Here is a 57042-nt window from a genome sequence, read left to right as displayed (position 1 = left end):
ATGATCAGCGCCGGCTTCGCACCGAAGAAGGCGGGACGCCACAGCACGATGTCGGCGAGCTTGCCCGCCTCGATCGAACCGACCTCAGTGGCGATTCCGTGGGCGACCGCCGGATTGATGGTGTACTTGGCGACGTAGCGCTTGACGCGCGCGTTATCGTGGCGCGCAGGGTCGCCGGCCAGAGCGCCGCGCTGCACCTTCATCTTGTGAGCGGTCTGCCAGGTGCGTGTGACGACCTCGCCGACGCGGCCCATCGCCTGCGAGTCCGAGCTGATCATCGAGAATGCGCCGAGGTCATGCAGGATATCCTCGGCCGCGATGGTCTCGCGCCGGATGCGCGATTCGGCGAACGCGACGTCCTCGGCGATGTTCGGGTCGAGGTGATGGCAGACCATCAGCATGTCGAGGTGCTCATCCACCGTGTTGACCGTGTAGGGTCGCGTCGGATTGGTCGAGGACGGCAGCACATTGGTCTCGCCGCAGGCCTTGATGATGTCGGGCGCATGGCCGCCGCCGGCGCCTTCGGTGTGATAGGTGTGGATCGTGCGCCCCTTGAAGGCGGCGAACGTGTCCTCGACGAAGCCCGATTCATTCAGCGTGTCGGTGTGGATGGCGACCTGCACGTCGTACTTCTCCGCCACCTCCAGGCAGTTGTCGATCGCGGCCGGCGTGGTGCCCCAGTCCTCGTGCAGCTTGAGCCCCATCGCGCCCGCGGCGACCTGCTCCTCCAGCGCCTGCGGCAGGCTGGCGTTGCCCTTGCCGAGGAAGCCGAGGTTCATCGGCAGCACGTCGGCCGCCTGCAGCATGCGCGCGATGTTCCACGGTCCCGGCGTGCAGGTGGTGGCATTGGTGCCGGCCGCCGGACCGGTGCCGCCGCCGATCATGGTGGTGATGCCGGACATCAGCGCATCCTCCACCTGCTGCGGGCAGATGAAGTGGATGTGAGCATCTATGCCGCCGGCGGTTGCGATCAGGCCCTCGCCCGCGATCACCTCGGTGCCGGGGCCGACGACGATGTCGACGCCGGGCTGCACGTCCGGGTTGCCTGCCTTTCCGATGCCGGCGATGCGCCCGTCCTTGAGCCCGATGTCCGCCTTGACGATGCCCCAGTGGTCGACGACCAGCGCGTTGGTGATGACACAGTCGACCACCTGCTTGGAACTCGACTGGCTCTGCCCCATGCCGTCGCGGATGACCTTGCCGCCACCGAACTTGACCTCCTCGCCGTAGATCGTGCGGTCCTGCTCCACCTCGATCCACAGTTCGGTGTCGCCCAGCCGGAGCCGATCGCCGACGGTGGGACCGTACATCTCCGCGTATGCGCGTCGCAGTATCTTCGCCACCTTAGAGTTTCCCCATGATCTTTCCGTTGAATCCGTACACACGGCCCGCGCCGGCGTAGCGTACCAGATGCACCGTGCGGGTCTGGCCCGGCTCGAAGCGCACCGCGGTGCCGGCCGGGATGTCGAGACGGAAGCCGCGCGCCGCCTCGCGGTCGAACGCGAGCGCCGCGTTGGTCTCGTAGAAGTGGTAATGCGAGCCGACCTGGATCGGGCGGTCGCCGGTATTGGCGATGCTCAGCGTCACGGTGGCGCGTCCGGTGTTGAGTTCGAGCTCGCCCTCTGCAGTAATGACCTCGCCGGGGATCATCGTCGCCTCCTCATACGATAGGGTTGTGGACGGTCACGAGCTTGGTGCCGTCGGGAAAGGTCGCTTCGACCTGGACATCCGGGACCATCTCGGCGACCCCCTCCATCACGTCGGCGCGCGTGAGCAGCGTGGCGCCGTAGCCCATCAGCTCGGCGACGCTGCGACCGTCGCGCGCGCCCTCGAGGATTGCGGCCGAGATGTAGGCCACCGCCTCGGGATAGTTCAGCTTGAGGCCGCGGGCCTTGCGCCGCTCGGCCAGCAGGCCGGCAGTAAAGATAAGAAGTTTGTCTTTCTCGCGCGGGGTCAGCTCCATCGCAGCGTCTCTCCGTTACCATGTCTGTATTTGCCGGCCTGGCGCCGCGGGCTGCGGCTGTTCACAATCATGCCCGGCATCGCAATCTGCGCAGGGATGCTCACGTATTCCAGATCCGCGGTCGCTGCGCCGGCCGGCCCAGTATCCGCGGCCGCAGCGCCTCCCACGCCCGTATGAAGCGTTCGCGCGCACGCTCCGCGCCGCCTCCGATGAAGCGGACCAGCAACAGCTCATCGAGCAGCGTGGCGCCGGTCAGCTCATCTCCCGCATCCTCGCCCAGGGCCTCGCGCACCGCGGCCAGATCGGACTCGCCGCTGCCGGTGCAGACCAGTGTGCCGGACACCGGGCGCCCGCCCAGGCCCCAGTTTTCATCGAGCATCCCGCCGCCGCCGTCGAAACGATTGCGTTCATGCAGCAAGGGCCGTCCCTGGCGATACACCTCCATGCCCTGCAGAAACACGCCATGCCTGAATCGTTCCCCGCCCGCGGGACGGCCGAGACAGACGATCTCCCAGCCGATGAAGCGCGCGCCGGGCGCGAGCTCGACCCGCGTCGAGCTGCGCGCGAGCGCGCCGTCGAACACGATGGTCTCCTGCGGCAGCCACTCGAGCGCGGCATCCCGCGCCACCGCGAATGTTTGCGTCTGTTCCGCCCGGCATCCCGCGCTGCGATAGAACTTGCCCGCGGCCGGCGTGGTAAGCAGCACCTCGGCGCCGGCATCGACGTTGCCGCTGATCTCGAGTCGATCGCCGCCGACGATCCCGCCCGGGGGGTGCAACAGGTAGACATGGCACACGCCCCCTTCCGGATAAAACGGCCGCTGCACCTGCAGCGGACCGCAGGCGGACCGGTGGGCGAGCACCGTGCGCATGCCGTCGCGACGGAACCCCAGGGACAGTGCCGCACGCCAGCCGTCCGCAGCGCGCGATCCCCCGCTCAGTGCCGCTCCCTTCATCGTCCCGGGGCGGCGGTGTGCGGAGGACGCGCCGTCCTCGCCCTCTTCTCTGCCATATATCGAGGCTATTGCAGGTTTGTTGCCAATTCCTGCCGCCGCAACCGCATTCTTTCGAACCGGCCGCACGCGCGCATCGCACTGAGAATCGATTTATTTAATAAATAAACAGTTAATGGATATATATGATTTAAATTATGGATAGCGACCGCCGTCTGCCCGGGTGTCACCGGAGATTGAGCCCACGGATCCATCACCAGATGCGCACCAGAAGACAGCAAGAGCGGTCGGGATTGCATTACCGCGGTGCATTTACTCCGCTGTCTGCGACTCGGATGGGCGTCATTCCGAGGACGGTCTGACCGGATGCCTCGTGCACCGGCTTGCCCTATAATGGCCACAGCCAACGGGACCGCCGCCGCGACCCGCCCGACATACCCTCCCGACAACCGAAACGCATAGCCCGATGTCCGACACACTTGAACTCGCCAAGGCCCTGATCGCCTGCCCTTCCGTCACGCCGCAGGACGCCGGCTGCCAGGAACTCATGATCGAACGCCTGGAAGACCTGGGCTTCCATATCGAACGCCTGCCATTCGGGAAGGTCGAGAATTTCTGGGCACGCCGCGGTGCGGGATCGCCCCTGTTCGCCTTTGCCGGCCACACCGATGTGGTGCCCACCGGTCCGCTGAACCAGTGGCAATCCGACCCGTTCACACCCACCGTGCGCGAGGGCCATCTGTACGGGCGCGGCGCCGCCGACATGAAGGGCAGCCTGGCCGCCATGGTGACCGCCTGCGAACGCTTCATCGACGCGCATCCTGCGCACAAGGGGTCGATCGGCTTCCTGATCACCAGCGACGAGGAAGGTCCGTCCATCGATGGCACGCGCAAGGTGATGGACTACCTGACCCAGCACGGCACCCAGATCGACTGGTGTCTGGTCGGTGAACCGACCTGCGAAAAGCGGATCGGCGACGTGATCAAGAACGGCCGGCGCGGATCGCTCGGCGGCACGCTCGCCGTCCGCGGCGTGCAGGGCCATATCGCCTATCCGCATCTGGCCGACAACCCGATTCACCGTTTCGCGCCGGCGCTGGCCGAGCTGTGCGCCCTGCAGTGGGACAGCGGCAATGAGTTCTTCCCGCCGACGACGTTCCAGTTTTCCAACCTGAACGCCGGCACCGGCGCGGACAACGTCATCCCCGGCCGCATCGAGGCGCTGTTCAATTTCCGCTATTCCACCGGGAGCACGGCGGATGAACTGAAGGCGAAGGTGGAATCCGTGCTGAGAGGACACGGGCTCGACTACACGCTGGAGTGGCGCCTCTCGGGCGAACCCTTCCTGACGCAGCCGGCTGAACTCGTCAACGCGCTGCGCGCCGCGGTGCGCGAGGTCGCGGGATACGACACGCGGCTGTCCACCTCCGGCGGCACCTCGGACGGGCGCTTCATCGCACCCACCGGCGCCCAGGTGGTCGAACTCGGACCGCTCAACGCGAGTATCCACAAGATTAACGAGTGCGTGAACGTCGAGGACCTCGACAGCCTGTCGCGCATCTATGAACGGGTGCTGGCCAGATTGCTGGCATGAGAGACCGCAGGCGGGAGATGTCTTAAATCACTATGCTTTCCAGCGGCGGATATAAAACGGGGACAGATTTATAAATCTGTCCCCTTAACAGGGTCCGCAGTACACGCATCGCACTTCTTCCTGGCGGATCACGTACCGGGCTCGAGATCGGGCGGCGCCACGAGGTCCGCCCACTCGACGATATCGCTGGTCACGGCCGCGCCATCATTGATGGTGAGCGCGACGCCGTCGCCCTGCACGGTGGCGAGGATGCTCCCGCAAGAGGTGCAATCGGTTTCGCTGAACCGGACCGCGCCGGCGGCAGGCGTATCGGAAAAATCGTCCGGACGCCCGGCGGACCACAGCACCGGCGAGGAATTCGTCGAGACCCTGAGCAATATCTCACTGCCGGGATTCGAGACATAGCGGTTCAGTATGCTGGCGCCGTCTGTCGGATGCGATTGCACGGCCACGCTGTATTCCTGGGTGTTCGCATCATCGGTCACGACGAGATAAAAAGGCCGCAACTGGTAGTTGATCGACCGCACGCCCGCGACCGGCGGATAGGACATCAGCTGGGCATTGAGGCCGCCCACCTGGCCGGTGCCGGCATCAGAGCCGACCGCCAGCGTCATGGTAGTCACCCCGCTGCTCCGGGACGCCGTCATGATGATGTTGTCCGTGATCGAGGTCAGGGTGCCGTTGTCGTTGATAAACTGAACGGGGCCGAGCGAGATGAACGCCTCGATACTCCAGTTGCCGGAGGCCGCGGACGGATCGCCGCTGATTTCGAGACCGGCGATATCGACGAAGGAATTGTCGAGCAGATTGCCCTCCACCGTGCATTGCGCGAGGGCGACGTGCAGCGCATCCCCGGCCGGCAGCCGGAATCCGTCGCCGAAGACCATGTAGGTGATCCGGTTCGTTTCGGGACCGTACCCGGCGGGGCTCGAGGCGCATTCCGGTATGTTGACCAGATCCCCCTGGACACGGGACGGGTTGTTCATGATGTCCATGCTGTCCCTGACCATCGCAATCGTGATATGGCCGATGACGACCAGACGGCTGACGAGGTCCAGCGAGGAGCGGGACAGCATGACCGCGTTTTCAGAAGTGATCTCATCGACCGCGAGCGGGTCGTCCGGATTGCCGTTGTCATCGCCCGGCATGCGGGTTTCCGAACTGCTGCAGCCCCCCAGCAGCATCAAAATACACGCAGCAACAAGGGCTTGATATATAGCGCGGAGACTCATGCCGCAGCTCGGCCTTAACTGGGAGGATGCCAAGAAATATACGCCTTATTTATAATTTATTCAATATGTTAAATGTGTATTTGAATATGGTTTCTATGTTTATTCTATATATATGTCGCATATTCTTACGCTGGTGGCGGCCAATCCTTACTGGGATCGGCATCGGAGACCCCGAACCTTAGCCGCGCCCTCGGCAGACCTTCTCGCCCCGATCCTGCCAGCCCCCGCCGCGTGTCCGTCGCAGGGACGAGTTATCCGGGCACGACGCGTCACGATGCGCGCGACCATATCGGCCAGGCGGCAACGGGACGGCAACGCCCGGCAGGCCTGCGCCTGGGGCACGGGGTCTGCTGAATGCTCGGGTGACCGGGCGCGGGATCTGCCGACAGGCCGCAGAGGCGGGATCAGCGCGCTGCTGGAGCCGGGGGATACAAGGAAGGGCGCAGAAAACAGCCGGCCCGGTTTTTCAGCCGGCTGGCACGATAATGACCATACCGGCTGATCGGTCCGTACGGCGCCCTGTGCAAGGTCATTTGCGCACCGGATATCTCAGACGGGTGCCATGCTGGAGCGACAACGTGATCTCATCCGCGCTCAGCTCCGGGGGGAAGTAGGTGCCCGAGATCTTGGTCGCATGGATGCTGGCGCCTTCCAGATTCGTATTGGTGAAATCGATCCCGCGGAGATCGCCCTGGCGGAAATAGCAGCCCCGCAGGTCGAGGCCGTCGGCATCCAGTCCGCGCAGGTCGATCCCGCGAAAGTCGCTATGGGTCAGGTCGCTGCGCTCGCCGCGACACTTGCTTTCATTGAATTCCTTGATATGACCCTCGCGCAACAGCCGATATTGCGGATTGTCATTTTTCAGCTCGGGCTTTCTGGCCATCGTCATCACCTCGACCGCAGCGCGCATGCAGGCGTCCTGTTAGTTGGAGTCACGACGAATTTCGCGCACTTTCCGCGGGAAAGCAAGGCTTGAATGCCAGGCATGTTCGCTGCAATGGGGACGGAGTGGAAAATTCGCCCCCTCGGCACGGCTAGAGCAGATCCACCGCCTCTTCGAGGCGCTGTACGGCGAGGATCTCGATGCCGGGGACGGCAGTCCGGGCAAGCTTGTTGGCCTTGGGGATGATGGCGCGCGTGAAGCCGTGCTGGGCGGCCTCCTTCAGGCGCTCCTGGCCGTTCGGGACCGGGCGGATCTCGCCGGCGAGGCCGATCTCGCCGAACACCACGGTGTCGCTCGGCACCGGGCGATTGCGCAGGCTGGACAGCGCGGCCAGCACGACGGGAAGGTCGATGGCGGTCTCCGTGATGCGCACGCCGCCGACGACGTTGACGAACACGTCCTGGTCGTACATCGCCACACCGCTGTGGCGTTGCAGCACTGCGAGCAACATCGCGAGGCGATTGGGTTCGAGGCCGACGGCAAGGCGGCGCGGACTCGGCGCGTGGCTCTCGGCGACCAGCACCTGCACCTCGACCAGTAACGGCCGGCTGCCCTCGCGCGTCACCATCACCACGCTGCCGGACACCGGCGTCTCGTGGCGCGAGACGAAGATCGCCGACGGATTGCTCACGCCGCGCAGGCCGTGCTCGGTCATGGCGAATACGCCGACCTCGTTGACCGCACCGAAGCGGTTCTTCACCGCGCGGATCACGCGGTAGCGGCTGCCGGAATCGCCCTCGAAATACAGCACGGTGTCCACCATGTGCTCGAGCACGCGCGGGCCGGCCAGCACGCCCTCCTTGGTGACGTGGCCGACGAGGAACAGCGCGGCCCCGGTCTGCTTGGCGTACTGCACCAGCTGTGCAGCGCACTCGCGCACCTGGCTCACCGCGCCGGGCGCGGCCTGCAGCTCGCCGGTGTACATGGTCTGGATGGAGTCGATCACCATCACGGCGGGCTTGTCGGTCATCGCCTGCGCCAGCACCTGCTCGACGCCGGTCTCGGCCTGCACGCGCATGCGGCTCGCATCGAGCCCGAGGCGCTGCGCGCGCAGGCTGACCTGCTGCAGCGATTCCTCGCCGGTGACGTAGAGGGTGGGATAGGCCTGCGACAGCGCGGCCATGGTCTGCAGCAGCAGGGTCGACTTGCCGATGCCGGGGTCGCCGCCGATCAGCACCACCGAGCCGCGCACGAGTCCGCCGCCGAGCACGCGATCAAGCTCGTCGAGCCCGGTCTTCGTGCGCATCTCGTGTGCGGGTTCGATCTCGGCGAGCAGGCGGCTGCCGGTCTGCGCCGGGGCACCGGCGAAACCGCCGCGCTTGCGGGTCGTCACCGGGCGCTGCACCTCTTCCACCAGGCTGTTCCATGCGCCGCACTCGCCGCACTGTCCGGCCCATTTCGGCGCCTGCGCGCCGCACTGGGTGCAGGTATAGACCGTCTTTGCGCTGCCGCCGCGTCCCTTGGTGATGGCGCTCATGGTCGGGGCCGGTTCAGCCCTGCTCGGCGATCGGCACGCGCTGCGTGATACCGCACAGCAGTTCATAGGAAATGGTGCCCGCAAAGCGCGCAACCTCCTCGACCGGCAGGTTCCGCCCCCACAGTTCCACTTCGTCGCCGATCTGCGCCTGCGGCAGATTGCGCAGGTCGATGCACAGCATGTCCATGGAGACGCGGCCGACCACCGGCGCGCGCTGTCCGCGCACCAGCACCGGCGCGCCTGCTGCCATGCTGCGCGGATAGCCGTCGCCGTAACCGATCGCGACCACGCCCACGGGCATGTCATCGGGGCAGATCCAGCTGCCGCCGTAGCCGATGGTATCTCCGCGCCTGAACCGGTTGATCGCGATCAGCCGCGAGTTCAGCGTCATGACCGGACTGAGCCCCTCCTGCTGTGCGACGCTGTCGAGGAAGGGCGAAACACCGTAGAGCATGATACCCGGGCGCACCCATTCCATGTGCGTCTGCGGCCAGGCCAGCACGCCGGCCGAATTGGCGACGCTGCGCTCGCCGTCGAGGCCGTCCACCGCCGCGACGAAGTCGGCGAGCTGACGCCCGGTGTAGCCGTCGTTGCGATCGTCCGCGTTGGCGAGATGCGTCATGAGGCGGATGCGCGCCGCGATCTTGTTGCTGCCGCGCAAGCGCTGGTAGACACCGGCGACCTGCTCCGGCGGGAAGCCGATGCGGTGCATGCCGGTATCGACCTTGATCCAGACCGAGATCGGCCGTGCGATGTCGGTCTTTTCCAGGATCTGCAGCTGGTGTTCATGGTGTATTACGATGGACAGGCGGTGGCGCGAGATCTCGGCGAGTTCGCCGGGCTCGAAGAAGCCTTCCAGCAGGACAATGGGATGGGCGATGCCCGCCTCGCGCAGCACCAGCGCCTCCTCCACGCTGGCGACGCCGAAGGCGTCGGCGTCGTGCAGCGACTCCGCCACGCGCGCCAGACCGTGGCCATAGCCGTTGGCCTTGATCACTGCCAGCACGCGCGCGAGCGGCGCGGCGGCGCGCACGCGCTGCAGATTCGTCCGCAGCGCCTTGAGGTCGATCACTGCCCGCACCGGGCGGGTCATGCATAGGCCTCGCTGTAGGAGTCTTCGATGTAGTTCTCGAAGCGGGTATACGGACCGAGGAAGGTCAGGCGCACGGTGCCGATGGGACCATTGCGCTGTTTGCCGATGATGATCTCGGCGATGCCCTTGTCCGGGCTGTCCTCGTGGTAGACCTCGTCGCGGTAGATGAAGGCGATCAGGTCGGCGTCCTGCTCGATGGCGCCCGACTCGCGCAGGTCGGACATCACCGGGCGCTTGTTGGGACGCTGCTCGAGGCCGCGGTTGAGCTGCGACAGCGCGATCACCGGCACCTGCATCTCCTTCGCCAGTGCCTTCAGCGAGCGCGAGATCTCGGAGATCTCGTTGGTGCGGTTCTCCTTGGTGCCGGGCACCTGCATCAGCTGCAGGTAGTCGATGACAATCAGTCCCAGGCCATGGTCACGCTTGATGCGGCGGGCACGCGCGCGCAGCTCGGTCGGGTTGAGCGCCGGTGTGTCATCGATGAACAACGGCGCCTCACTCAGGATGCTCATCGCCGAGGTCAGGCGCGGCCAGTCGTCGTCGCTGAGCCGGCCGGTGCGTACGCGGTGCTGGTCGATGCGGCCGAGCGAGGACAGCAGACGCATGACGAGCTGTTCGCCGGGCATCTCCATGGAGAAGATCGCGACCGGCACACGGCTCTTGATGGCGGCATGTTCGGCGATGTTCATCGCGAAGCTGGTCTTGCCCATCGAGGGGCGGCCAGCGACGATGATGAGGTCGGACGACTGCAGGCCCGAGGTACGCTCGTCGAAGTCGGTGAAACCGGTCGGCACGCCGGTGTACGGGCTGTCCTGGTGGTAAAGCTTGTCGATGCGGTCGGTGACGTCGACCAGCAGGTCGCGGATCGACCTGAAGCTTTTCTGGTTGGGCCGGCCCTGCTCGGCGATGCGGAACACCAGTTGCTCCGCATGGTCGAGCAGCTGGGCGCAGTCGCGGCCCTCGGTGTTGAAGGCGGCGTTGCCGATCTCGGTGCCGACGTGAATCAGCTGGCGCAACACCGAGCGCTCGCGCACGATGCCGGCGTAGGCCTTGATGTTCGCCGCGCTCGGCGTGCTGTTGGCGATCTCCGCGAGATAGGCGAGACCGCCCGCCTTGTCCAGATCCTTGTGCCGTTCCAGCCACTCCGACACCGTCACCACGTCGACCGGCTCGCTGCGCGAACACAGGTCGCTGACCGCGCGGAAAATGAGACGATGGTCGTGGCGGTAAAAATCGCCTTCCGTGACCGCATCCGCCACCGCGTCCCAGGCCGAATTGTCCAGCATCAGTCCGCCCAGCACGGACTGCTCCGCCTCGAGCGAGTGCGGCGGGATACGCAGAGGATCCGTCACGCGCACCGCACCGGCGGGGCTGGTCACGAGTTCCTGCATGGCCTGCACCTGGATAGATCCCCCATTGCCGGCATCACGGCCGGGCTTATTCTTCGCCTGCCACCTCGACCTTGACGTCGACGTTGACCTCGGGATGGAGATGCAGACTGATGTCGTACACACCGGTCTGGCGGATCGGCCCGCTCGGCATGCGCACTTCGAGTTTCTTCACCGGAGTGTCGAGCGCCGTGAAGGCGTCGGCAATGTCGGCGGTACCGACCGAGCCGAACAGCTTGCCTTCGTCACCGACCTTGCGCTTGATCACCGCCGTCATTCCGGCCAGACGGTCGCGGCGCGCCTGGGCTTCGGCCAGCGCATCCGCCGCCGCGCGCTCGTACTCGGCCCGCTTGGTCTCGAAAGCCGTGCGGTTTTCCTCCGTCGCCGGCGCGGCCTTGCCGGTCGGGATCAGGAAGTTGCGCCCATAGCCCGGCTTGACGTTGACCACGTCACCCAGGTTGCCCAGGTTCTCCACCTTGTTCAGCAAAATCACTTGCATTGTCGTCTACCTCGTTGCTCGCTTAACTATAATCCGACTTGAACGGTAATGCGTAATGGGTGATGAGTAATGTGTACTTACAATCAGTTAGCTCGTCACCGGACATTTGCTCATCACCCAATACCCTTCGCCCTTCACCTCAATATCCATCACCCGTTTAACAAAACTAGGTTGCACTGTCCGGTCCGGGCGGGGGTGGCCCATCCTGGCGTTGAGGCGGAACCCCTGCCTTTCTGAAGCGGGCGCGGAAATCCATCAGGCTGTCGACGAAACCGGCGGCCGACAGCACCAGCACCACCTGCGGCAGGGCGAACAGCATCAGAAGGTACATGCCGACCAGCCACCCGGAATGCCTGCCGGTCGCTGCCACCACGGCATGCACCAGTGACAGGCCCTGCAGCGAATACACCGCGCCGACCAGAAAGAGCAGGTCGAGCGAGGCCCCGGCGACGCTGCCGCCGGTGAAATTGGACAGCGCCAGCAGCACCAGCGCCGTGCCCGCCATCCAGCGGCCGAGGTGGATGGCGTAGAATTCGGCGCGGAATCCGCCCGGATTGTACACGGCGGCCTGGAGCCAGCGCCCGATGAACAGGTTCGTCATCGCCGTGTACAGCACCGTCGCCCCGAGGATCCCCGTCATCACCCTGGCCAGGGTCTCGACCAGCTTGTCCATGTCTTCCACGGGCAGTCCGGTCTGCGCCTGTTGCAGCAGGGGTACGAGCATCTCTTGCATCAGCTCGCGCCACCAGGTCTGTACATCCCCCACCGCGGCATGGAAGCCGATCACGACCAGCGCAGACACCGCGGCAGCAGCCGCGAGCGCCATTCCCATGGAGCGGCTGTTGCGCAATATCTGCGCGGTCACCAGCACCGGCAACCAGACCAGCAGTACCATGACGAGCAGGAAGATCTCGATCCGTGCCGAATCGAAGGCCGCCAGGTATGCCACTGCGCCTACGGCAAAGGCCGCCGCCAGAGCCAGCACGGCCCCTTCGCGCGGCCCATTGCGCAGGGCGACCAGCGCCAGCGCCCCGCCGCTCACGTGGTTGAAGATCGGCAGCAGCGCGGTGAGGGCGGCGCCGCCGATCACCAGCAGCAGAGCCTGGATCCTTCCGCGCAGGATAAATTCCGCGATTGCCCGCATGAGGCTGCCTTTGATCCTGTGGACGCTGCCGGCGCGGCTCCAGCGCCGCACCGACTCCCTCCGCCCGGGTCCCGGACGGACGGTCAAGCGCCGTTACGAGTGCGTGTCGCTGTAGGGCAGCAGGGCCAGGAAGCGTGCGCGCTTGATCGCAGTGGACAACTGGCGCTGGTACTTGGCGCTGGTGCCGGTGATGCGGCTGGGCACGATTTTACCGGTGTCCAGCACGTAGTTCTTCAGCAGCTGCACATCCTTGTAATCGATTTCCTTGATGCCTTCCACGGTAAAACGGCAGAACTTCTTGCGGCGGAACTGGCTGCCGCCGCCGCGGCCGCCGCGACTGTCGCGGTCACCGCGCTCGCCACGATCACGGTCTCTCGGATTCGAATCTCTCATGTTCCTGTCCTCATCATGCAAAGTTGGTTGAAACCCACATCCTGTCCATCGTCATCTCCCCGCTACAGACACCGGAGCACGTCAGCCTGCAGGGCAAGCTCCTGGTCCCCCGCCTGGTAGCTGCCGCGGGCGAGGAAACCCTCGACCCGCACCCGGTCGCCCGGGTGCAAACCCGCGGCGGCGCGGCTCAGTTCCATGCCGGAGGCCACCACCACCAGCCGCAGGCGCGCCTCGCGCTGAATGCCTCCGGCGGTCTGGCGCGAGCGGTGCTCGAGGGTGAAGCGGGTAAGCGGGATCCGGGCGGGAGTGAATCGCGTCTCAGGCGCCCGGAAAACTTCGCCCTCCAGCACCACCCGGTTCTCCGCGGCCGTCAGCGCCGCGGACGGGCGGTCCTCAGGCGGCCGGTCTCGCACTGCGTGCGTGGGACTCCGCGCCATCTTCCTTGCCGGCGAGCTTGATCAGCGGCGATGCATCGGTGACCGCCTCGTCACGCTGGATCACCAGATTGCGGATGACCGCGTCGTTGAAACGGAACGCGCTGGTGAGCTCGTCGAGCGTAGGCTTGCCCACCTCGACGTTCATCAGAACGTAGTGGGCCTTGTGGATCTTGTCGATCGGGTAGGCGAGCTGGCGCCGGCCCCAGTCTTCCAGGCGGTGGATCTTGCCGCCGCTGGATTCTATGGTCGAGCGGTAACGCTCGATCATGGCGGGCACCTGTTCACTCTGGTCAGGGTGGACCAGAAAGACGATTTCGTAATGTCTCATAGCGCTCCTTACGGGTTGGCAGCCTTCCGCACGCGGCGGTAAGGCAAGGAGTGGATCGAATTGTTTGTGTAACCGGGGCTACAGGCGGGGTATTGTAGTGGAATCGTGTCCGGCGCGCAATTACGGACAAATCATTTGCTTACCTCGGCGGACAGGCGCTGGCGGCGGGCCTCGAACAGGCAGATGCCGGCGGCCACCGAGACGTTGAGGCTCTCAACCGCGCCGGCCATGGGGATGGAGACCAGCCAGTCGCAGGCCTCGCGCGTCAGGCGGCGCAGCCCCTTCTCCTCCGCCCCCAGGATCAGGGCCAGCGGGCGGTTGAGGTCGGACCGGTGCAGCGGAGTCTCGCCGGCCATGTCCGTACCCACCAGCCAGATGCCGGCATCGCGCAGGCCGCGCAGGGTTCGCGCGAGGTTCGTGACCTGGACGAGGGGGATATGCCCGACCGCGCCGCTCGCCACCTTGCACACCACCGGGGTAATGCCGACGGCGCGGTCCCTGGGGATGATCACCGCATGCGCGCCGGCGGCGTCAGCGGTGCGCAGGCAGGCGCCGAGGTTGTGCGGGTCCTGCACGCCGTCGAGCACCAGCAGCAAGGGATTGGGACCGGCCTGCGCCAGCAGCGCGTCAAGGTCATGCTCGGAAAAGACGATGCCGGCCGGGTCGAACAGGGCGAGCACATCCTGATGGCGTTCGCCCGCGGCACGGCGGTTGAGCTCATCGGGGGTGACCGTCTTGAGCGGGATGCGGTGCTGCAGGGCCAGCGTCCGGATCTCGTCCAGTCGCGGATTGCGCGCCTCCTGCGAGAGCCACAGGGCATGGATCACCCCCGGACGCTGTTTCAGCACCCCGAGCACGGCATGGATGCCGTAGAGCGCCCCTTCCCCGGCCTTGCCGTTCACACCACTCAGCGCGATTTGCGCCGCGCCGGCTTGCTGCCGGTACGGCTGCTGCCCTTCTTGCCCGCGCGCGGCGCGGATTTCCGCGCGGGGCGCTGTTCGGCGAGCACGAAGTCGATGGAACGCTCGTCGAGATCGACCCGCACCACCTTCACCTCGATCTTGTCGGCCAGGCGGTAGGTGACACCGCTGCGCTCGCCGTAGAGCAGGTGCTTGACCGGATCGAACTGGTAGTAGTCGTCGCCCAGCGTGGTGACGTGCACCAGACCCTGCACGTAGATGTCGTCCAGCTCGACGAACAGGCCGAAGCTCGTCACGCCGGTGATGATGCCGTTGAATACCTTGCCGATCTCGCTCATGACGAACTCGCACTTGAGCCAGTCAACGGCGTCGCGCGTGGCCTCGTCGGCGCGACGCTCGGTCATGGAACAGTGATCGCCCAGCGTCTGCATATCTGAGGTGCTGTAGCTGAAGTCACCCGCCGGCTGTCCGCTCAGGGCGTGGCGGATGGCGCGATGCACCAGCAGATCCGGGTAGCGCCGGATCGGCGAGGTGAAATGGGTGTAGGCATCGAGCGCCAGGCCGAAGTGCCCGATGTTTTCCGCCGTGTACATCGCCTGCGGCAGGCTGCGCAGCAGCACCGTATCGATCAGGCGGCGGTCGGGGCGGCCGGCCACTTCGACCATCAGGCGCGCGTAATCGCGCGCCCGCGGCTGCTCGCCGCCGGCGAGCTTGATGCCGAGTTCGCGCAGGAAGCCGCGCAAATCCTCGAGTTTCTGCTGGTCGGGCTGCGGATGGGTGCGGAAAATAATCGCAATGTTCTGTTCGAGCAGATAGGACGCCGCCGCGACATTCGCCGCGATCATGCATTCCTCGATCATGCGGTGGGCATCGTTGCGCACCAGCGGCACGATCTTGCTGATCTTGCGCCGCTCACCGAAGATGATGCGCGTCTCCTTGGAATCGAAGTCGATGGCGCCGCGTTTTTCACGCTCCTTGAGCAGCGCCTGGTACAGCTGGTGCAGGTTCTGCAGGTGCGGCAGCAGCTCCTTGTGGGTGTCGATGAGCTGCGGGTTGCCGTCGATCAGCATGGCCGCCACTTCATTGTAGGTCAGGCGCGCGTGCGAGCACATCACCGCCTCGAAGAAGCGGTAACCGGTGACGCGGCCGGCCTGGGTGACGGTCAGTTCGCAGGCCATGCACAGGCGGTCCACCTTCGGACGCAGCGAACACAGATGGTTGGACAGCGCCTCCGGCAGCATCGGGAGCACGCGTTCCGGAAAATACACCGAGTTGCCGCGATTGAGCGCCTCCCTGTCGAGCGCGCTGTCGGGACGCACATAGTGCGAGACGTCGGCGATCGCCACGATCAGGCGCCAGCCGCGGCCGCTGCGCTCGCAATAGACCGCATCGTCGAAGTCGCGCGCGTCCTCCCCGTCGATGGTGACAAGGGGATACAGGCGCAGGTCCTCACGCCCGTATACGGAACTCGACGGTACCGATTCGGGGAAGACGGCCGCCTCTTTCTCGACTTCGTCCGGCCAGCGGTCGGGCAGCTCATGGGTACGGATGGCGATTTCGATCTCCATGCCGGGCGCCATGCGGTCGCCCAGCACCTCGACGACGCGGCCGACCGGCTGGGAATGCTGGCTCGGCTGCTCGGTGAGGGCGGCCACCACGATCTGGCCCTCGTTCGCCCCGCCGCGCTGGTCCGGCGGGATGACGATCTCCTGGCTGATGCGCTTGTTGCTGGAGACCACGAAGCCGAGACCGCCCTCGCTGTAATAACGCCCGACGACCTCCTGGGTATTGCGTTCCAGCACCTCGACCAGGGCGCCCTCGCGGCGCCCGCGGCGATCGACGCCGATAACCTTGGCGATGACGCGGTCACCGTGCATCACCGAGCGCAGCTGCTTGGCGGACAGGAACAGGTCGTCGCTGCCGTCGTCCGGCACCAGGAAACCAAATCCGTCCTGATGGCCGATGACGCGGCCGCGCACCACGTTCATCTTGCTGGCGACGCCGTAGCGCCCGCGGCGGTTGCGCACCAGCTGGCCGTCGCGCTCCATGGCGTTCAGGCGCTTGCGCAGGGCCTCGATGCCGGTCTCGTCGGTGAGGCCGAGCTCGCGCGCGAGCTGTTCCAGGCTGAGCAGCGTCTCGCGCCCCTGCAGGTGCTCAAGGATGAATTCCCGGCTCTTGATCGGGAGTTCGTATTTACGGGCCTCGCGGGCCGCGTGGGGATCGATTTTGGAGGACTGTTTTGTCATGGTTGTGCTTATTATAATAACGACTTATCACCGCTTGGCGACATGCCGCGGTTTGACATTATGACATTGTCTGGGTAAAGTTGCGCAGTTTCGCGGCCGCAGCGTCAAGGTTCCGGCCGCGGAATAAGCCGAGGTGGCGAAATTGGTAGACGCACTAGCTTCAGGTGCTAGCGGGGGCAACCCCGTGGAGGTTCAAGTCCTCTCCTCGGCACCAATTCAATAAAGTCCCCTGCAGTCAGGCTGCTCACGCGTCCGCCTTTACGGCGGACACGGGCCAGGCATATCTCCGGCTGCACGGATTCCTCCCTCGATCGCGCCGGATTCAGCGCGGTCCGTGTCTTCACGCCATCGCGGAAAATAAATCCTCCGTTCCATCGCCGTGACGGGTCCAGCCCTGCAGCGGGAGGCACAGACTTCAGGTGCCGGCGCACGAACGCGGTTCAGGTCGACAATATGCCGGTTGAAGCCTCCAATAAAAAAAGGGCCCGAAATACGGGCCCTTTTCCAAAGGTTGATGCTGGTTAAAGCGGCAGCAGTGACTCAGGTGAACGCTTTACGCACTGCCGCGCGGAAAGCCTGAAAAAAGCTGAGATGCTTGTGCTTCTGGTGTCGAAGCGTCGTATGGCCCTTGCCGTTGTTATCGTCATGAGGTTTCTTGGGAGAGCCCGTGCCGGCAAGAGATGGTGCTGCATACATCGACAAAATTACCGGAGCCACATACGCGGACTTCCTGAGGAAGTCGCGGCGTGACTCATTGACATTGTTGCTCACAAATTTCCAGCCTCCGTCCGTCACCACAGCGTGATGACGAACATTTGTTACTGACCCAACCGTCATGATGCCGGCCCCATGTTGACCGAACCCGGCGCTGTCGGTTGACCCTTGCCTGATGATCGCGGCAGCCTGAATGAACCGCAGGGCCATCAAACGCCGTCATTATAGGCACGAATTGCGAAAAAACATCGGACAGGCCAATAAAATGTATTCATATATTTGAATATGATGAAGAAATATTAACGTATCGGCGGGTGCGACTGGAGACGGCACGCGGCCTGTCTCCCGTCGGTACGCCTAACTCCCGCCCGGCACTGTCACGAATCCCAGCTTCAGGATTCCGGCGCGCTGCGCGGCGGCCATCACCTGGATGACATGCTCATAGTCGGTCGTGCGATCGCCGCGGATCGCAATCTCCGGCTGCGGCTGCCGGGCGGCGGCCTGGTCGAGCAGCGACTGGAGCTCACCCTCACCCACGGCCGCGTCATTCCAGTGCACCACGCCGTCGGCCGAAACGGAAAGCGTGACGCGTTCCGGCTTCACCTCGTCGGGATTGGCCTGCGCGCGCGGCAGATCCAGCTTCACGGCATTCGTCAGCACGGGTATCGCGATGATGAAGATGATCAGCAGCACCAGCATGACGTCCACCAGCGGCGTCATGTTGATCTCGTTCATTACGTCTTCGCCGTCGTCGAAATCACTCCCGAATGCCATGTCAGCGCGCCCCCGCGACGGCGCTCACCGCCGGCTTCGCCGCGCCCGCGGTCCCGTTGCGGGAGATCGGCGTGCCGGTGATGAAATAGGCATGCAGCTGATGGGCGAAGCGGTTGAGACGGCTCTGCATCGTCTTGTTGCCGCGGATCAGCGCGTTGTACGCCAGCACGGCGGGGATGGCGACGGCCAGTCCGAGCGCGGTCATGATCAGCGCCTCGCCCACGGGCCCGGCCACCTTTTCGATGCCGACCTGGCCCGAGCTGCCGATGCTGACCAGCGCATGGTAGATCCCCCACACGGTCCCGAACAGGCCGACGAAGGGCGCGGTGGAGCCGACCGAGGCGAGGATGAACAGGCCGTGCTGCATGCGCTCGATCGATTCGTCGATGCTGCCGCGCAGGCTGGAGGTCAGCCATTCGGCCAGGCTCATCTGGCCGTGCAGGTCCGTCCGGTTCATCGCGTGATGATCCACCGCCGCCTTGCCCTCATCAGCCAGGCGGTGAAACGGATTCTCCCTGCCGTATGCGTCGAGGATGTGCATCCCCTCGCCGAAGCTTTGCGCGTGCCAGAAATCCGCGGCGGCACGCGAGGCGCGGCGCAGCTTCATCAGGCGCCAGGCACGGGTCACGATCACATACCAGCTCGCGACGGACATTGTCAGGAGCAGGACCACGATGCCCTTGATGACAAAATCGCCCTGTGACCAGAGGGCGGCCATATCGTATGAGTTACTCGTCATGTTTCAGCGTCCTCGTTAAATAGCTATCCAGTCAAAAATCCACCGTCCGCGCCCCGCTCTCCTAGCGCAGTAAAAAATTGATAGGCTGCACGTACCAATAGGGAATCGGCTGGCCACCACGCATGGCCGGAACATAACGCCACAGCTTCACCGTCTCCAGCGCGGAGCGATCCAGCCGCTGGAATCCGCTGGACGCCCTCAGACGGATCTCGCCCACGCTGCCGTCCGGGAGGATATAGACGTCCAGCAGTACCCGGCCCTGCTCCCGCAGCTGGCGCGACCGCGCGGGATAGGTGGGCGCAGGATTGTCGAGCTGACTGGCATCGATGCGCGGCGGGATCACCCGGGGCGCCTCCGGTTCGGGCTCGCCCTCCTCGGGCGGAGCCGGGGCGGGCGCGGCCTGGGTGATCACCTCCTCGCTCGCGAGCTCATCGGGAGGAACGATCGGGATATCGACGAGGGGTTCTTCCGGCGGCACCGGCTCCGGTTCTCTGGGCACCGGGCGCTTCATCGGCAGTGGTTTGGGTGGCTCGACCACCGGCTCGGGGGCGGGCGGGGCCAGCAGGACGCCCGTCACGACCGGGGCCGAGGATGTCGACATCGACGCCTCGTGCATCATCACGGAATTGGCCCAGAACAGCAGCGCGAGATGCGCGGCGATGACGCCCGCCAACGGACCCAGGCGATCCGCCGTCAGCACGCCTCTCCCTTTCCCCACCATCCCGGCATCGACAGGGAGCGCGGACAACAGGCTGATATTGCTCGACACAAGACTCCGCATGAAGATCATCCGGAAACAGAAACCGAAGAATCCCGCCGGGCGGCACTGTCGTCGAAAAGCACCCGGCGACTGATATCCCTGATCGTCGCGCACCCCGTCAGGGCCATGGCGGCTTCCAGCTCGTCGCGGAGGATACGGATGACATGCGCGACCCCCAGGGGTCCGGCGGCGGCCAGTGCGTAGACATACGACCGCCCGATCATCACCGCGCTCGCGCCCAGGGCCAGGGCCTTGAGCACATCGGTGCCGCGGCATATGCCGCCGTCCAGCAGCAGGGTCAGGCGGCCAGCCGCCGCCTCGGCGATCGCGGGCAAGGCATCGATGGCGGTGGGCAATGAGTCCAGCGTCCGTCCACCATGGTTGGAAACCACCACGCCGTCGGCCCCGATGTCCGCCGCACGCAGCGCGTCTTCCGGCGCCAGGATCCCCTTGATGACGATGGGCAGCCTGGTGATGCCGCGCAGCCATTCCAGGTCTGCCCAGGCAGGTGCGTGCGCCATCAGTCCGTCGAAGACCTGGCTCTGATCCGGTGCGAGCTGTCGCTCCGGCACAGTCGCCATGCCCTGCAGGTTCAGCGCGACGACATCCGGCGGCAGGCGGAAACCGGCCCGTTGCTCGCGGTTGCGGATGCCGTTGATCGGCGCATCCACGGTCACTACCAGCACGCGGCAGCCGCAGGCTTCGGCGCGTTCCACCAGGGCGCGGGTGAAGGCGCGGTCGGGTTGCATGTACAGCTGGAACCAAAGCATCGCGGGCGCGGCACCGGCGATATCCTCCAGCCGGACACTGGACAGGGTGCTTACCACCATGGCCGTATCCATGGCCGCCGCTGCCTGCACCACCGCGCGCTCGCCCTCATGGTGAGCGAGGCGCTGATAGGCCACCGGCGCCAGCAGCATGGGATGAGGGTATTCGACACCGAACAGCGAGGTCCGCGTATGTCCGCCCGCCACCGGGACAAGCACGCGCGGCTTGAGGCGCAGGCGGTCAAAGGATTCCCGGTTCCAGCGCAGGGTCGGTTCATCCGCCGCACCGCCCGAGATATAGGCCCAGGCGTTGTCATCCAGTCGCTCGCGCGCGAACGGGACGTAGTCGGCGACGGCGGCGATCTCGCGCGGGATCGCCTCCAGGTGCGCGCGCCGCACGCTTCCGGTCTCGCCCGCCGCCGTTGCGCGGGGTTGCGGATGCGGCGCCGGCACCCCGCCAGCGGGCGGCGCGTGCGCCCTCAATTCCGGTTTCATCTCAGCCCTCCGCCCAATGCCGCAGCAGATTATGGTAGACGCCCGTCAGGCGCACCACCGGGGCCGTTTCTCCGTGCGCCTGTCGCAGTTGCAACAGGGCCATGTCCATGTCGTACAGCAGGCGGCGCCGGCCCGCGTCGCGCACCATGCTCTGGATGAACATGAAACAGGCGATGCGCCGGCCGCGCGTGACCGGCGTCACCTGATGCACGGAACTGGAGGGATAGACCACCATGCTGCCCGCCCTGAACTTGACCTCCCGGTTGCCGAAGGTATCCTCGATGGCAAGCACTCCGCCTTCGTACTCTTCCGGCTCCGACAGAAACAGCGTGGCGGACACGTCGGCGCGCAGGTAACCGCCTTCAGGCAGGATTCGCATGGCGCCGTCGACGTGGTTCCCGTAGTAGTTCTGGTCGCCCTCGTAGCGGTTGAAAAAGGGTGGCAGGATCCGGGCCGGCAGCGCTGCAGTGAAAAACAGCGGGTTGCGCTGCAAGGCGCCGAGCACGATCCGGCGCAGCGCCGGCAGATGCTCGGCATCCTCCGGCAACTGCCGGTTGTTCTTGGACAGGGCCGCCTGGGTCCCGGCGGTGATCTCGCCGCCGGCCCAGACGGACCGTTCCAGTCTGTCTTTCACGGTCGCCAGCTCAGCCGGGGTCAGCACGTCGTCGATGGTGATCAGCATCGACGCCTCCCCCGGCGGTGATCGACTCGCGTCCCGTTCATGCTCAGAACTTGTATTCCCCGGAGAGGATGAATCTGCGGCCTGTCCCCGGGATCGTAAACGTGCCGTTGTCATACACCGAGTCGTACCAGACGTCGTCGAGCAGGTTCTGAATGTTCAGCATCACCTCCCACGTCGGCCGTTCATAGGAGACGAGGGCATCCCAGCGCACATAGGACGGGGCCGTGTTGGGACGGAACGCCGTCCCGCCGGGCAGGGTCGGGATCGCGCCCGCGCCGCTCGGGTTGTAGCCGTAACGATCGCCCTTCGCCTCGGCCCCGCCGCCGACCTTCCAGCCGCCGGCAAGCCTGTAGGTCGACCACACGTTGGCGGTATAGGGAGGCGTATTGCGGGCGCGCTTGCCCTTGTACTCGGGGTTCGCGCTGGTGATCACACCGGTATTCGCGTTGACATTCTCGGCGACCTCCAGGATTTCCGCGTCCATGAACGCCACGCCGGCGAAGATATCCCACTGCGCGGTGATGCGCCCGGCGGCTTCCAGCTCGAGCCCGTCGGTGCGGCGTTCCCTGGTCAGGATGGCCGCCGTGGCCTCGAGATCGTTGTTGCGCTCCCATTCCTTCTCGGCGCGGTAGACCGCGGCGCGCAGCGCCAGGTCGCCGCCCTGGAGCAGCCACTTCCCGCCCAGCTCCAGTACCTGGCTGCGTTCTGGCGGCAGGGGCTCGACGGTGAGCTGGTAGAGGTCCGCGGTCGGGCTGAAGGAATCGCTGCGGCTCAGGTAGTAGTGCGTCTCGTCCGTCGGATGGAAGGAGAGCGCGGCGCGTGTGCTCCATTCGCCGTACTTCAGGCGCGGCGAGGTGTCGCTGGAGAACTCGGCGTCCATGTAGTCGCGACGCGCGCCCAGGGTGGCCTTCCAGCGCGGGATGAATTCCACCGTATCCTGTCCGAAGATGGCGTAAGAATCGGAATCGAACTCGACCGGATTGCCCGTCGTCGTGCCGACGTATGGGCGGAAGAACGGCGGATCGCCGACAGTGGTCCCGCCCAGGTTCTCCAGCGCGGAGCGGAAGCTGTCCTCGTTGAGGTATTCGACGCCCACCACGTACTGGTGCGGCATGCCCCAGGCCTCGAAGGCGCTGTTGAAGTCCGACTGCAGGGCCAGGGTCTCGTAGTCCATCATGCGGGTCGGCCCGGCATTGGGATTGCCGCCACCGCCGAGAACGATGCCCTCTGCGTTCGGTGCCTGCGTTGCGCTGGGCGTACGCGCCCAGTAGCTGCGCTCGTAATCGCCCTTGCGCAGCTGGGTGCGCCACGCAGTGTCGGAGGAGAACCGGTGCGTGTAGGTCGCGGTCGAGACGTTCGTTTCGCTTTCGTCGAAGTTCAGGTCTGTGCCCCAGTAGGTGTCGGGTTCAAAGTTTTCGGTCGGCCCACGCGTGGTCGCATCGAAGGGAAATCCGTAGTCCGGGATGTCGTCGGTTTCCGTGCGTACATGGCTGATGATGAACTCGTTGGCGGTGCCGAGCCCATAACCGAAGCTGCCGGCAACGCCGTCGCGGTGGATCTCGGGCTCGTCCCCGTTGGCCGGATTGGAACGCCAGCTGCCCTCGTCGCGCGTCATCAGGTTCACCCTCAGCGCCATGGTGTCGCCGAGTCGCTTGTTGAAGTCGCCGGTCAACTGCCGATAATCATCGGTGCCCACGCTGGCGCCGACGCTGTTACGGTCGGCGAGATACGGAACCTTGCTCACCTGGTTGATCACGCCGCCGGCCTGGCCGCGCCCGAACAGCATGGCGCCGGCGCCGCGCAGCACGTCGATCTGCTCGAGATTGAAGATCTCGCGGTTGTACTGGGCGGTGTCGCGCATGCCGTCCAGGTACATGTCACCGTAGGTGTAGAATCCGCGCAGCATCATATTATCCCCGGCACGGCCGCCCTCCGCCGCATTGAAGGTAAGGCCGGAGACGTTGCGCAAGGCCTCGCGCAGGGAGCCGGCCTTCTGTTCATCCATCAGCGTCCGCGTCACCGTGGTCACGGCCTGGGGAACCTCGTGCGGATTCTGCGGTGTCCTGCCGACGCGCGTTGTGGTTGCCTGATAGCCGTCCTGCGATACCTCCGCGTCGGCGCTCACGTTGACCTCCGGCAGCTGTACGCCGCCTTCGGCGCTGTTTGTGGCGTCATCGGCAGCGGCGTTGAACGACAACCCGGCCATCATCATGGCTGCCAGCGGGAGCATCCGGGCCGGTGTGGCCCTGCGAGACAGGCGGTCATCCACCGCCTCCGTCCTGGCGCCTGCCAGGGTCTGGGAGATCCGGACGGCGCGCACGAGAGGGCGCAGGGCTTTCAGGTGATCGGGTAAGGCATGCATCGGTGCAGTCTCCTTTGATGGATTTAATTATCATCATGGCTGACTGCCTGGGACGTATGCCCTGGGTGGCTGGCTGGTGATGAACATGCTTGCTGTTTATCTTGTCTTGCTCGGTCGCATCACTTGGTAAGTATCAATTTGTTCTCCTTGATCCGGCGCAGCGTGTATACATGGCCCGCGTGAAGTATGAACACCTGGCTCGATGCACCGAGGAGCTCACCGCTCTCGATCGAGCGCGGCTCGACCGGCTTCGGTCCGGCAGCCCTGGAGGATGACAAAGTCCGTTCGGTATCACGCATCGCGACCGAACCCGCTGGCGCAGCCGAATTGATGCCGCGGCCCCGATACGGCGCCTCTGCGCAATACTGATCGAAGGCCGGACCGGAATCCCGGCCGGCATGCATCAACGGTACTCAATGAAAGATCCCCTGCATAACAATAACATTAATGAGAAGGATTCGCATTATGCACGGCGGCCGTACTTAATGCAACACTCGCTGCGGCACAGATGTGGCAGACGCGCGAAAAACTGACGCAGGGGTTATGTCTGCGGACTATGATCGATTAATGCGGGGTACAACGCGCAGAGACATGGAATACCCGCGCACTATGCGTTGTTCGGCGCCGGTCAGGCGAAGGGGTGTCTCAGGACAATGGTCTCGTTGCGGTCGGGGCCGGTGGAAATTATATCGATTGGCGTCTCGACCAGATCCTCGATGCGCTTCAGGTAGTCACGCGCCTGCGCGGGCAGATCGCCGTAGCTCCGTACCCCGGTGGTAGGCTGTTTCCAGCCCGGCATATCTACATATACCGGCTCGCACTCGTCGAGGGTGGAGGCGCTGCCAGGCGACATCATGGCGGCCTTTCGCTTTTCCGCACCGGCGCCCTTGTAGCGGTATTCGTTGCAGATGCGGATGGTGTCGAGGCCGTCGAGAACGTCGAGTTTGGTGACGCACAGGCTGCTGAGGCTGTTCAACTGCACCGCGCGGCGCAGCGCGACCGCATCGAACCAGCCGCAGCGGCGCGGCCGCCCGGTGGTGGAACCGAATTCGTGGCCGCGGCTCGCAAGATGCATGCCGACGGCGTCGGAAAGCTCGGTCGGGAACGGACCCGACCCTACCCGCGTGGTGTAGGACTTTGTGATGCCGAGAACGCTGTCGAAGGCGAGCGGCCCCATGCCGCTGCCGGTGGAGGCGCCCCCGGCCACGGTATTGGAGGAGGTGACGTAGGGATAGGTGCCGTGGTCGATGTCGAGCATCGTCCCCTGCGCCCCTTCGAACAGGATGCTCGCGTCATCGCGCTTGTAACGGTACATCAGTTCGGTCACATCGGCGACCAGCGGTTCCAGCCTTTCCTGCAGGGCCAGTGTCTGGTCGAGCACCTTCTGGAAATCGACCGGGTCGGCCTTGTAGTAGTTCTGCAGGATGAAATTGTGGTAATCGAGCATCTCGCCGAGCTTGGCGGCGAACAGCTCGCGGTGGAACAGGTCGCTCAGGCGCACGCTGCGCCGCGCCACCTTGTCCTCGTAGGCCGGACCGATGCCGCGCCCGGTGGTACCGATGGCCTTCGACCCACGCGCCGCCTCGCGCGCGCGATCAAGCGCGACGTGGCACGGAAGTATGAGCGGGCACGCCCCGCTGATCTTGAGGCGACCGGCGTATTGCACGCCCTGCTGCTCGAGCATGTCGAGCTCCTCGATCAGGGCGCTCGGCGACAGCACCACCCCGTTGCCGATGATGCATTCGACCTTTTCGTGCAGGATGCCGGAGGGTATCAGATGCAGCACGGTCTTCTTGCCGTTGATCACCAGGGTATGGCCGGCGTTGTGCCCGCCCTGAAAACGGACGACCGCGTTCACTTGTTCGGTGAGCAGGTCGACGATCTTGCCCTTGCCCTCGTCGCCCCACTGACTGCCTATGATGACAACCTTCTTCCCCATTTGCCCCGCCCGTATCGTCTGGCAAATACCCCTGTTGCGCCGGTGCGTACCTTATACCGGCGGCGCGCCGGCCGCAACCACCGTCCAGCGGCCGTCGCGGCGCTCGATCACCCGGTCGCAGCCCATTTCGACCAGGTCCAGGGACTGTCCCGGCAGGGTGTAGATGACCCGCTCGCCTTCGGCGCGCAGACTGCGTATCAGCTTGCGCAATTCGTCGTCATCGCTCCACGGGGGCGACAGGATCGCCTGCTTCGGTCCGTTCACGCCGGGGGACAGCGCCAGCAGGGTCTTGAGGTCGGTGCTGAAGCCGGTGGCGGGCCGGGTGCGGCCGAATAGGCGGCCGATCTCGTCATACCGCCCGCCGCGCGCGATCTCCTGGCCAAAGCCGGAGGCGAAGGCTGCGAAGACCACTCCGGACTGGTAGCGGTAGCCACGCAGTTCGGCGAGATCATAGTGCAGATTGATGCTCGCGAACTGGCATTGCGCCGCGGCCGCCATCTGCTGCAGGTTGTCCAGCGCGAGGTGCACGTCCCGGCCCGCGGACTTGAACGTCGCGCGCGCCTCGTCGAGGACGTCGGTGTGGCCGTTCAAGTCGACCAGCGCGGTCAGCATGCGGCGGTGGCGGTCTGTGATGGTGCCATCGGCGAGGAACGCCTCGATTTCCGGCTTGGCCTTGCGCTGGAGGGCGTCGAACAGGGTCGCTTCGCGCCCCTCCTCCAGTCCGGCCTCGCGCGCCAGCGCGCGAAAGATGCCGACATGGCCGATGTCGACGTAAAACGACGTGAGTCCCGCGACCCGCAGACAGCGCACCATCAGGCGCAGCATCTCGATGTCACTCTCGATGCCGGCGTGGCCGTAGAGTTCGGCGCCGAGCTGAAGTGGATTACGCGAACTGGCGAAGCCGTTGCGGCGCGTGTGCAGGACCGAGTCCAGGTAGCACAGGCGGACCGGGGTGTTGCGCATCAGCTGGTGGGCGTCGATCCGCGCCGCCTGCGGCGTCATGTCGGCGCGCACACCGAGCAACCGCCCGGTGGCCTGGTCGATGAGCTTGAAGGTCTCGAGTTCGAGATCGTGGCCGGCGCCTACGAGCAGCGATTCCAGATATTCGATCAGCGGCGGGATGACAAGCTCGTAGCCCCAGCCGCGGAGCATGTCGAGCAGTTCGCGGCGCAACCGTTCCAGCGCCTCCGCCTCCGGCGGCAGATATTCATCCACCCCGTCGGGGAGGACCCAGCGGTTGGCGGCGGCTTCCAGGCGGGATTCTTTCATGCGCGATCTGTGAACAAGTCAGTGAACGGCGGCGGCATTCGGCCCGCCCGCCTCCGGCGGCAACTCACCTGATGAGGTATAGAACTCACCTTATGAGGTACAGTATGATCACGCCCGCGAGCATGCAGGTGAGGCCCGCAAAACGCAAGGCATGGTCATCCATTCTCGCCAGCGTCAGCAGGGCGCGCCGCGTCGCCGCCGGGTTGATGAACGGCAGAATGCCCTCTATCACCAGGATCAGGGCAACCGCACCGGCCACATCCTGCCACATCGAGTCCGCCCGTTCCCCGTTGTCCGGAAATCCCTGACTCGCCCATGCCCGCGTCAGGCGATGGCGCTACTTCCCCTTCGAGTCCTTGAAGTATTTGAAGAAGTCGCTGTCCGGCTCTATCAGCAGCACATCCCCCTTGTCCTTGAACGAATCGCGGTAGGCGTTGATGCTGCGGTAAAACGAGAAGAACTCCGGATCGCGCTTGAACGCGGTGGCGTACAGGTCGGAAGCCTTGGCATCGCCCTCGCCGCGCATCTGTTCAGACTCCCGATAGGCCTCGGCCACAATCACGGTGCGCTGGCGATCCGCATCCGCGCGGATGCGCTCGGCCGCTTCGGCGCCGCGCGAACGCAGATCCTTGGCCACGCGCGCACGCTCGGCCTCCATGCGGCGGTAGACCGAGGTACTGATGTCCTCGGGCAGGTCGATGCGCTTGATGCGGACGTCAACGACGCGGATGCCGAAGTTCTTGGCCTGGGCCTCGGTGTTCACCGCCAGCACCTCCATGACCTCCTTGCGTTCCCCGGAGACCACTTCCTGGATGGTGCGTTTGCCGAATTCGGCACGCAGTCCGTCCTTGATGATCTGCGACAGGCGCAGATTGGTGCGCTCCGCATCGCCGCCCATGGCGGTGTAATACTGCTTGATGTCGTCGATGCGCCACTTGACGAATGCGTCGACGATCAGGTTCTTCTTTTCAGCGGTGAGGTAGCGTTCAGGTTCGGCGTCGAGCGTCATGACGCGGCCGTCGAACTTCCTCACGTTGTTGATGACCGGTATCTTGAAGTGCAGGCCCGGTTTGTAATCTGTACGCACCACTTCGCCAAATTGAAACAGGATCGCCCGCTCCCATTCCTTCACGGTGAACGCGGAGGACATGAGGCCCAGCGCCACTGCCACCAGCGCGACCAGGATATACATTTTGTTCTGTGCCATCAGCGCGTCTCCCTGCTGCGCAGACTCGTGCGGGACCGATCGACCGAAGGATCTTCTCCGGACGCAGCGGCTCCGGCGCGCCCCTGTTCACCGGACGAGTCGGTGGTCAGATCGCGCCTGCCTTCCGGGGTGATCAGGCGATCCAGAGGCAGATAGAGCAGATTGTTGCCATCCTTGACATCGATGACCACCTTGCTGGTGTTGCTCATGATCGAACTGACCGCGTCGAGATAGATGCGCTCGCGCGTCACCTCGGGAGCCTGCTTGTACTCGGTGAGAATCTGTGTGAAGCGGCTCGCCTCGCCCTCCGCCTCTGCGATGACCTGCGCCTTGTAGGCATTGGCCTCTTCCAGCATGCGCGCGGCCTGACCGCGAGCCTTCGGGATGATGTCGTTGGAGTAGGTCTGTGCCTCGTTCCGCAGTCGCTCCTCATCCTCACGCGCCTTGACGGCGTCGTTGAAGGCATCCTGTACCTGCTCCGGCGGCTGCGCGTCCTGCATGTTGACGCTGGTGACCAGAAGGCCGGCCTGGTAACGGTCGAGGATTTCCTGTGTGAGCGCCTCGGTGCGCATGACTATCTCGGTGCGTCCCTCGGTCAATACGAAGTCCATCTTGCTCTTGCCGATCGTCTCGCGCAGGGCGCTTTCAGCCGACTGGTGCAGGGTCAGGTCGGGGTTGGATACGTTGAACAGATAATCCTTCGCGTCCTTGACCTTGTACTGGATGGCGAGTTTTATGTCGATTATGTTCTCATCCTGGGTCAGCATCAGGGCCTCGCGCGCCATCGTGCGTGAACCCTGGCCGCCGAGCCCCGAACGATAGCCGATCTCGGCGGTACGGATCTCCTCGACGTTCACCACGTCGACGGTTTCAACCGGAAAGGGCAGGTGCCAGTGCAGGCCCGCCTCGGTGGTCTCGTGATAGTTGCCGAAGCGCAGCACCACGCCGCGGTTTCCTTCGTGAATCGTATAGATGCCTGACAGGCCCCACAGGACCAGCACGATCAGCAAAATGGTGCTGATCCCGAACGACGACACGCGTCCCGGGCCCGTCGTGCCGCCACCCTTGCCTGCGCGTTTGCCGCCGAACAGCCCGTTGAACTTGTCCTGCAGCTTGCGGACGATCTCGTCCAGGTCGGGTGGACCCTGCTTGTCTCCCTGGGTTCCCCACGGGTCCTTGCCCTTGGATCCCCCCGGTTCATTCCATGCCATCGGTAACTTCATAGCTCCGTTCACGATTCGTCCATCTGTATTGTTTTGCACGGTGGCTGATTGTATGGTGCCGCCAGACTCCCCGCAAGCTCCTCAGCGTTCGCGCGTCTTCCCTCGATGACCACGCGGCAACCTGGCTGGCGCTGCAGGTATCCTAACATATCCGGCCTCAATATCACCTCGATGATCCATTCCCCGCCTTCGGTGACGCGTTCGTCGCGGACCACATTCCACTCGTACAGCTTGGCGCGTATGCGCCCCGCGGCCGGGGCCAGCCTGACCTGCGCGCGCAGTGATCTCGCCGCCGGCCCGGCGGCCGCATCCTGCACGGCCCCCGCTCCGGACGGCGACAGCAACCGCTCCTGGATCGCCTGCTGCAGCAACTCGATTCCGCGGCCGTCGCGCGCCGAAAGCCACACCCGTGTCGGCATGCCCTCCGCGTCGCGGTCGATCCGCGCGACCGGATCCGCCCCGAGATCTATCTTGTTATAGACCTCGATCTGCGGGATATCGCCCGCGCCGATGTCCCGCAGTACCTGGTTGACTTCGGAGATCTGCGCCGCGTGTTCCTCGTCCTGTGAATCGATCACATGGAGCAGCAGATCGGCCGCCTGGGTCTCCTCCAGCGTGGCGCGGAACGCGGCGATGAGGTCCGGGGGCAGGTCATTGATGAAGCCAACTGTATCGGCGAGCACGACATGTCCGAAGCCTGCAAGATCCAGCCGCCGCAGGGTGGGATCAAGAGTGGCGAAGAGCTGGTCCGCCGCGTAGACCCCGGCGCCGGTGAGGCGGTTGAACAGCGTGGACTTCCCGGTATTGGTGTATCCCACCAGTGATACCGCCGGCACGGTCGCCTTGCGGCGGGCGCTGCGGCTCAGCTGACGGTGGCGTCGCACCTTGTCAAGGCGCTTGTGCAGCTGCTTTATCCGCCGGCCGATCAGGCGACGGTCGAGTTCGAGCTGGGTTTCGCCCGGACCGCGCAGGCCGATGCCGCCCTTCTGCCGCTCGAGGTGAGACCACCCGCGCACCAGGCGCGTCGCGAGATGCTGGAGTTGCGCGAGCTCGACCTGCAGCTTGCCCTCGAAGGTGCGGGCGCGCTGTGCAAAGATATCCAGGATCAGGCCGGTCCGATCGACGACCCGGCAGCTCAGGTGACGCTCGAGATTGCGCTCCTGCACCGGGGTGAGCTCGTGATTGAAGAGGACCACCTCGGCCTTGTTATTCTTGACCGTCGCGAGGATTTCATCAGCCTTGCCGGACCCGACGAACAGCTTGGGATCCGGCCTGTCACGTACGCCGCGGATTTCGCCGACGGGGGTGACGCCTGCCGAGGTGGCCAGCTGTTCGAAGCTGCCTGCAGCTTCCCATGAGAGCCGGGAGCGCAAACCCAGATGTACGAGTACCGCCCGCGTCCCGCTTTGAGGTCTGTCAAACAAGCGCGCAGGAACCCCTGCCGCGACAATCAGTCATCGCCGCCGCTTTGTGAATCATCCGCAAAAGGCGTCTTGATATTGCGCGAGGGAACGATGGTGGAAATCGCGTGCTTGTAGACCATCTGGCTCACCGAATTCTTCAGCAGCACGACGAACTGGTCGAATGATTCCACCTGTCCCTGTAACTTGATGCCGTTGACCAGATAGATGGACACCGGGACATGCTCTTTGCGCAATGCATTCAGGAAAGGGTCTTGCAGACTCTGTCCTTTCGCCATTTTAATTCTCCTTATTGTTTGTATTCTTCTCAGCATCCGATGTTACGAACGATGACAGGACGCCACATAGTGATATCCCTATCCTGGTACCCCAGTGGGATATTGTATCACCTGACCTGCGCTTAGTAATGTGTGGCCGCATCGACGTATTTCAATACCTTTTCCCTAATTTTCGAGTCAGAACTGTCGAAACCGGCGTCGCACTGCTCCGAACGCAACCAGGTGAGTTGCCGCTTCGCCAGCTGACGCGTCGCCGTAATGGCCTGATCGATGGCGGTTTCCCGCGTCGACCCGCCATCCAGATGATGCCACAGCTGCCGGTAGCCCACGGCCCGGATCGACGGCAGCCCGGCATGCAGGTCGCCGCGTCGATGCAGGCATTCGACTTCCTCCAGCAATCCCTTCGCCATCATGTCGCGGAACCTGCGTTCGATCCGCTCGTGCAACTGGACACGGTCGCTCACCTCGATGTGAATTTTGACCGCATGACAGGCAAACGGTTCAGCATCCCGCTCGGCCATCAGTTCGCTCATGGCGCGGCCGGTCAGCTCATGGACCTCGAGCGCGCGCTGGATGCGCTGGGGGTCGTTGGGATGTATGCGGATAGCCGCCGCCGGATCGACGCGGGACAGCCGTTCGTGCAGAACTCCCCAGCCCAGTTCACGAGCCTCCAGCACCAGCCGATCCCGTATTCCGGCATCCGCGCCGGGCAGCCGGGAAAGTCCGCGTTCGAGCGCCTCGAAATACAGCATAGTGCCGCCGACCAGCAGCGGAATCCGGCCCTGCGCGTGGACCCCGTGAATCACCTCGAGGGCATCGGCGCGGAATCGCGCGGCGGAATAACTCTCGGACGGATCGCAGATATCAATCAGATGGTGGGGAGCGATATTCAGCAGGTCGCGATCGGGCTTGGCCGTCCCTATGTCCATGCCGCGATAGATCATGGCCGAGTCCACGCTGATGATGTCGCAGGCAAACCGCGCCGCGATCTCCACGGCGAGATCGGTCTTGCCGGTAGTGGTTGGGCCCGCCAGGAACAGCGCCAGCGGCCTGCGTTCGAGAGGTGCGGACATCACAAGGACACGAGAAAGGGTTAATGTGCGGGCAGTCAAAGCCCATATTCTGAATAGTATGGCGGAAAAGGCGGGATATTCGCCCTGCGCGCCACTGCCGTTTACCGGCGTTGTCCTCAATTCGCGCGCGCCAGCCGCCGAATCACATCGGATCCGGCCTTCGAAATCAGGTGATTCTGCTCCATGCATACGGGCCGGAGGGGATCGGCCTGTATGGAGATGGCGGAGAGGGAGGGATTCGAACCCCCGGAAGGTTGCCCTTCAACGGTTTTCAAGACCGCCGCTTTCGGCCGCTCAGCCACCTCTCCGAACTCCAACGGATTGTGCAAGGCTTTGAAACGAGCGGCTATTCTACAGCAAATCGCCGCGGATGACAGTTCAGGCCTGATCTATTGCCCCGCATGCGCGGATAAACGTAAGAAGAGCGGAAACCTTACTGGTTGCGGTCTTGAATTGGCCCGATCGAGCATCTATATTGAATAACATCAGCCAAACCGGAGGTCCAAACCTGATGAATCCCCTGCAAAATACCGCCCTGCATACCCATGCGGCGGCACTGGGCACAAACAAGCTCATCCGCAATACCTATACGCTGTTGTCGATGACGCTGCTGTTCAGTGCTGCGACGGCCGGGATTTCGATGGCGCTCAACCTGCCCCATCCGGGCCTGATCGTGACGCTCGTCGGTTACTTCGGACTGCTTTTCCTGACCCACAAGCTGCGTAACAGCGCCTGGGGCCTGGCTGCGGTATTCGCCCTGACCGGCTTCATGGGTCTGACGCTGGGCCCCATCATCCAGGCCTATCTCGGTCTCCCGAACGGTGGCGAGACGGTGATGACGGCGCTCGGCGGCACCGGCGCAATCTTCCTTGGACTGTCCGCATATGCGCTCACCACGCGGAAGGATTTCAGTTTCCTTGGCGGGTTCCTGATGGTCGGCATCCTGGTCGCATTTCTGGGTTCGCTTGCCGCCATCGTGTTCTCGCTGCCGCTGGTCGGCCTGGCGATGTCGGCCATGTTCATACTGCTGATGTCCGGTCTCATCCTCTACCAGACGAGCCAGCTCGTCCATGGCGGCGAAGACAACTACATCCTCGCCACAGTAAGTCTGTACGTGAGCATCTACAACCTGTTCCTCAGCCTGTTGCAGATACTCGGCGTTTTCAACAATGACGAGTAAGCACAACTGAATCTGGCCTACCGCTCACCAAAGCCCCGCCCTCGCGGGGCTTCTCTTTTCCCATCGGAAATAATCCGCCCTCCTCGATATCTGACCTGACTCCATGCCAGCGTTTATTCGACAAATTCCCAAAGAAATATGTAATAAATTTATAAAGATAATTGGATACGGGACATCATAGGAAAAAAATTTGTTTTTCACCTACCCACGGGGTATTCTTCTTACTGCTTACTATATAGTCTTACTTAAGATTGATCAGAGTGTGGTCTGGAGAGGATGGAGGAGCATGTTTATAAAGGGTTTCCTCAGCCGGTTTTTCCGCAGCAGGATTGACCCGACATCAACGAAAAGTCGGGGCGGACGATGTAATGGTGCGGATGCAACGGTGCATGGGGGATTCAAGACCAAACCCGGAAAGGGACCGTTTCTGTCCTCTTTCGATGGAAGAGTGATCCCGCTCAGGAAGGCCCGATTCTTACAAAAGCACAAACGCTGATTCATTCAGACCGCAAGTCATTATTTGGAAAGTACGAGCAACAATAAGCGAAGGAGAAATGCCATGAAAGGTGACCATAAACACAGCCACGAACACGCTCATGACCACAAGCACGAGCACGAACACGATCATGCCCACAAGGATGGAACCAAACACGCCCACAAGCACGCCCATGAACACGCGCACGGACACGAACATGAGCACGCCCATACCCATGACCACGGTGCCGATGCGGGACATGGTCACAAGCACAGCGACAAGGATTTAAGCGGGCATGAGCACAAGCATCCCGGTCATGAGAAAGAGCCTCACGACCACTCGCACTGAGAGCCCGGGACCATACTCGAAGTGACATTCAGATCGAACTGAAGCAAGTCTCCCTGGCACATGGATGTGCCTTCTACATCACTACAACTCCAGGATGGAATCGTTACGCCCCTCTCGGGGCGTTTTTTTTGAGTTGCGCCGCGGATTCCTAGGGAATACCGTGTCGGTTACGATGTCGTGACAGTCCCAGCAGGGAAATTACCAGTACAAGCATGAAGGCCTGCACGCCCAGCGCTTCCCAATTGGCGTAGAGACCTGCCGCATTCCATTCAGGAAACGGCAGGCGGTCCACCGGCACATAGCCGGCCTCCTGCAGCGCGGCGATCCCCTTCCCGGCGATCACCAGAGACAGCACCACAAGGATCAGCGCATTGACGCCGAAGAAAATCCGCAGGGGCAGTCGCACGCTGAAATGCAATATCAGCAACGCAATGAGGGCAAGCAGGATCAGTCCCGCCGCTGCGCCGGCAGCCAGATAGAATGCGGAACCCGGGCCCGCCTCCAGGGCAAGCGCCTGATAGAAGAGCACCGTTTCAAACACCTCGCGATACGCAGCCGTAAACGAAATCAACGCAAGCAGCCAGACCTGTCCGGCGCTGAGCGCTCCCCCGATCGTGTCGTGCAGAAAGCCTTTCCACCGCTTTGCGTGCATATTGTCATGCAACCAGTAACCGACGTAGATCAGCATGGCCGCCGCCAGTAGTGCAACTACCCCCTCCGTCACCTCACGACCGGCGCCGCTGATCTCGATGACGGCGGATGCCAGCCACCACGTCGCAATACCCAGCAGCAGCGCACTGATCCAGCCCGCGTGGATATAGGCAATGGCACGCTCGTGTCCGGTCTTGCGCAGAAAGGCGATCAGGGCGGCAATGACCAGCACCGCCTCGGCGCCCTCGCGCAGCAGGATGGCGCCAGAACTCGCGGCCGCGAGCGCGGGTGCGAGACCTGCGCCGCGCTGCAGTTTCTCCTGCGCCCGGTCGAACAGCACCCGGACTGATGCATACTGGCTCTCCACCGTCCCGGGTGCCGCACCGGTGCGGATCGATTGCCTCAATTCGGACATGGCGGCCTCGATGGACTTCATCAGTTGATGATCCACCAGGTCAAGCCGCGTCTCGACCAGCTCAAAGCCGTCAAGATACGCGCTCACCGCCAGCGTATACGCCTCGGTCTTCCGCCCGGCGCGGTAGGCCTCGATCGCCGCGGCCAGATGGTCATCGATAAGCAACCACAGCCCTGCATCGGCATCCGCAGATCCATGCGGTTCGGCGCCATGGCAGGGCGCAACCAGCAAGACAGCACATATCAGTGACAGCAGCAGGCCGCGCGAACCGGAGAGGAGCATCATCTGGCGCCCTCACCGGCGGAGCCCAGTGCATCCCTCGCCTGTGCAAGCAGATTCTGGACAAATCCGTTCTGATTTTCGATGACACGCACCGGAGCGCCCTGACGCATCAGGTCGCGCAGCTGCCCCATCCCCTGCTCGATCGTCTTCATGAGATCATAGTCCACGTCTTTGAGGCGATCCTCGAGCAGCTCGAAGCCGTCAAGATAGGCGGTCGCGGCAAGCAGGTAGGCTGTTTCCCGATCACCCTTGCGATAGGCGGCCATGCTCTCTTTCATGTTTACGTCGATGACTTCCCAGGGCGTAGCCGTACCTGCCGCCGATTCCGCTGACACGGCGTGCACAGGCGGCATCAGGAAAACTGCCAGTGACGCCACGAGAGCGGGTGGTAAAAATAATTTTCGATAACGCCTCATCTTCCCTCACGTACCGAAACCGGCGGCGCCAGGGTTCACAGGATGATCTCGCGCAACCGTCGGGGATAATAATAAGAACAATTATCGTTAATCATAGACGGCGGTCATGAAAAATCAAGTGCTACCGGCCTGGCCGCCCGGGTGACTTGCCCGGGCTGCGGAGCGTTCCGGTCACTGGAGAGTTCAGGATTGGCCGCGAGGGTCAGGCTATACGCACAGTTCCGTTACTGCAGTCGTGATCAGCGGGTGGCATCAAGCATCTGCACGTCACCAGCCCTGTTCGAAGTCGCAGTATCGTAACGGAAACACACATCTGCGCCGGCTCAGGGATCGTGCACATGGCCGCAGCCGAGTTCATGGATCGTCGCCTTGCGCACGCTCAGGATGTGGACCTCGAATTCGAGCGCCATCCCTGCCAGTTCATGGTTGGTATCGCAGACCACGCTGTGCTCATCATAACTGAGGACCGTGACCTGTCTCGGCCCCTGTGTGCCCATGATGTACACGCGGTTCCCCGCCGCGAGCTCGCCCTCACTGAAATCTTGGCGCGGCAGAATCTCGCGATTGCGTTCATCGCGCAACCCGTAGGCATCTTCTGGCGCCAGCCGCACATGCAGAGTCTCGCCGGCTGCGCGACCCAGCAAGGCACGTTCCAGGCCCGGGACCATCTGGCCGTAGCCATGCAGATAACTCAGCGGCACCGTTTCGCTTGAGGCGGACAGGACCTGTCCGGAAGCATCCTTGAGGATGAATTGAAAGGAAACGGCGCAATCATTGGCGATTCTCATGGCCCCTCCGCACGACCCGATCCGGTATCGTCCAGTTTACGCCTTCCCGCCGCCGGGTTCAGCCGCAAATGTCCACGGCGTGAGCTGCGACGGGAACGATCATTTCGCGGCAAGCCAGTAGTGGATCTGATGCTGGCAAATCAGGAGGCAGGACGTCGCCATCCTGACATCGATGATCAGACGCCGCCCATCGCCGTCCCTCAACACGACCCCGCCAGTGCCGGCCGTCTGTCCGGTGTATCTCCAGACGCCCAGGTTTTGGTCTTCGGTAAAGAATCGGCGGATTTCTTCGGGTTCGGAATAACTCCCGAACGACAGATATCGCGCCTCACCCTGTGCAGGAAGTTTCGATACCAGCGATGCACCCGGGAAAACCGGGATTACGAGGCCGGCCTCCTTCTGTCCATCCATCATGGAAGGATGCAATATCTGTTGACCGGCAAGCACGGCAAGACAACCGGCCCCGATCAGGCCGATCAGGGCAATGCCTGTTTTTCGTCCGACAGTCATGCTTGTTTACGAGATATTCAGGAAGGTGGCAAGGAGATGATTCGATGGTTAACACGGCACCCGGTCAATAGACCGGCCGTATTATGCCCCGCCGCGCGGGATGCCTGGGAGGTAACAAAAGCCTAATCTGAATAGGTATTAAGTATTAGCCAACTGCCCGCATCTCAATCGGGACGAAACCAGGCCAGGGTTTCGTGCAATCTCACCACCTCGCCGACGATCAGCAGGGTCGGGGCATGCACGTCTTCCCTGGCCACGATGCCCGGAAGATTTTCCAGCGTGGCGGTGATGACACGCTGTCTCTGCGTCGTTCCCTGTTCTATCAAGGCTGCGGGCATCGCGGGCATCATGCCATGCGTGATCAGCTCACGGCAGATCGCGTCGAGCCCGGTCAGCCCCATGTAGATCACCAGGGTCTGTTGCGGCTGGATCAGGCTGTTCCAGTCAAGCCTGACCGTATTGTCGCGGGTGTGTCCGGTCACGAATATCACCGACTGGGCATAATCGCGATGAGTGAGCGGAATGCCCGCGTAGGCGGCACAGCCGTTGGCAGCGGTGATCCCGGGGACGATCTGGAATGGAATTCCCTGCTCGGCGAGGCTTGCGATCTCCTCGCCGCCGCGCCCGAAGACGAAAGGATCGCCACCCTTCAGGCGGACTACCTTCTTGCCCTGCCGTGCGAGATCGACCAGGATGCGGTTGATCTCCTCCTGCCTGACCGCGTGATAGTCGCGCTTCTTGCCGACGTAGATGCGCTCTGCCTCGCGCCGCACCATATCCAGGATCTGCGGGCTGACCAGCCGGTCGTACAGCACTACATCCGCCTGCTGCATCAGGCGCAAGGCCCTGAACGTCAGCAGGTCAGGATCGCCTGGGCCGGCGCCGATCAGGTAGACCTCGCCGCGCACCAGGGCACCATCATCGTCTGCGCTCAGCGCCTGCTCGATCAACTCGATGGCTGCCCGTTCACGTCCGGCGAAGACCATCTCGCTCGCGGGTCCGTGCAGGACGCGCTCCCAGAAGCGGCGACGCTCCATGGAGCTGCCGAAGCGCTGGCCGACGCGCGCGCGGAAACCCTTCATGACCTCGGCCAGCCGGCCGTAGCCGGCGGGTATCATCGTCTCCAGCCTGGCCCTCAGCAGTCGCGCCAGCACCGGTGAGGCGCCGCCGGTGGAGACCGCAACCAGCACCGGCGAACGATCCACGATGGAGGGAAAGATGAACGTGCATAACTCCGGGGTATCAACCACGTTGAGCGGGATGTTGTGCGACCGCGCTGCGGCGGAGACCGCGGCATTCACCGCCTTGTCATCGGTTGCCGCCACGACCAGGGCGAAGGCATGCACGTCCGTGGACTGAAACTCTGCCGCGCGGTGCGCGATCCCGCCACGCGCCGCCTGATCCGCAAGTTCGGGACAAAGCCCGGGCGCGATCACCGTGACGCGCCCGCCGGCGCGGCGGAGCAGGCCGGCCTTGCGCGCCGCGACCTCACCGCCTCCGACCACCAGACAATCGCGGTCGCGGATCTGCAGGAAGACCGGGAGGAAGTCCACGACGCCGGCTCAGCCGATCACGGTGACGCCGCCCATATACGGATGCAGCACCGCCGGGACGTGGATCCTGCCCGCGCCATCCTGGAAATTCTCCATGATCGCGACCAGCGTCCGGCCCACCGCGAGGCCGGAGCCGTTCAGGGTATGTATCAATTCCGGCTTCCTGGCCTGCGGGCGCCGCCAGCGCGCCTGCAGGCGGCGCGCCTGGAAATCCTCGAAGTTACTGCAGGAAGAGATCTCGCGATAGCGCTGCTGCCCCGGCAGCCAGACCTCGATGTCGTAGGTCTTGGCCGCCGAGAATCCCATGTCGCCGGTACACAGCGCGACGGTGCGGAACGGCAGTCCCAGGCGCTTGAGCACGGTCTCCGCATGAGCGGTCAGGTGCTCCAGCGCCTCGTAGGAATCTTCGGGCCGCACCAGCTGCACCAGCTCGACCTTCTCGAACTGGTGCTGGCGGATCAGGCCGCGCGTGTCCTTGCCGTAGGATCCCGCCTCGCTCCGGAAGCATGGCGTGTGACAGACATACTTGCGCGGCAGGTCATCCTCTTCGAGGATCACACCGCGGGCGAGATTGGTCACCGGAACCTCGGCGGTGGGAATGAGGTAAAGACTGCGATCGACCGGTCTGCCGGCGCCGCGCATCTCCCCGGATGTCGTCTGGTCACCGGTCTCCAGCCGCTGTACCTTGAACAGATCCTGTTCGAATTTCGGTAATTGCCCGGTGCCGGTCAGACTGTCGGCATTGACCAGATAGGGGACGTATACCTCCCGATACCCGTGTTCCGCCGTGTGCAGGTCGAGCATGAACTGTATCAGCGCGCGGTGCAGCCGGGCGAGCGGCCCGGACAGGGTCATGAAACGCGCCGCGGCGATCCTGGCCGCCGCCTCGAGATCGAGCAGGCCGAGTTGTGCGCCGATATCGACATGATCGCGCGGCGTGAAGTCGAAGGCCGGGGGCTCGCCCCAGCGGCGCACCTCGAGATTGTGCGTCTCATCCGCGCCGTCCGGCACGCTGTCGTGGGGAATATTGGGAATCCCGAGCAAGACCTCGTTGAGTTCGGCCTGAATTCCTTCCAGGCGGCGCTCTGCTTCCTGTAACTGATCTCCCAGCGCACCCATCTCCGCCATGAGTGGCGCGGCATCCTCTCCCTTCCCCTTGGCCATGCCGATGGCCTTCGAGCGGGCGTTGCGCTCCTGCTGCAATTCCTGCGTACGCACCTGCGTCGTCTTGCGGGCGTTCTCGAGTTCGGCCAGCCTGTCCGTCGGCAGCGTAACGCCACGGCGGGCAAGCTTGCGCGCGATTGCATCGATATCGCTGCGAATCAGATAGGGATCTAGCATGTTTCTCGGACTCCAGGAGGACTCTTCAAGGTTGGTATTGAAACACTGGATCGGACGGGACTCACGAGGTTTCGTGGCGGACTGCGCCCGGAAATAAAGGCCTGCACGACAATACAAGAACTCGCCGCGGAAGTCACGCCGGGAGCCCGTGCGCATCGTTCGCACGGCATGACCGTTCCGTCGCGCGTCAGCCTGCGTCACAGCGGACGCCCGTGCCCCCGAGGCCGCAGTAACCGCCGGGATTCTTCGCCAGATACTGCTGGTGATAGTCCTCGGCGTAGTAAAACTCGGGCGCGTCGACGACCTCCGTCGTCACTGCACTGAATCCGGCGGACTGCAGCGCCTGCCGGTAGCGTTCACGCGAGTATTCGGCGGCGCGGCGCTGCGCGCCATCATAGACATAGATGCCGGAACGATACTGGGTGCCGACGTCGTTGCCCTGGCGCATCCCCTGGGTGGGGTCGTGGCTCTCCCAGAAAATCCGCAGCAACTCGGTGAAAGCGATCTCGCGCGGATCATATACGACGAGGACGACCTCATTGTGCCCGGTCTGGCCGGAGCACACCTCACGATATGTCGGGTTCGGCGTGTATCCTGCGGCATACCCGACCGCGGTGGTGTAGACGCCGCCGCACGCCCAGAAACGCTTTTCAGCACCCCAGAAACATCCCATGCCGAACAGGGCTTGTTCCAGACCGGCCGGAAACGGCGGTTTGAGCGGACGGCCATGGACGAAGTGGTGGTTCTCCAGCGGCATCGCCTCGGCGCGGCCGGGCAAGGCCTGCTCAGGCCTCGGCAATGACGACTTGTTCATCCCGTGACTCAGCATCATGGATCCTCCCGTCAGCAGTCCAGATCAATAGGTATGGCCACACTCCGATTATAGACCACGCCGTTCTCGACTTTGCGCGCGAGCGTACGCAGCCTGTGTTCCCGCGCCTGACCGTTTTCGATCAGATGGACGATCCGGCATCCCTGCAACTGCAGAGAGTCGGCCACGAGCTTGCGATGACAACGCTCCGGCAAGCGCTCTGCACACATCAGCACGATTCGCCCCATCGCCACCGATTCGATGATCTCCTGCATGCGACGCGTGAATGCCTCACTTTCCATGTGATCGGCAAAGCCGCGCGGGGTAACGGCAAATGTCGATCTGCTGATAGATGGCGCTATTGCAGCATCAGGAGCAATTCTTCCAGCGTGCGGGCGCCGCGTCCGCAGGTACAGAGCATTGGGACCGGTGTAACCATCGCCTGTTTTTACACCTACGGATGCGCCGCCGGACCCTGCTGGCCTGCCTGTTGCTGGACACTCAAATGGAACGACGCCGACATTTACTAGATAACTGAAATGTATTAAACTGACCTCTATCATATAAATCAGTTATATAACTGGGAATCAACGAGGCATAATCAAGCGTTATATCAAGCCACGAGGAGCCAAGATGAGCCTGAATCTAGCGTCCAAGACTAATCCCGAAAGCACTGACGCTCAACCGGGCGAAACGCGCCAAAACACTATGGAACGCCAGTTTGATCAGGAGCTTATCCAAACGCTCAACGAAAAATACCGGTCCCTCAGTATTGAACAGCGCGTGAGCGAGCTCTACAAGGATTTTGACGCCGGCAAGGTCATGCTGACCTCCTCCTTCGCCGCGACCTCCGCCTTCCTGCTCCACATCTTCTCCCGATTTGCGCCGAACCAGCCGGTATTCTTCATCGACACCGGCTACCACTTCCCGCAGACCCTGGAATACAAACGTAAGCTGACCGATCTATACCGCCTCAAGGTCGTGGATGTGCGGGCGGAGGACTGGAAGCATGACTTCACCGTCAAGGACGAAACCTGGAGAAAGGATCCCGACTTCTGCTGCTCGATCAACAAGGTCGAGCCACTGTACGCGATCAAGGGCAACTATGATGTGTGGGCGTCCGGCCTGATGAGCTGGCAGACCGGCCATCGCTCGACGCTCGATATCTTCGAGTCGCGCGGCGGCATCATCAAGTTCTATCCGCTGATCGACGTGACACGCGAGCAACGCGACGCCTATATCAAGGAACACAGCCTGCCGTTCCACCCCCTGGTCGCTGAGGGCTACTCCTCCATCGGATGCACGCACTGCACGGCAGCGGGCAAGGACCGCAGCGGCCGCTGGAACAACAGCCCGAAGACCGAATGCGGGCTGCACCTCTAGCCTGACAGCTGCCCCGCTCCGCCTGTGCGCACGCGGAGCCACCATTCCGCAGGGTGAGGATTATCCCCGGGCAGTAAACCTGATCCGCGCCCGCAGCGGAAAATCCATTACGCCGCGCGCCCGCCGCAGGTCCCGTGCGTAGCATTTCCCGGCGCGGAAGCCTTCCCGGAACGACAGCCTGAGATGCTCGACAGCGCTGATCTGCCCCCCTTCGAGTGCATGCCTGAAGCCGCGCTTGTAGCGCGTTTCAATGAGACTCCTGGGTACCCTTAACCCGATATCTTCCAGGGTCGGATAGACGTACACCATGATCCACCTCCTTGCATGAGGTATTCACATGATTAATATTCGGCCTCAGTCCGGAAAATAAAAGCGCAGGGGCTTCACGCGCGAGCCGGCGGCATCTATCGCAGGCCGCATGGTATCCAAGGGCACGGCTGGCTGCGGGCAACCCTTCCTCATAGAATAGTAAGGATTGCCAAATTCGACCCGACCGGCCACGACATGGATGCAAACAGCGTCACCACACCTCTCGCGTTTATCGCCGGAACCCTGTCTTTTCTCTCCCCGTGCGTGCTGCCGCTGGTCCCGGTTTACATAAGCTATCTGTCCGGAAACGCCGTCGAAGGGGATGCCGAGCTGAGGCGCGGCCATGTACTCGTGCATGCCTTGTGCTTCGTGGGAGGCTTCACGGCGATATTCATGCTGCTGTTCGGCCTGCCGGCAACCTACCTCGGCGAGGCGCTCAATCAGTACAGCGAATCCATTGCCAGGCTCGGCGGTCTGCTGGTGTTCGTCTTTGGACTGCATACCTTCGGGCTGATCACGATACCCGCGCTGAATATGACGAGGCGGCTGGAAATCGCCCCCGGGGCAAATCCCGGCTACGTCCGATCCGGCCTCATCGGAATCGCCTTCGCCGCCGGCTGGACACCTTGTATCGGGCCGCTGCTGGGGGCGGTGATCAGTATGGCCTTCACACAGCCGTCCGCCGGCTTGTTCTTCACTTTCGTATATGCCATGGGACTCGCGCTGCCGTTCCTGCTGACAGCCCTGCTGATCACGCGTACCTCGGAGTTCATTCGGCGGTTGAACAGGCATGCTCGCGTCGTGCAGCGAGTGAGCGGTGCTTTCCTTGTCGCGGTCGGGGTACTGCTCGTCACCGAACAGTTCACCGTGATGAATTCTCTGTTCATCCGGCTCACTCCGGATTGGCTGGTTGAACGACTGTAAATGCGCGCCCGATAAACCGGCTTTCTCGGGACAACGAAAAATCCCCCGTGCAGCGCTGCACGGGGGATCAGCCGAAGCGTTCGGATACTTCTTATAGTCTGTACGGATGACTAATGATGCGAACCCGAAAGGCTGTGATCATAGTCGACGTCCGGGATCGGGTGATGGCCCAGTACCGCATCGACCTGATACGGCAAGGTGCCGCATTGATTCTTCTCTGACAGCCCGCAGCTCTTGTATTCAGCGAGTTGGTACAGGGGATCCCAGCCTAGATAGCCGGTCAACCCCGTGTACACTGACAACAGCATCGCGACTCCATGCCACCAGGTGAATATGCCATCGTAAGCAGCGAGGTGGGCCACGGGTCCGCCCAGGAGAATGGCCACCAGAAGCAGCCGCATCATCCTGTCGAACAGTCCCAGGTTCTGCACTACTCCAAGCTTGTCTGCGATCGTCTTCATTTGTGTACCTCCATGCCCGCAAGGGGCTCAGCGAACACCTCCTTACAACACCACAGACAACCCGCCTCCGCAACTAAAATATAGTAAAAATACTCAATGAGTTATTGTGTTCAGCCAAATTGAAGAATTGATTGTCACAGTATGAGGAACGACGCGAATACAATCTTGGCGTAATCGCGGCGTCACCACGTGATCTCTCTGCTATACGGAGCGCGGCCGGTCCACCTGGCCGATCAGATTGCGCGGTCTGCCTGCAAGAAAACAGCGGATGTTCTCCCCTGTCTCGTCCAGCAGCCGCTGCCTGGCTTCGCGGCTGGCCCAGGCGATATGTGGCGTCACCAGCAGACGCGGGATGGACTGTGCGAGGAGCGGATTGCCCGCAGCAGGCGGCTCCACGCTGAGCACATCGACGCCGGCGCCGGCGATTGTGCCACACAACAAGGCATCGGCAAGCGCGGCCTCGTCCACGATGCCGCCGCGCGCGGTATTGATCAGGAGGGCGCTGCGCTTCATCAGTCCGAGCTCACGCGCCCCGATCAGGTTGCGCGTCTGCGGTGTCAGGGGGCAATGCAGCGTCAAAACGTCGGCCTTGCGCAGGAGTTCATCCAGAGGCACACGCCCGTCCGCCTCTATCCCTGGACGACCGGTGATCATGACTCGCATCCCAAACGCCAGCGCCAGGCGGGCAACCGATTGCCCAAGCTCTCCATAACCCACGATCCCCATGACCCGGCCCGCGATCTCGGCGATGGGATAGTCCAGCAGGCAGAACTGCCCGCTCCTCTGCCAGCGACCGGCAGTGACGGCGTCCCGATACTCGATCAGTCGCGTCGTCAGCGCGAGCAGCAGCGCGAATACATGCTGGGTGACGGAAGCAGTGGCATAGCCGCGCACGTTGCAAACCTGTATCCCAAGGCGGGCCGCAGCCACGAGATCGACGTTATTCGTACCCGTGGCGGCCACGCAGATGAGCCTGAGCCTCGGCGCCTGCGCCAATGCACCCCCACCCAACAAAACCTTGTTGGTAACGACGACATCCGCGGCGCGAATCCTGTCGACGACCTCATCCGCCTGCGTGATTTCATGCAAATGCCACTCCGGCAATACCCCCGTCAGCGGTGAAAGATCGACATCCGTGCCTCCCACTGACCCGCGGTCGAGGAATACACCGCTTTCACAGCCGGTGGCCATCACCCGTCATCCTCCATTGAAATCACCATTCCGATGCGGACGCTCGCCGCTCAGTATTCCCTGCTGAACGCCAGCGTGAAACCGTTGCCTGCACCGCGGTGCACGGACATCTCGATGAACCCGCCGGGATCGACCTCCAGCACCACACCGGCCAGGGTGTCCACCCTGTCCTGCTCCGAGAATTCCGTGGTTTCATTGATATCCCCGCTCGCCCGCTGGTCGAGCTCAAGCTTCCTGAAGCGCGAACCGGCATACATCGATACCGCGTCGTTGATAGCGAGACCGAGGGTAATCGATAGCGCCGACTCCAGCCAATCCAGCTCAACACGTCGGCTGCCGGATTCATCCCTTGCCGTCTGGTAGGCCAGCCCCATCCGGTAGTCAAGATTCCAGCGTTTTCCGGCAATGACGGCACCGCTCAGCTCCATGCCCAGGAAATTTCCCGTCAGGTCCATTCCGCCGGTCAAGGCCTGCCCTGCCATGTCCGCGGCGACGATCCCGCCTTCCAGACCCAGCACCAAATGGCCTCTCACCCGCTCGGTGAAGCGGATCCCGATGCGATCCGCCTGCAGATCCGGAGCAGTCGATTCATTTTCCATGCCTATCTCATCACGGCTGACATATAGACCCGCCCCGTAACCGCGGAGGTCGAATTCGTCGGCCGTGACCCCGGCATTACACAGGCAGGCACCTGTAACCATCGCCGCCTTACCCCATCCGGATATACTCATCTCCTCCACCGCACTTCATCCAGCCCGACACCCTGTGCCAACCCCGCAACACCCCGTTGCATGACGCCATGTCGAGATAATCGTCCGGGCACGGTATGACACACCAAGTGATGATTAGAACATTGATTTTATGGAGTTAAAAGCGTTCCTCCGACGCAAATAGGCCTCAAGTATTAGCGCGCGTAACACGATAACTAGATCGCTGGAGAGAGAGTTTCAGCAGGCGCGATCTATTATTCGAGACTAGGCACATAAATGTCTGTTAAATATAATTTATTTTTCTTGTGCTTGTTGGCGCTTCCGGCGCTGGGTGAAACCTTGGTCTCGGGCGCCCCGCCGTCTTTTGTCGGTTACGAAGGCTGCGCCATGTGCCATCGCGATCAATACGCGGACTGGCAAAAGAGCAAGCATGCCAAGGCCTTCGAATTACTGAAACCGGGGATGCGCGTCGCTGCAAAAAAGAAGGCGGAGCTGGACCCGGACAAGGACTACACCACCTCGCTCAAATGCCTGAAGTGCCATACCACCGGATACCGTGAGCCGGGCGGGTATGTCAGCCTCGAGGAAACGCCTACCCGCGCCGGAATCGGTTGCGAAATGTGCCATGGACCAGGAAGCGAATACCGCAAGATCCATAAACAGAAGCATACGGGATTCGAACATGCCGAGGTGATGGCGGTAGGCCAGATGTACGGTTCAGAGGATACGAAGGTCTGCGCCCGTTGCCACGGGCATGAAGACACACCGATGCAACCCAAAGTGGACGAAAAGTATGTGTTTGACCTGGGAGAACGCCTGAAAAACACGCGCTCTTACCATAAGCACTACGACTGACTGCTCGAACCCGCCAGCCGGATCCGGATGCAAACGGCTGACGCAGCATGAAAACCGAGTCATGTCATTGCCGTACAACTGGATGAATCGATACGGCCAACGCGTAACCAAATGATAAAAACAAATAAAATAAGCACGAAGATCATCCTTGCGATCAGCGCCATCTGGCTCCCATTCGTGATCGTCGGCGTCTGGTATGACATGGAACAGGCCAAGAAGCTCGCGCTCAACGAAGTGCAGCGCTGGGGCACATCCTCCGGTGAGACCGTCCGCATCGCGTTGAACACGCTCATGCGCGAAGGGAAGATGGACGCCCGCTTCAATCTCTTCAATGATCTCTCCAATGAAATCTCCGGCCTGGAATCGATCCGGGTGATCCGCAGTCCCAAAGTGAACGAAATATTCCGGCGCGTGCGCGTGGAAAATGATATCCCGCGTGAAGAGGAAAATATCCGGATCTATCGCGAAGAGATCACCGATCTGCTGGGCCGGCTCGACACTACCGAAGATCCCGACGAGCGGGAAGATATCATCAACGATATCACCGATATCAGCTATGAGATCAACCACTCGGAAGAACTTATCTTGAAATTCAGCAAGGTGGCCCCGATTGATCCGCGCGAGGCGGCGAAGGACGCAATCGACCACCGCGTCCTGGCAACAGGAGAGCCCGCGTATGTAATCGATGATAACCGGATGCGCATCGTGGCCCCGTATAAAGTCAGAAAGACCGGATGTTCAGAGGCATCCGGCTGCCACTTCTATGCCGAGGAAGGAGACGTGCTTGGCGCCGTGAACATGGTCTTCTCCATTGAGAGCATCAACCAGGAAGTGAGGATGAACACCGTCGCCTCGATCATTCTGAAGGTTTTTGTGAGTGTACTGATTTTTGCCCTGGTGTACGTGGCGATCAATCTGATCGTTATCAAGAACCTCAACAAGCTGACCCAGGTGATGAAAAGGATCGCGTCCGGTGACCTGAACGCACACATGTCGCTGAAGCGCAGGAAATCCGATCTCGGCATGAATGGGGAAGCCGGCACCTCTGCGCCCGACGAACTGGATTACCTGATTGACGGCTTCAATAGCATGGCGGAAAAGCTGAAGAACGACCAGGATGAACTGGAAAAACTCGCCGCCTACGACAGCCTGACCGGACTCTTTAACCGCAGAAAATTCACCTCGTCGCTGCAGGAGGAAATCGCCCGATTCCGCCACGAATCTCACGCGCTCTCGCTCCTCATCATCGACCTGGATCACTTCAAAAACATCAATGACACCTATGGTCATCAGGTCGGTGACGAGGCCCTGAGGTCGGTAAGCGCCGTGGTCAACTCGCACATCCGTCGCGATGATATTTCGGCACGCTATGGCGGTGAAGAGATTGCGGTCATACTTCCCAGGACGGACAGCGAGGACGCCATAATACTGGCCGAGCGCATACGCAAAGCCATCGAGGACCACGGCATTGAATACGAATCCGGCAAGACGCTCCACATTACGGCGAGCATCGGGATCGCCACGCTCACTTCAATTGCCATCACGGACAATGACCTGATCCAGGCTGCCGACGCCGCGCTCTATGCCGCCAAGCGGAACGGCAGGAATTGCGTGCGAAACTCGGTGTCCGACGACGGAGGCGCAGGAAAATTATACGCGCATCACCAGCTGTAGATCACGCTCACGCTGCCAAGATACGCCCGGTAATCCTCCTGGGGCCCGCTCAGCAGGAGGACGTCGTTCAGCGCCGTACCGCCCGCTTCCACGCTGTCGAGCGCCCAATCCTGTGACCTGAACCTCTCGTAGCCGAACCCGACGCCGTAAGAAATGTTATCGCTCACTCTGTACACCGCACGCAGACTGGCCGCATGCCTTTCGCTGCCATCCTCGGGCATATCCTCATAGGTGACCCCGCTTCCGGCTGTAAAGCGGATGCGGCTCTTCGCCTTGGTATAGGCGTAATCCATCGTGACATGAAGCATTTCGTGCAGCATGTCGAACCCGCCCTGTATGCCCACCGTCGTGATCTCATCATCGAAATCTGCCGTCCAGTTCAATGATGAATCTATAACTGTGGACGCTGCGCCGCCGAAAGCGCGTCCAGTCTGCGACGAATCCATCAGCTCCCTGGTGACATAGGCGCTTACCGACCAGCTGTCCTCCGGCGTGTAACCCACGTCGAGCGTGGCGGTCATGCCATCGTCAGAGGTCAGACCGAGGTAGGTGTCATCAAACAGGATATTGTCACGGAAGGTCTCGCGGCTGTCCGCGACATCAAGGCCAATCTGGACTTTCTCATCCGGAGCATATATCACCGATGCGTAATATCTGTTGCGTTCGCGGCTGGCGAGATCGAATTGCCTGAAGTCAGGATGGTTGCGAAAACAGGTGTCGACCTGGGTGCTGCCACCCGTATCCGGATCGGGATCCACCGTCACGATCGAGGGACACGACAGCGAGTCGAACAAGGTACTGTATGAAAGGAAGCCATCATAATCCTCGGCGTCGCGTTGTGCGTGCACGTAGCCGACGCGCCCGGAAACATCGCCGAAATTACCGTTTACGCCCGCCTTCAGGGTGTTCTCAGCCGTCCCTCGCACCGGACGGTGCCGGTCGTAGTCCGTGTCTTCGTGCTTGTAGTCGGCTTTCAGATTGAACCCTGCGGCAACCCGGTACCCGGCACCGACTTCGAACGTCGAACGCGCGCGATCATAGGGACGACTATAGATATCATCTGTTGTCGACTGAGGCACGGTATCATTCATCACTCGATCGAACAGCGTATACGGGGTCTTGTTGTCGGTCCCGTAATAGCGATAGCGGGCAGTGACACCGAGCCTGGACAGCGGACGCGACGCCAAATTGAGCGCGAGATGGAGCACGTCGATCCTCGCCTCGGCGCTTTCGCGCGGCAGTGCGTCGCCATCCTCCAGTGCGGATGCCGTACCGCCGATGTCAACGGTCGAATACGGGAGGAAGGCATCGTCCTGCCTCATCTGTCCTGCTTCCGCAATCCCGGAGAGCCTGGTCGACCCCGGCAGGTTCATCCCGCCGCTCACGGTGAGGCGCTGGTAGGTGTTGTCGGGCGGCAGCCCGATGCGGGCTACGGCGGGGTAATCCAGCGCGGTAGGATTCGCCTTCAGGAACGGCACATCCCAGATGATCGACTCGTTGTTGTCATGAAATACCGAGAGCAGGTACCCGACTTCCATCTGCCGGCCCTCGCCGGCGTACTCCAGGGAGACAGAGAACTCCTCGGTACGGTAGTCGACCGGTTGCGGAAGGATGGTCGCATCGGCCAGGCCGGCATTCTGCGCCGTGAGTCCGCCCAGGGATTGCACGCCCTCCTTGTCCTCGCGCCGGACGGACAGGCTCGCGCGCCACCCGCGGGCGAAATCCTCAGTCACGCGGAACTGGTTTCTGGTCCGATCCGTACGGAGATCCAGCGTTTTCAGGCTGTCTTCGAGCGCAGTCATCCCTGATGTCGTCGTGGACTGGACAAATCCTGCCGGCAATACCAGCCGCGTTCCACCAGCGCCCTCGAACGGCGTGCGGGCATCGCTGGAGATCAGGTGCGGTATCTCGTCGTGGATGAATTCAAGCGCGTAGCCGCCGTGTTTTCCGGCCGACAGATCAAGCCGCCTGGAATCCAGCCCGAGATCGTTTGCCTGCAGGCGATAGTAGTAGGCCCCCTGCTCGGACAAACCCTCCAGATTACCAACCAGGTAGGCATCATTGTCACCGATGCCCGAGTATTCACCGTAGCTGCTGTTGGCGTGATCCATCCCGACGACGGCGGCGCCAATTTCCGCTGTATTGTGTTGATAGCTCCCATCCGCCCCCATTACGGCGGCTCCATGTAGGATGCAGACGCAAAACATTCCGGGCCGGGTCAAACTGCACCGGACCGGCCCAGACCCGGACTCATACCCGTGTTTTATCTGATCATGTCTGTTCAACGCTGGAATCTCGCACCGGCCGGATGATTCGATCCGTGTATCCTCGAATGGCAATTGGTGCAGGCCTTGCCGCGCAACTGCCGGACGGCCGGATTTTCCAGGTCGGATCCTTCATACAGTGTCCCCACATGCCCGCTCACCGAATGGCATTCCTGGCACAGATAGGGCAGGCGTTTTTTCAGCAGGCGTGGATTGTTGGAGCCATGCGGATCATGGCAGTTGGCGCAATCCTCCCGCACGGGCGGATGCTCGAAGATATTGGGGCCGCGTTTTTCCGCGTGACACTGGTAACAGGTTTCATTGACCGAGGCCGCCTTGAGAAGTCCGGGTCCTGGTCCGCCGTGCGGATTGTGGCAATTCATGCATGTGACCTTCCCTTCACGCAGCGGCATATGCGATGACCGCTGCATTTTCGCGCGCTGCGATTTATGGCAGTCGAGACAGATCTCCATGGTCGGCACGGGTGATGCGCCGTGAATCGTGTGACAGGAGGTACAGGAGATCCCCTGCATGTCATGCGTGCTTCCTCGCCAGTGCATGCGCTCGCCCCTCTCGTGGCAATCGAGACATACCCTGCTGGATTCGGCCGCGGTAACGGGATCCTTGAATGCGCGGATATGCAGCGGTCCGCTGTAATCGAGTTCTCCCACTACCTGGATATGCCTGGAACCGGCGCCGTGGCATGCCTCGCAGCCTCGCGCCTCCATCCCGTTGCGAGGATTGAGCGTGAAGATCTTTCCGTGCCGGCCGGCAAGGTAGCTGCGTTCCTGTCCCTTGTGGCAGACCCTGCATTCCTCGCCGCCGATGTACACCGCCGCTTCACCCTCCGCCCAGGCCCAGCCGCAGTAGAGGAAGAGCAGCAGCAGGAACAGCACGCCGCGCGGTCTCGCCATGGCCGGCGGCTTTTCGCGCCGCGAATCTCGCGACCAACCTGAGGTTTTCATGACCGATCCCTTGATCCTGTCGTTGTGGACACGGGTTCCGGCCTTTTACAGCAAGAAATCGGCCAAGTCAGAAACACCTGCCGAGAAAGCGGGCAGGCGACCAGACTTTTGCCGCCATGGGATGATAAATCTAAATTAACAACAGATAGTTATTGAACCACGGGGATGGCAGGTCAAAGCCAGAAAGCGCGCATGGAAACCGGGACAAGGCTGTCACACTTGCAGGAGACAGAAGGCGTCGGCACATCGACGCCGGGGCGGTCAGGCTGGATCCTGTGAAAAGAAGAACGCCTGATTGCGGCCACTGCGCTTGGCGCTGTACAGGGCCTGATCGGCAGCCTTGAGTACATCCTCGAGACTGGTGAATTCATGCTTCTCGCCGTGCGTCGCCGCGCCGATCGACGCCGTCACCACGATGTCGCGCCCCTCGATCAGGTGGTGTGTCCCGCGGAAGGCCGCGAGCAGCCGATTACCGGTCATCTCGGCGCCGTCATGGCCCGCGCCCGGAAGCACGACGATGAATTCTTCGCCGCCGTAACGGGCGACGATATCGCTGCCCCGCGTATTTTCCATGAGAATCCTCGCGGTATTCTTCAGGATCACGTCGCCGACCAGGTGCCCGTGTTCATCATTCACCCGCTTGAAATCGTCGAGGTCGATAAACATCACCGTAAACGGCCAGTTGTGCCTGCTGGCCATGCGGATCTCCTCCGCCAGGACCTGATTCAGATAGGCGCGGTTGTACAGCCCGGTTAGCGGGTCACGCCGATTCTCTTCCTCGAGCTTGCGGGTGCGGTCCTCGAGTACCTCCGCGGTCCTGGCCAGCGTCGTGGAGCGCTGCATCACGTTGATCTGGCGCAACAGGATCAGGTCACACGCCTCGTTGATGAGCGAATCCAGATAGACCTGGTCATCGATCCTGATCTCGAACAGATGCGCGATATCCTTCAACACCTCAGACGACGCGGCGAGGACATCGACGAAGGTCTCATGCTGCAATCCCAGAGTATCCTGTGCTTTCTGCATCACACCGCTGATGGAATCCTTCGAACCGCATCCGCTCAGGAGGTCGGCAATTTCGCTCGCGAGCGCCACCACGTCGATCTGCTGCCGGACTGATGTCGATTCGGTGAGCGCGGCAGCGGGCTCATGACTGGCCGCGATCACGATCTGGAGTTTTTCCGGGAAGTTCCATCGCTGCAGCAGCCAGGCACCGACTTCCGCGTGATCCAGGCCCAGTACCGTGTTCTCGTGATCTATCACGCGGGCATGACCTGCCCGCATGTCGCATTGCTGATACAGCTCTGGCATCGACCTGTCGAGCGCGAGCATCCCGATGTCCTGCAGCAGGCCACACAGAAACAGGTCCTCTTTGTTATGCACCTGCACCCGTTCGCCGATTACCTGTGCGCAGGTGGCCGCGGCCAGGGAACGGCGCCAGAAATGATCATAATCGAGACGGCGGTCGCCCTTGTCCTTCACTCTGTTCACCACGGAGAAACTCAGCGCGAGCGTGATCGTTCCCTCCACGCCGAACAGCGTGATCGCCTGACGCAGGTTCTCCGTCTTGCGATGTCGGGCGTAAAGCGGTGAATTCGCCATGCGCAGCAGTTTTGCCGTAAGTGCCGGGTCCAGGCTGATCACCTTGGCGACGTCGCCAAGGGAAACTTCGGGATCCTGGCCCAGTTCCAGGATGCGTACCGCGACGCCGACCGGGCTGGGGAGATCTGTGCATTGTCCCAGGCGCGCGAGCAGGACCTTGTTGTCCAGCGGGAGGTTCGTTTTGTGAGTCGAGGTCGGCACTTCCTGTCTTCCTTCCGAGCAGCGCCCGTCTTACAGGTCAGATATTCGCCGATAAATCGGTGAATCAACCATCGCACCCATGATCACCTGGTCACAGCGACATCAGATAATCATATTAATATTCAATTAAATTATTCACCATTTAACCCGTGGAGCCGCGCCGCACCCACCCGCATGCAGAGGCACCTCGCCCCACTCGCGCCAGTGGACACTGCCTCTTTAACATCGGTAAACCGCTGAAAAGCCTGAGCGCGTGCAGATCCACCAAACCGGGCGGAGAATTCCTCAGGCAGAACTTCAACCAGACGATCCGGCACAACGGCTTTAATAACGTCGCCTGCTGCTAGTAAACCTCTCACACAGAAGGTAAAAACCGTGGATCCGCCATCCTGCGCAACCTCATCATACGAGATCAAAAATTCCGGCCAATATCACACCTGCGACAAGCCCGGCCATATGCCTCCACGCGCCCGGTTGCCGATCTCCGCACGCTTCATCCGGCCGTACCCGCTTACCCCCGAACACAGATATCGACACCCCCCTTCCCACATGGTTTAAATTTAGTCTAAACTGATCCTCAACGGCCGGAAATGGCCGGCGTCATGTTCCGGGGCTGACACCAGCATATAAGAACAGATAAGAACCGCTGCCTAGAGATGACTTCCCAAAGCGTGCAAGCGCTGCATCTTCAACACCCCGGGTTCAGGGCGTTCATCGAGCGTTACCCGCAGTACCGGTACACCAGTGCGCTGGATCAGATCAGGCTGCGCGAGTTCAGTCGACTCGATGAACAGGGCGAGGTCTATCTTGACTACACCGGCGCCTGCCCCTACCCGGCCACGCTGATCGAGCAGCATCGGGAAATATTGCTGCGCGGCGTCTTCGGCAATACCCACTCCGCCCATCACGCGGCATCGGCATCGACCGCGCTGCAACTGCGCGCGCGCGACGATGTACTGCGCTACTTCAACGCCGATCCGGAAGAATACGCCGTCATCTTCACCGCAAACGCAAGCGGCGCCCTGAGACTGATCGGCGAGAGTTACCCGTTTGACGAGAACGCGGAATTTCTCCTGACCGCGGACAATCACAATTCCGTGAATGGAATCCGCGAGTACGCCCACCGCCGCGGCGCGAAGGTGCGATATATCCCCAGCATGCCCGGAACCCTGCGGGTGGACGACATCGTCCCGCGCCTCGCCGCGTCGCAGGCGCGCGGAAACGGATTGCTGGCCTACCCCGCTCAATCCAATTTCTCGGGTGTACAGCACCCGCTGGAGTGGATCGACGCCGCGCACACCGCCGGTTACGACGTCCTGCTCGACGCCGCGGCATTCGTGCCGACCAACCGGCTGGATCTTGCGCGCACCCACCCCGATTTCGTCGCATTGTCGTTTTACAAGATGTTTGGTTACCCGACCGGCATCGGCGCTCTGATCGCGCGGCACTCCGCCTTGCGCAGGCTCGTCCGCCCCTCCTTCAGTGGAGGAACGGTGAAAATCGTTTCGACACTGCTCCGCTCCCATGCGCTGCACGAAGATGAGAGCGCCTTCGAGGATGGCACGGTGAATTACCTGGGATTCCCCGCCGTCAGCACAGGACTGAACTTTCTCGCATCCGCCGGCATCGAGACCATACACCGCCGGGTTGCCATGCTGGCGGACTACCTCCTCGAAACGCTACGCCTCCTGCGCCACTCCAACGGCCGCCCTGCGATCGAGATCTACGGTGATGCGAATCCCTCGTCGCGGGGTGGCACCGTCGCATTCAACATGCGCGACCCCTCGGGCGCATACGTGAACTACGCGGAGGTGGAGCGCCAGGCCGCCAGAGACGGAATCGCACTCCGTTCCGGCTGTTTCTGCAACCCCGGCGCCGGTGAGGCCGCGCTGTCCCACACCGTGACCCTCATCGAGGAGTGCCTGCGCCGCTCGGGCCCGGAACTGGATCTTGCCGGCTACCGCGCCTGCCTGGACCGTTCCGGAAAAACGATGGGCGCGGTGCGCGCATCGCTGGGGATGGCGAGCAACTTTTCCGACGTCTACCGCCTAAGCGAATTTCTCGGCGGGATGCTCGACCGCTCCGCCGCGGATATCGCCTTACAGAAATAATCTCTCGCCGCGCGCCGCTTTCGCGGCGACCTCGCGCTGAAAGGGCAACGGTCCGAACCCGAACCAGCGGCCTTCCTGCTGGTACAGGAACGGCCTCATGGTGCGGACGGAATACTCCTCGTACCACGACAGCATGCGGCGATCCGGATCCTTGCCCGCCGACACCAGCACGTCCACCGGTCGTCCGGCCCAGCTGGATCGCCCCGCCAGCACGATGACGCCGCATTCGCTCGGCTGCATCCATTCCGGCAGCTCGCTCCCGGCCTCGGCCCAGCCGCAGAAGAATACACGGCATGGGTCCTGGGGCCGGCTTGCATGGATGGTGCAATGATTCCCCGAGCTGTAGGGGCAGGGACGATTCAGATCGATTTCGTTGCCCAGCACCCGCGTGCGTACCCAGCCGGCACAGCACAGTGCGCATTCGCCGCAGGGACGCGGCTCGATCTCCGACGGGATGATGCGTACGGCAGGCCTTGGAGCATACTGTTCCGCACTGCCCGCTCGCTCGTCTCTTGCGGCGACCGCCTGCCCGTGGCACTTCTTGAACTTGCGCCCGCTGCCGCAGGGGCAGGCGTCGTTACGCCGCGGCGCTTTCACGTCCGGATACTCCGCATGACATCACATCAACCCTTCGTGTTGTCGTTGTATTAATACTACATAAGTATTAGATCACTGAGTTTGTTCATAAAATAATGTTGCATCCAGAAAAATCCTGATATATTCGTCGCGGCACACAGATTGACGAAGTCTAATTTTAGGTGGAGTCCAAGTTTATTCATGGTCTAGCTTTACAGCAAATCCAAGTCTGCTCCTACTCAAAACATAACTAACTTTGCCAGGAGGACCATCACCATGAACAAGAAACTTCTCGCACTGGCCGTGGCATCCGCTGTGGCCCCACTATACGCCCATGCCGCCGGCAGTTTGAACATCTACGGCGGAGTCGGCATGGCCGTGGAATCGATTGACACCGACGTGCAAAGCGCACTTGGCGTCAACAGCAATCATTCGGCGCTCGGCTTTGAAGGCAGCATGGGGCTGAGCAACGGCATGGATGCCGTGTTCCATTACGATACATTCGTGAACCTGGACGGCGGCGGCGACACGCTGTTCGACGGCGGCCGCGACGGATGGGCGGGATTGCGCGGCGGCTTCGGCACGGTAGCGCTCGGATTCCAGGGCCGGCCATGGAAGACACTGTCGCACGCGCTCGATCCCTTCGAAGGCACGATCGCCGACTACAGCTCGGTCATGGGCAATGCCGGCAACGGGTCGACGTACTTCGACGGCGGGATCGGACATGCGATCAT

The 57042-nt window shown here is 62.5% G+C and carries 57 protein-coding genes and 2 tRNA genes (2 of these 59 cut by a window edge); 10 read left to right on the top strand and 49 right to left on the bottom strand.

Annotation, left to right across the window (positions count from 1 at the left end):
* The 4 genes from ureC to IPK65_09045 all read right to left on the bottom strand — a co-directional run.
* Nucleotides 1-1343: the 5' portion of an urease subunit alpha gene (ureC, locus tag IPK65_09060; protein ID MBK8163276.1), read on the bottom strand. Its footprint begins 361 nt before the window's first position; 1343 of the gene's 1704 nt are visible here — the first part of the coding sequence; its start codon is at nt 1341-1343; its stop codon lies beyond the left edge, outside the window.
* A gap of 1 nt (nt 1344) precedes the next feature.
* On the bottom strand, nt 1345-1650 hold the full coding sequence (locus IPK65_09055; GenBank protein ID MBK8163275.1) for an urease subunit beta: 306 nt from the start codon (nt 1648-1650) through the stop codon (nt 1345-1347).
* 10 nt (nt 1651-1660) lie between these two features.
* On the bottom strand, nt 1661-1963 hold the full coding sequence (ureA, locus tag IPK65_09050) for an urease subunit gamma (GenBank protein MBK8163274.1): 303 nt from the start codon (nt 1961-1963) through the stop codon (nt 1661-1663).
* Nucleotides 1964-2063: 100 nt separating this feature from the next.
* The gene (locus IPK65_09045) at nt 2064-2918 is read right to left on the bottom strand and encodes an urease accessory protein UreD (GenBank protein MBK8163273.1); all 855 of its coding nucleotides are present in this window, start codon (nt 2916-2918) and stop codon (nt 2064-2066) included.
* Between the two features lie 463 nt (nt 2919-3381).
* Here IPK65_09045 and dapE point away from each other — a divergent pair, with 463 nt between their 5' ends.
* Complete coding sequence (gene dapE / locus IPK65_09040; protein MBK8163272.1) at nt 3382-4509, top strand: succinyl-diaminopimelate desuccinylase; 1128 nt, start codon at nt 3382-3384, stop codon at nt 4507-4509.
* A 128-nt stretch (nt 4510-4637) separates the two neighbouring features.
* Here dapE and IPK65_09035 read toward each other — a convergent pair whose 3' ends face one another.
* The 12 genes from IPK65_09035 to rnr form a co-directional block, all read right to left on the bottom strand.
* Entirely contained in the window at nt 4638-5657 is a 1020-nt protein-coding gene (locus IPK65_09035; protein ID MBK8163271.1) for a hypothetical protein, read from the bottom strand.
* A gap of 613 nt (nt 5658-6270) precedes the next feature.
* The gene (locus tag IPK65_09030; protein ID MBK8163270.1) at nt 6271-6651 is read right to left on the bottom strand and encodes a pentapeptide repeat-containing protein; all 381 of its coding nucleotides are present in this window, start codon (nt 6649-6651) and stop codon (nt 6271-6273) included.
* Between the two features lie 124 nt (nt 6652-6775).
* On the bottom strand, nt 6776-8161 hold the full coding sequence (radA, locus tag IPK65_09025; protein MBK8163269.1) for a DNA repair protein RadA: 1386 nt from the start codon (nt 8159-8161) through the stop codon (nt 6776-6778).
* Nucleotides 8162-8174: 13 nt separating this feature from the next.
* Entirely contained in the window at nt 8175-9254 is a 1080-nt protein-coding gene (gene alr / locus IPK65_09020) for an alanine racemase (protein MBK8163268.1), read from the bottom strand.
* Nucleotides 9251-10645, bottom strand: a complete 1395-nt coding sequence (gene dnaB, locus IPK65_09015) for a replicative DNA helicase (protein ID MBK8163267.1) — start codon at nt 10643-10645, stop codon at nt 9251-9253. Before dnaB ends, alr begins: the two co-directional genes overlap by 4 nt.
* A gap of 46 nt (nt 10646-10691) precedes the next feature.
* Nucleotides 10692-11141: a 50S ribosomal protein L9 gene (gene rplI, locus IPK65_09010; protein MBK8163266.1), complete on the bottom strand. Its 450-nt coding sequence runs from the start codon at nt 11139-11141 to the stop codon at nt 10692-10694.
* A gap of 166 nt (nt 11142-11307) precedes the next feature.
* Entirely contained in the window at nt 11308-12336 is a 1029-nt protein-coding gene (locus IPK65_09005) for a hypothetical protein (protein MBK8163265.1), read from the bottom strand.
* A gap of 42 nt (nt 12337-12378) precedes the next feature.
* Entirely contained in the window at nt 12379-12678 is a 300-nt protein-coding gene (locus IPK65_09000; GenBank protein ID MBK8163264.1) for a 30S ribosomal protein S18, read from the bottom strand.
* A gap of 62 nt (nt 12679-12740) precedes the next feature.
* Complete coding sequence (priB, locus tag IPK65_08995; protein ID MBK8163263.1) at nt 12741-13091, bottom strand: primosomal replication protein N; 351 nt, start codon at nt 13089-13091, stop codon at nt 12741-12743.
* Nucleotides 13072-13443, bottom strand: coding sequence for a 30S ribosomal protein S6 (gene rpsF / locus IPK65_08990; protein ID MBK8163262.1), 372 nt, complete (start codon nt 13441-13443; stop codon nt 13072-13074). Before rpsF ends, priB begins: the two co-directional genes overlap by 20 nt.
* Nucleotides 13444-13574: 131 nt before the next feature.
* On the bottom strand, nt 13575-14345 hold the full coding sequence (gene rlmB / locus IPK65_08985) for a 23S rRNA (guanosine(2251)-2'-O)-methyltransferase RlmB (GenBank protein MBK8163261.1): 771 nt from the start codon (nt 14343-14345) through the stop codon (nt 13575-13577).
* A 5-nt stretch (nt 14346-14350) separates the two neighbouring features.
* Entirely contained in the window at nt 14351-16609 is a 2259-nt protein-coding gene (gene rnr, locus IPK65_08980; protein ID MBK8163260.1) for a ribonuclease R, read from the bottom strand.
* 127 nt (nt 16610-16736) lie between these two features.
* Here rnr and IPK65_08975 point away from each other — a divergent pair.
* A tRNA-Leu gene (locus tag IPK65_08975) sits at nt 16737-16823 on the top strand.
* Nucleotides 16824-17149: 326 nt separating this feature from the next.
* Here the strand turns inward: IPK65_08975 and IPK65_08970 are convergent.
* From IPK65_08970 to IPK65_08890, 17 genes are all read right to left on the bottom strand, one after another.
* Nucleotides 17150-17533, bottom strand: a complete 384-nt coding sequence (locus IPK65_08970) for a hypothetical protein (GenBank protein ID MBK8163259.1) — start codon at nt 17531-17533, stop codon at nt 17150-17152.
* A 147-nt stretch (nt 17534-17680) separates the two neighbouring features.
* Nucleotides 17681-18097: a biopolymer transporter ExbD gene (locus tag IPK65_08965; protein ID MBK8163258.1), complete on the bottom strand. Its 417-nt coding sequence runs from the start codon at nt 18095-18097 to the stop codon at nt 17681-17683.
* 1 nt (nt 18098) lies between these two features.
* Entirely contained in the window at nt 18099-18836 is a 738-nt protein-coding gene (locus IPK65_08960) for a MotA/TolQ/ExbB proton channel family protein (protein MBK8163257.1), read from the bottom strand.
* Between the two features lie 61 nt (nt 18837-18897).
* On the bottom strand, nt 18898-19617 hold the full coding sequence (locus IPK65_08955) for an energy transducer TonB (GenBank protein MBK8163256.1): 720 nt from the start codon (nt 19615-19617) through the stop codon (nt 18898-18900).
* A gap of 5 nt (nt 19618-19622) precedes the next feature.
* The gene (locus IPK65_08950) at nt 19623-20858 is read right to left on the bottom strand and encodes an alpha-hydroxy-acid oxidizing protein (GenBank protein MBK8163255.1); all 1236 of its coding nucleotides are present in this window, start codon (nt 20856-20858) and stop codon (nt 19623-19625) included.
* Nucleotide 20859: 1 nt separating this feature from the next.
* Nucleotides 20860-21540, bottom strand: a complete 681-nt coding sequence (locus IPK65_08945) for a Fe2+-dependent dioxygenase (protein ID MBK8163254.1) — start codon at nt 21538-21540, stop codon at nt 20860-20862.
* Nucleotides 21541-21583: 43 nt separating this feature from the next.
* Nucleotides 21584-23749 (bottom strand): TonB-dependent siderophore receptor, encoded by a 2166-nt coding sequence (locus IPK65_08940; GenBank protein MBK8163253.1) that lies wholly within the window; start codon nt 23747-23749, stop codon nt 21584-21586.
* Nucleotides 23750-24021: 272 nt separating this feature from the next.
* Nucleotides 24022-24201 (bottom strand): hemin uptake protein HemP, encoded by a 180-nt coding sequence (locus IPK65_08935; GenBank protein ID MBK8163252.1) that lies wholly within the window; start codon nt 24199-24201, stop codon nt 24022-24024.
* A gap of 329 nt (nt 24202-24530) precedes the next feature.
* On the bottom strand, nt 24531-25841 hold the full coding sequence (locus IPK65_08930; GenBank protein ID MBK8163251.1) for an adenylosuccinate synthase: 1311 nt from the start codon (nt 25839-25841) through the stop codon (nt 24531-24533).
* 51 nt (nt 25842-25892) lie between these two features.
* Complete coding sequence (locus IPK65_08925; protein MBK8163250.1) at nt 25893-27110, bottom strand: ATP phosphoribosyltransferase regulatory subunit; 1218 nt, start codon at nt 27108-27110, stop codon at nt 25893-25895.
* Between the two features lie 85 nt (nt 27111-27195).
* On the bottom strand, nt 27196-27381 hold the full coding sequence (locus IPK65_08920; protein ID MBK8163249.1) for a DUF2065 domain-containing protein: 186 nt from the start codon (nt 27379-27381) through the stop codon (nt 27196-27198).
* Nucleotides 27382-27447: 66 nt separating this feature from the next.
* On the bottom strand, nt 27448-28317 hold the full coding sequence (gene hflC, locus IPK65_08915; GenBank protein MBK8163248.1) for a protease modulator HflC: 870 nt from the start codon (nt 28315-28317) through the stop codon (nt 27448-27450).
* Nucleotides 28317-29528, bottom strand: coding sequence for an FtsH protease activity modulator HflK (gene hflK / locus IPK65_08910; GenBank protein MBK8163247.1), 1212 nt, complete (start codon nt 29526-29528; stop codon nt 28317-28319). The genes hflC and hflK overlap by 1 nt, the downstream gene beginning before the upstream one ends.
* Nucleotides 29529-29548: 20 nt before the next feature.
* The gene (gene hflX / locus IPK65_08905; protein ID MBK8163246.1) at nt 29549-30964 is read right to left on the bottom strand and encodes a GTPase HflX; all 1416 of its coding nucleotides are present in this window, start codon (nt 30962-30964) and stop codon (nt 29549-29551) included.
* Nucleotides 30965-30990: 26 nt separating this feature from the next.
* On the bottom strand, nt 30991-31239 hold the full coding sequence (hfq, locus tag IPK65_08900; protein ID MBK8163245.1) for an RNA chaperone Hfq: 249 nt from the start codon (nt 31237-31239) through the stop codon (nt 30991-30993).
* A 122-nt stretch (nt 31240-31361) separates the two neighbouring features.
* Nucleotides 31362-32312: a tRNA (adenosine(37)-N6)-dimethylallyltransferase MiaA gene (gene miaA / locus IPK65_08895; GenBank protein ID MBK8163244.1), complete on the bottom strand. Its 951-nt coding sequence runs from the start codon at nt 32310-32312 to the stop codon at nt 31362-31364.
* Between the two features lie 220 nt (nt 32313-32532).
* Nucleotides 32533-32620, bottom strand: a tRNA-Ser gene (locus IPK65_08890).
* A 203-nt stretch (nt 32621-32823) separates the two neighbouring features.
* Between IPK65_08890 and IPK65_08885 the strand changes: the two genes are divergently transcribed.
* Nucleotides 32824-33492 carry a Bax inhibitor-1/YccA family protein gene (locus tag IPK65_08885; GenBank protein MBK8163243.1) on the top strand — a complete coding sequence of 223 codons (669 nt, stop codon included), beginning with the start codon at nt 32824-32826 and terminating at the stop codon, nt 33490-33492.
* A 475-nt stretch (nt 33493-33967) separates the two neighbouring features.
* On the opposite strand, the gene IPK65_08880 is transcribed toward IPK65_08885, so the two are convergent.
* The 4 genes from IPK65_08880 to IPK65_08865 form a co-directional block, all read right to left on the bottom strand.
* Nucleotides 33968-34228, bottom strand: coding sequence for a hypothetical protein (locus IPK65_08880; protein MBK8163242.1), 261 nt, complete (start codon nt 34226-34228; stop codon nt 33968-33970).
* A 235-nt stretch (nt 34229-34463) separates the two neighbouring features.
* Nucleotides 34464-35666 carry an FTR1 family protein gene (locus tag IPK65_08875; GenBank protein MBK8163241.1) on the bottom strand — a complete coding sequence of 401 codons (1203 nt, stop codon included), beginning with the start codon at nt 35664-35666 and terminating at the stop codon, nt 34464-34466.
* Nucleotides 35663-35941 carry a hypothetical protein gene (locus IPK65_08870; protein ID MBK8163240.1) on the bottom strand — a complete coding sequence of 93 codons (279 nt, stop codon included), beginning with the start codon at nt 35939-35941 and terminating at the stop codon, nt 35663-35665. The genes IPK65_08875 and IPK65_08870 overlap by 4 nt, the downstream gene beginning before the upstream one ends.
* Nucleotides 35942-36402: 461 nt before the next feature.
* Nucleotides 36403-36867: a peptidylprolyl isomerase gene (locus tag IPK65_08865; GenBank protein ID MBK8163239.1), complete on the bottom strand. Its 465-nt coding sequence runs from the start codon at nt 36865-36867 to the stop codon at nt 36403-36405.
* 120 nt (nt 36868-36987) lie between these two features.
* Between IPK65_08865 and IPK65_08860 the strand changes: the two genes are divergently transcribed.
* A complete protein-coding gene (locus IPK65_08860) occupies nt 36988-37503 on the top strand; it encodes a hypothetical protein (GenBank protein MBK8163238.1) in 516 nt (171 codons plus the stop codon).
* A 38-nt stretch (nt 37504-37541) separates the two neighbouring features.
* Here IPK65_08860 and cobA read toward each other — a convergent pair whose 3' ends face one another.
* The 4 genes from cobA to IPK65_08840 form a co-directional block, all read right to left on the bottom strand.
* Complete coding sequence (gene cobA / locus IPK65_08855; GenBank protein ID MBK8163237.1) at nt 37542-38930, bottom strand: uroporphyrinogen-III C-methyltransferase; 1389 nt, start codon at nt 38928-38930, stop codon at nt 37542-37544.
* A gap of 9 nt (nt 38931-38939) precedes the next feature.
* A complete protein-coding gene (gene serS, locus IPK65_08850; GenBank protein ID MBK8163236.1) occupies nt 38940-40271 on the bottom strand; it encodes a serine--tRNA ligase in 1332 nt (443 codons plus the stop codon).
* Nucleotides 40272-40458: 187 nt separating this feature from the next.
* Nucleotides 40459-41100, bottom strand: coding sequence for a peptide-methionine (S)-S-oxide reductase MsrA (gene msrA / locus IPK65_08845; protein ID MBK8163235.1), 642 nt, complete (start codon nt 41098-41100; stop codon nt 40459-40461).
* 14 nt (nt 41101-41114) lie between these two features.
* Nucleotides 41115-41645: a DUF488 domain-containing protein gene (locus IPK65_08840; protein ID MBK8163234.1), complete on the bottom strand. Its 531-nt coding sequence runs from the start codon at nt 41643-41645 to the stop codon at nt 41115-41117.
* Nucleotides 41646-41790: 145 nt separating this feature from the next.
* Between IPK65_08840 and IPK65_08835 the strand changes: the two genes are divergently transcribed.
* Nucleotides 41791-42465, top strand: a complete 675-nt coding sequence (locus IPK65_08835; protein ID MBK8163233.1) for a phosphoadenylyl-sulfate reductase — start codon at nt 41791-41793, stop codon at nt 42463-42465.
* Between the two features lie 60 nt (nt 42466-42525).
* Here IPK65_08835 and IPK65_08830 read toward each other — a convergent pair whose 3' ends face one another.
* Nucleotides 42526-42774, bottom strand: coding sequence for a hypothetical protein (locus tag IPK65_08830; GenBank protein ID MBK8163232.1), 249 nt, complete (start codon nt 42772-42774; stop codon nt 42526-42528).
* Nucleotides 42775-42969: 195 nt separating this feature from the next.
* Between IPK65_08830 and IPK65_08825 the strand changes: the two genes are divergently transcribed.
* On the top strand, nt 42970-43698 hold the full coding sequence (locus IPK65_08825; GenBank protein MBK8163231.1) for a cytochrome c biogenesis protein CcdA: 729 nt from the start codon (nt 42970-42972) through the stop codon (nt 43696-43698).
* A gap of 110 nt (nt 43699-43808) precedes the next feature.
* Here IPK65_08825 and IPK65_08820 read toward each other — a convergent pair whose 3' ends face one another.
* The 3 genes from IPK65_08820 to IPK65_08810 form a co-directional block, all read right to left on the bottom strand.
* Complete coding sequence (locus tag IPK65_08820; GenBank protein MBK8163230.1) at nt 43809-44159, bottom strand: DUF2892 domain-containing protein; 351 nt, start codon at nt 44157-44159, stop codon at nt 43809-43811.
* 201 nt (nt 44160-44360) lie between these two features.
* Complete coding sequence (locus IPK65_08815; protein ID MBK8163229.1) at nt 44361-45350, bottom strand: 2-hydroxyacid dehydrogenase; 990 nt, start codon at nt 45348-45350, stop codon at nt 44361-44363.
* A 50-nt stretch (nt 45351-45400) separates the two neighbouring features.
* On the bottom strand, nt 45401-45949 hold the full coding sequence (locus IPK65_08810; GenBank protein MBK8163228.1) for a hypothetical protein: 549 nt from the start codon (nt 45947-45949) through the stop codon (nt 45401-45403).
* Between the two features lie 387 nt (nt 45950-46336).
* Between IPK65_08810 and IPK65_08805 the strand changes: the two genes are divergently transcribed.
* Both IPK65_08805 and IPK65_08800 read left to right on the top strand, forming a co-directional pair.
* Nucleotides 46337-46915, top strand: coding sequence for a hypothetical protein (locus IPK65_08805; GenBank protein ID MBK8163227.1), 579 nt, complete (start codon nt 46337-46339; stop codon nt 46913-46915).
* Between the two features lie 111 nt (nt 46916-47026).
* The gene (locus IPK65_08800) at nt 47027-48589 is read left to right on the top strand and encodes a GGDEF domain-containing protein (protein MBK8163226.1); all 1563 of its coding nucleotides are present in this window, start codon (nt 47027-47029) and stop codon (nt 48587-48589) included.
* Here the strand turns inward: IPK65_08800 and IPK65_08795 are convergent.
* The 3 genes from IPK65_08795 to IPK65_08785 form a co-directional block, all read right to left on the bottom strand.
* Nucleotides 48577-50760: an MtrB/PioB family decaheme-associated outer membrane protein gene (locus IPK65_08795; GenBank protein MBK8163225.1), complete on the bottom strand. Its 2184-nt coding sequence runs from the start codon at nt 50758-50760 to the stop codon at nt 48577-48579. The genes IPK65_08800 and IPK65_08795 overlap by 13 nt on opposite strands.
* Nucleotides 50761-50870: 110 nt before the next feature.
* The gene (locus IPK65_08790; GenBank protein MBK8163224.1) at nt 50871-51767 is read right to left on the bottom strand and encodes a DmsE family decaheme c-type cytochrome; all 897 of its coding nucleotides are present in this window, start codon (nt 51765-51767) and stop codon (nt 50871-50873) included.
* 312 nt (nt 51768-52079) lie between these two features.
* A complete protein-coding gene (locus IPK65_08785; protein ID MBK8163223.1) occupies nt 52080-53621 on the bottom strand; it encodes a GGDEF domain-containing protein in 1542 nt (513 codons plus the stop codon).
* A gap of 656 nt (nt 53622-54277) precedes the next feature.
* On the opposite strand from IPK65_08785, the gene IPK65_08780 reads away from it, so the two are divergent.
* Nucleotides 54278-55732: an aminotransferase class V-fold PLP-dependent enzyme gene (locus IPK65_08780; protein MBK8163222.1), complete on the top strand. Its 1455-nt coding sequence runs from the start codon at nt 54278-54280 to the stop codon at nt 55730-55732.
* Here IPK65_08780 and IPK65_08775 read toward each other — a convergent pair.
* Nucleotides 55721-56329, bottom strand: coding sequence for an SEC-C domain-containing protein (locus tag IPK65_08775; protein MBK8163221.1), 609 nt, complete (start codon nt 56327-56329; stop codon nt 55721-55723). The genes IPK65_08780 and IPK65_08775 overlap by 12 nt on opposite strands.
* Before the next feature lie 255 nt (nt 56330-56584).
* Here IPK65_08775 and IPK65_08770 point away from each other — a divergent pair, with 255 nt between their 5' ends.
* Nucleotides 56585-57042, top strand: partial view of a porin gene (locus tag IPK65_08770; protein ID MBK8163220.1) — the start only. The gene runs 598 nt beyond the window's last position; the window shows 458 of its 1056 coding nt (coding positions 1-458); its start codon is at nt 56585-56587; its stop codon lies beyond the right edge, outside the window.

It is taken from the genome of Gammaproteobacteria bacterium, assembly GCA_016712635.1.
Classification (GTDB): domain Bacteria; phylum Pseudomonadota; class Gammaproteobacteria; order SZUA-140; family SZUA-140; genus JADJWH01.
The sequence above is the reverse complement of the archived record's forward strand: the minus strand, read 5'-3'. Positions and strand labels throughout refer to the sequence as shown.

What these genes read in the sequence shown, in the direction of transcription:
- IPK65_09055 (MBK8163275.1), bottom strand. Translation starts at nt 1,650, where the DNA reads ATGATCCCCGGCGAGGTCATTACTGCAGAGGGCGAGCTCGAACTCAAC.
- ureA (MBK8163274.1), bottom strand. Translation starts at nt 1,963, where the DNA reads ATGGAGCTGACCCCGCGCGAGAAAGACAAACTTCTTATCTTTACTGCC.
- IPK65_09045 (MBK8163273.1), bottom strand. Translation starts at nt 2,918, where the DNA reads ATGAAGGGAGCGGCACTGAGCGGGGGATCGCGCGCTGCGGACGGCTGG.
- dapE (MBK8163272.1), top strand. Translation starts at nt 3,382, where the DNA reads ATGTCCGACACACTTGAACTCGCCAAGGCCCTGATCGCCTGCCCTTCC.
- IPK65_09035 (MBK8163271.1), bottom strand. Translation starts at nt 5,657, where the DNA reads ATGCCGGGCGATGACAACGGCAATCCGGACGACCCGCTCGCGGTCGAT.
- IPK65_09030 (MBK8163270.1), bottom strand. Translation starts at nt 6,651, where the DNA reads ATGCGCGCTGCGGTCGAGGTGATGACGATGGCCAGAAAGCCCGAGCTG.
- radA (MBK8163269.1), bottom strand. Translation starts at nt 8,161, where the DNA reads ATGAGCGCCATCACCAAGGGACGCGGCGGCAGCGCAAAGACGGTCTAT.
- alr (MBK8163268.1), bottom strand. Translation starts at nt 9,254, where the DNA reads ATGACCCGCCCGGTGCGGGCAGTGATCGACCTCAAGGCGCTGCGGACG.
- dnaB (MBK8163267.1), bottom strand. Translation starts at nt 10,645, where the DNA reads ATGCAGGAACTCGTGACCAGCCCCGCCGGTGCGGTGCGCGTGACGGAT.
- rplI (MBK8163266.1), bottom strand. Translation starts at nt 11,141, where the DNA reads ATGCAAGTGATTTTGCTGAACAAGGTGGAGAACCTGGGCAACCTGGGT.
- IPK65_09000 (MBK8163264.1), bottom strand. Translation starts at nt 12,678, where the DNA reads ATGAGAGATTCGAATCCGAGAGACCGTGATCGTGGCGAGCGCGGTGAC.
- rpsF (MBK8163262.1), bottom strand. Translation starts at nt 13,443, where the DNA reads ATGAGACATTACGAAATCGTCTTTCTGGTCCACCCTGACCAGAGTGAA.
- rnr (MBK8163260.1), bottom strand. Translation starts at nt 16,609, where the DNA reads ATGACAAAACAGTCCTCCAAAATCGATCCCCACGCGGCCCGCGAGGCC.
- IPK65_08970 (MBK8163259.1), bottom strand. Translation starts at nt 17,533, where the DNA reads ATGGCCCTGCGGTTCATTCAGGCTGCCGCGATCATCAGGCAAGGGTCA.
- IPK65_08965 (MBK8163258.1), bottom strand. Translation starts at nt 18,097, where the DNA reads ATGGCATTCGGGAGTGATTTCGACGACGGCGAAGACGTAATGAACGAG.
- IPK65_08960 (MBK8163257.1), bottom strand. Translation starts at nt 18,836, where the DNA reads ATGACGAGTAACTCATACGATATGGCCGCCCTCTGGTCACAGGGCGAT.
- IPK65_08955 (MBK8163256.1), bottom strand. Translation starts at nt 19,617, where the DNA reads ATGCGGAGTCTTGTGTCGAGCAATATCAGCCTGTTGTCCGCGCTCCCT.
- IPK65_08950 (MBK8163255.1), bottom strand. Translation starts at nt 20,858, where the DNA reads ATGAAACCGGAATTGAGGGCGCACGCGCCGCCCGCTGGCGGGGTGCCG.
- IPK65_08945 (MBK8163254.1), bottom strand. Translation starts at nt 21,540, where the DNA reads ATGCTGATCACCATCGACGACGTGCTGACCCCGGCTGAGCTGGCGACC.
- IPK65_08940 (MBK8163253.1), bottom strand. Translation starts at nt 23,749, where the DNA reads ATGATGGCCGGGTTGTCGTTCAACGCCGCTGCCGATGACGCCACAAAC.
- IPK65_08935 (MBK8163252.1), bottom strand. Translation starts at nt 24,201, where the DNA reads ATGCGTGATACCGAACGGACTTTGTCATCCTCCAGGGCTGCCGGACCG.
- IPK65_08930 (MBK8163251.1), bottom strand. Translation starts at nt 25,841, where the DNA reads ATGGGGAAGAAGGTTGTCATCATAGGCAGTCAGTGGGGCGACGAGGGC.
- IPK65_08925 (MBK8163250.1), bottom strand. Translation starts at nt 27,110, where the DNA reads ATGAAAGAATCCCGCCTGGAAGCCGCCGCCAACCGCTGGGTCCTCCCC.
- IPK65_08920 (MBK8163249.1), bottom strand. Translation starts at nt 27,381, where the DNA reads ATGTGGCAGGATGTGGCCGGTGCGGTTGCCCTGATCCTGGTGATAGAG.
- hflC (MBK8163248.1), bottom strand. Translation starts at nt 28,317, where the DNA reads ATGGCACAGAACAAAATGTATATCCTGGTCGCGCTGGTGGCAGTGGCG.
- hflK (MBK8163247.1), bottom strand. Translation starts at nt 29,528, where the DNA reads ATGGCATGGAATGAACCGGGGGGATCCAAGGGCAAGGACCCGTGGGGA.
- hfq (MBK8163245.1), bottom strand. Translation starts at nt 31,239, where the DNA reads ATGGCGAAAGGACAGAGTCTGCAAGACCCTTTCCTGAATGCATTGCGC.
- miaA (MBK8163244.1), bottom strand. Translation starts at nt 32,312, where the DNA reads ATGTCCGCACCTCTCGAACGCAGGCCGCTGGCGCTGTTCCTGGCGGGC.
- IPK65_08885 (MBK8163243.1), top strand. Translation starts at nt 32,824, where the DNA reads ATGAATCCCCTGCAAAATACCGCCCTGCATACCCATGCGGCGGCACTG.
- IPK65_08880 (MBK8163242.1), bottom strand. Translation starts at nt 34,228, where the DNA reads ATGTCCCGCATCGGCACCGTGGTCATGGGTATGGGCGTGCTCATGTTC.
- IPK65_08875 (MBK8163241.1), bottom strand. Translation starts at nt 35,666, where the DNA reads ATGATGCTCCTCTCCGGTTCGCGCGGCCTGCTGCTGTCACTGATATGT.
- IPK65_08870 (MBK8163240.1), bottom strand. Translation starts at nt 35,941, where the DNA reads ATGAAAGAGAGCATGGCCGCCTATCGCAAGGGTGATCGGGAAACAGCC.
- IPK65_08865 (MBK8163239.1), bottom strand. Translation starts at nt 36,867, where the DNA reads ATGAGAATCGCCAATGATTGCGCCGTTTCCTTTCAATTCATCCTCAAG.
- serS (MBK8163236.1), bottom strand. Translation starts at nt 40,271, where the DNA reads ATGCTAGATCCCTATCTGATTCGCAGCGATATCGATGCAATCGCGCGC.
- msrA (MBK8163235.1), bottom strand. Translation starts at nt 41,100, where the DNA reads ATGCTGAGTCACGGGATGAACAAGTCGTCATTGCCGAGGCCTGAGCAG.
- IPK65_08840 (MBK8163234.1), bottom strand. Translation starts at nt 41,645, where the DNA reads ATGATAGAGGTCAGTTTAATACATTTCAGTTATCTAGTAAATGTCGGC.
- IPK65_08835 (MBK8163233.1), top strand. Translation starts at nt 41,791, where the DNA reads ATGGAACGCCAGTTTGATCAGGAGCTTATCCAAACGCTCAACGAAAAA.
- IPK65_08830 (MBK8163232.1), bottom strand. Translation starts at nt 42,774, where the DNA reads ATGGTGTACGTCTATCCGACCCTGGAAGATATCGGGTTAAGGGTACCC.
- IPK65_08825 (MBK8163231.1), top strand. Translation starts at nt 42,970, where the DNA reads ATGGATGCAAACAGCGTCACCACACCTCTCGCGTTTATCGCCGGAACC.
- IPK65_08820 (MBK8163230.1), bottom strand. Translation starts at nt 44,159, where the DNA reads ATGAAGACGATCGCAGACAAGCTTGGAGTAGTGCAGAACCTGGGACTG.
- IPK65_08815 (MBK8163229.1), bottom strand. Translation starts at nt 45,350, where the DNA reads ATGGCCACCGGCTGTGAAAGCGGTGTATTCCTCGACCGCGGGTCAGTG.
- IPK65_08810 (MBK8163228.1), bottom strand. Translation starts at nt 45,949, where the DNA reads ATGGAAAATGAATCGACTGCTCCGGATCTGCAGGCGGATCGCATCGGG.
- IPK65_08805 (MBK8163227.1), top strand. Translation starts at nt 46,337, where the DNA reads ATGTCTGTTAAATATAATTTATTTTTCTTGTGCTTGTTGGCGCTTCCG.
- IPK65_08800 (MBK8163226.1), top strand. Translation starts at nt 47,027, where the DNA reads ATGATAAAAACAAATAAAATAAGCACGAAGATCATCCTTGCGATCAGC.
- IPK65_08795 (MBK8163225.1), bottom strand. Translation starts at nt 50,760, where the DNA reads ATGGGGGCGGATGGGAGCTATCAACACAATACAGCGGAAATTGGCGCC.
- IPK65_08790 (MBK8163224.1), bottom strand. Translation starts at nt 51,767, where the DNA reads ATGGCGAGACCGCGCGGCGTGCTGTTCCTGCTGCTGCTCTTCCTCTAC.
- IPK65_08780 (MBK8163222.1), top strand. Translation starts at nt 54,278, where the DNA reads ATGACTTCCCAAAGCGTGCAAGCGCTGCATCTTCAACACCCCGGGTTC.